Below are 57372 nucleotides of genomic sequence, written 5' to 3'. Positions count from 1 at the left end.
GGTAGAGCCTGATGTGGTGGTGTGGGCAGTAATGAGCGGAGAAAGTGAAACGTCTCTGATCCACAAGGGACTGCCCGGGCTGCTCTCCAGCATTGTTCCGGAGACAAGGCTGCTGTTTTTGTCGACGGATGGCGTTTTTGCAGGGGACAAAGGGCCGTATCAGGAACAGGACGCGCCCTCCTTATGGCACAGTGAAAGCAGACTGGCGGCTTATTGCAATGCCAAGCTCGCCGGAGAAGAGATGGTGAGAGGCAGGCATGCCAATCATGCGATCATCAGATCGGGCCCGATTTACGGCCAGGGAGCGGAAGGGCGGTGGGACCATTGATGCAGGTTCCGTTGACACCCAGAATGCTTGCCAAAGGACAGCCGCACATTTTGCCGGAAAATCCACGTTTGCTTTGGTTGATTGGCTTTGCATGGACATAGGATGCAGGTAAAGGAGGGATTAACCATGGCATTTCGCGATCAGGCAAAAAAGCTGGAAGGGGAAAATGTGAAGGTAGATACAAGAAATGGCACCTTTTACGGCAAGCTGGTCGATGTGAAAAACTCCACTTTGATTCTGCGGGGCTATGAAGGCCAGCGAATGGTGATCCGCGACTCGGAAATCGTGGCGCTGATCGAGGTGAAGGAAGATTATCACCACAAATAAACAGGTCTGCCAAAGGCAAGCCTGACGGCAAACGAACGGGCTGCCCGCTTGCGGCAGCCTTTTTACAGTAATTGCCGACTGAAAGCCCACGGTTTTCATCGTGGGATGAAAGACGGCTTTGCCCGAACATCCCTTCATGGGATGGGCAGGGCAAACCTGACTTGGTATAATCAGGATATGCTCTTTGAGCCGTCAAGCAAAAGACGTTAAAACAATCATCGCTCTTTTGAAAACAGCATACATCTGGGGTTGCTCAAGCGAATCTTCTTGAGCGTAAAATGTATGAAGTCGTCAAGAACAAGACGCTAAAACATTTGTAAGAGCAAACCTGTGGCAGATGGTAACAGTCTGCCAGCCTACGGAGCTATATGCTCTGCCGTGGGACGGGCTGATGAGACAGCCCTGAACTTGGGGGAACTACGGATAGCAGAAATGCACTTCCGACTACCACCCAAGAATCCCACTGATACCGAAGGTGTCAGCTTGCGGCTTTAGCCGTGGGAGTCTCAAATAGCGTTCGTTGGTGTAAGCAAAAGGCACCGAAAATCTGGAAAAAATACTTGCGATAGAGCCAGAGGGATTGGATAATTGTAGCAAAACAAATACTATTCCGATTTGTAAGATCGGAAAAGGAGGGCCACATGCGTATTATCGATCTATCGCAAGTGTTCGAGGCAGGAATGCCCCAGTACCCAGGCCAGCCGGTGGCGGAATTCAAGCAGGTAGCCCATGTGGAGTCGGACGGGTTTCAGGTGACCGACTTTCACTCTGTCGTTCACGCCGGCACTCACTGCGATGCGCCAGCCCATTTTATTCCAAATGGAGAGACCATCGAGGCGATACCGCTGGAGCGCTTTGTCGGCGAAGCGGTTATCGTGGATGTCAGCCTGAACGGACAGCGGGAAATGAGTCCGGCTGTACTGGAAGGAGCGGATATCCGCTCAGGGGATATCGTCCTGTTCCGAACGGGTCTCAGCAAGCAGTGGGGGACGGATGCATACGAGACCGACTTTCCCTACTTCGGCGAAGAACTGGCAAAGGAGCTGGTGGACCGTGGAGTGCGGGCGGTTGGACTCGACTTCATCTCTCCCGATCCGATCGAGACCGAAACATTCCCGGCTCACCACATTTTTCTCGGCAACAAGCTGGGCATCGTAGAGAATTTGAAAAATCTGCAGCAAATTGACCGCAAGCGCTTCTTCTTTGCCGCCGCGCCGCTCAATATAAAGGGGAGCGACGGGGCTTTCACGCGCGCTTTTGCCGTTATATTTGACTGACTATTCGAACGTTTGGAACATCAAACAATTTGACATGGTTGACATTCCCACCTATCATCAGGAATGAACAAGTTTGTGAAGAAAGAAGGGAATGCACATGTTGGAAATCCAGTATCACGGTCACTCTTGTATCCAACTGACCAGCGAAGGACATTCAATCATCATCGACCCGTTCATTACCGGAAACCCGCTTGCCGCAACGAAGCTGTCCGATATTCGGGTCCAGTACATTCTCTTGACGCACGGACATCAGGATCACATCTTGGACGCCGTAGAATTGGCGAAACAAAACGATGCAACGATCATCGCCACGTTTGAACTGGCAAACTATCTCGGCTGGCAGGGTGCCAAGACGATGGCGCTGAACCTCGGGGGCTCTGCATCCTTTCCTTTTGGAACCGTAAAAATGACACAGGCCTTCCACAGCTCGGGCATGGTTTTTGAAGAAGACAAGCGTATCGTTTACTTGGGCATGCCGGGCGGCTTTCTCGTCACGATGGGCGGAAAAACCGTCTACCATGCCGGCGATACCGGACTTTTTGGAGATATGAAGCTGCTGGGCGAGCGCCACAGCATCGACGCGGCATTCCTTCCGATCGGGGATGTGTTCACGATGGGACCGGATGATGCCAGGACGGCTGCGGAGTGGGTCGGCGCCAAGCTTGTCGTGCCGATCCACTACAATACATTCCCGCCCATTCAGCAGGACGGCGCCGGATTTGTCGCCAGCCTGAAGGAAAAAGGGATCGACGGGATCGCGCTAACGCCGGGCGAATCGACGCGCTTGTAAGCTATTCGCGCCTCAACAGCTCAAGGAAGTTCTGCGCCGTCTTTGACAGGTAGTAATCGTTCAGCCAAATGACGCCGGATGAAGCGGCGAGCGACGCATCGGCAATCTCGAATACTTGCAACTCGTGTCCGGGATGCATCCGGAGGACAACCTCCGGGACGACCGTCGCGCCAAAGCCGGAAGAGACCAATTGCAAGAGGACCGCGATATCCGAGCATTCGCCCAGGATGGCCGGCTCCAGTCGGCGGCGTGAAAATTCCTCCAGGATCAAGTGGTACACCCCGAGACCTTCGGTACTGGGCAACAGCAGCGGATAATGGCTAATCTGCTCGTAAGTGATCCGGCCGGACGAGTGAGGGAAGCGGGCGGAACAGACGAAGCGCAGCGGCTCTGTTTGCAGGTGCAGAATGGAAAAGTCATTGAGTTCAAGCGGCAGTCTGACGATCGCGAGCTCGATGGCTTTTTCTTTTACCATTTTGAGAAGCTGATCGGATTCATTCTGCTGGATTTTGTATGACACATGGGGATAGCGTTGCTGAAATTGCTTCAACAGCCTGGGCAAGAGCTCCGAAGAGAGCGTGTTGACGCCTATGCTGAGGGTCCCCTTCGTTCCCTCGCCCACTTCTTTTACCTCATTTTCCGAATCTTCCACCAGGCTGGCAATTTTCACGGCATGCTTGTACAAGAGGCGTCCGGCCTCTGTCAGCTCCAGCCCTCTCGCGTGTCTGATCACCAGGGTGACGCCCAGTTCCCGCTCCAAATTGATCAGCTGCTGGCTAAGCGGCGGCTGCGCGAGATGGAGGCGTTTGGCGGCAGCCGATATTTGTTTCTCCTCTGCAATGGCGATAAAGTAGCGCAGCTGTTTGATATCCACCGGGACAATCCCTCCCTTGGTATATGGAAAAAGTAATTATTTATAATGAAAGTGATATTTTTTGTATAGGTATTGTCATGATAGCATGAAGAAAGAGAAGGGGGAAAGGAGGGAGGATGGTGATTCGGTTAGCGGTTGCCTTCTTTTCGTCATTTTTGATGTTGGCAGGCTGCGAGGAGCCTGTCAGCACAGGGGAAGTCGCGCAGGATGCACAAAATATCGCGAAGGAGAGTGAGCAAAAAGTGGCGCAAGGAAATGCGGGACGGCTGCTGATCGCGGCTGCGGAAAAAGGGGAAACGGCCACAGTATTGGAACTGCTCAAAAAAGGGGCGGATATCAACGCTGCAGATGAAAAAGGACGGACGGCAGTGCTGGCCGCCACCCATGGCAATCACGCAGAAACGGTCAAAGCGCTGATCGAGGCAGGAGCCGATATCAATATCCGTGACAACCGTTCGGATAACGTGTTTTTGTACGCGGGTGCCGAGGGACTCCTCGATATCGTCAAGCTGGCCATCGAAGCCGGTGCCGATCCCAAGCTGACGAACCGATACGGCGGGACGGCCCTGATTCCGGCGGCGGAAAGAGGGCATGTGGAGGTAGTAGAGGAGCTGCTCGCCCACTCGGGGGTCGATGTCAATCACGTGAACAACCTGGGGTGGACGGCGCTGATGGAGGCGATCGTTCTCAGCGACGGGGGAGAGGCCCATCAAAAGATCGTTCAGCTGCTGATCAATCACGGGGCTGACGTGACGATCCCGGACAAGGACGGGGTGACGCCGCTGGCCCATGCGAAAAAGCGGGGATACCGCGAAATCGAGGAGCTGCTGATCAAAGCCGGAGCCCGCTGAAATCCTGTTGGACAAATCGTGATGAAACGAGGGCACGTCTCATAAACTATGGCAAGAAGATCAGATGTCAAAGGATGGGATGTGCGGTGAAAATCGGTACCTCCGCGCTGTTGTTCTTCGCTGTCTTTGGGATTTACTCATGGGCAGGCTTTCTTTATCCGGAGGGGGGAGAATGGCTTGAGGCGCTCGCCAAACCGCCAGGCACTCTCCCTGCTGGTGTCTTCTCCGCAGTGTGGGGAATACTGTACGCACTTGTCTCCTTATCGATTGTCCAATTGGCCCGAAGCAGGCAAATGTACGGGGAAACGTTTCTGATGTTTTTTATAAACTGGGCAGTCAACCAGGTGCATACATGGCTTTTCATTGAAAAGCATTTGCTTCTGCCTGCCGCGATCGACACCATACCTGTCGCTTATTCCACCTGGCTGTTGATCAGGCTGATCCATCCCCGGCACCGGGTGGCGGCTTATCTGCTTGTTCCGTATTTGGTCTGGAGTTTGTATGCGGCGTATTTGGCCTGGGGAATCTATCTGCTGAATCGGTAGGGAAACGGGTGCTGACCATCCAGCGCGTTTCGATCAAACGATAAAGCGAAACCCGCCGCGGCTTTTAGAAGCTGCAGCGGGTTTTTCCGTGTCAGCGTTTACTGGCTTCGCCTGCTGCGTATGCTTCCGCCGCTGTGTAAAGATAATAGGCCAGCCCTATCTGCTGGTTCTCCAACAGGCTGCGGTGAAAGTCATCTTCGAGGAAAAAGCGGGCTTGGGCGGCAAAATCGGCTGGGCTTGCGGCATGCCCTTTCTGATTCAAAAAATGGATGTGCCCGCGAATAAGCCTGTAAACGCTCACGTCATCGAATTTTACTCCCGCCGCCAGCGAATGTGCCAGTTCATCCGTAAAACGCTTTGCTTCCACAGCCATCTCATTCAGTTCCTCGATCTGGGCGGCTTCGACAGCAGGCAAGGAGTAATTGTAAGTTTCCTCCAGGTACTGCTTTTGTTCGGCAAGCGCCTCCATCCATTCTTCCTCATCGCGAAAGCCCTTGAACATCTCTGTCTGTTTCATTTGTTCGCCTTTCTCGGCATGTGCAATCGATTCGTCGAGTGTTCGAATGATTCCCTCCAGCCTATGCTTGCGGGCCAGCAGCAGTTCTTTCTGGCTGGCCAGGATCGAAAGCCGCCCCGGTTCTCCGTCAAGCAGCTGCTTGATCGTGTCCAGGGGAAAATCGAGCTCCTTGTAAAACAAAATGTGCTGAAGACGCTCCAGCTCTTTTGTTCCGTACAGGCGGTACCCCGCTTCGCTTACCTCGCATGGCAGCAGCAGCCTGATTGCGTGGTAGTGATGCAAGGTCTTTATCGTTACGTTTGACAGCGCGGCTACCTCTTTTACCGTGTAGAGCATTGCAAGTCACTCCTTCTTGTTCAATGGCAATAGCGTAAAGGCTCCCCCTAGGTCAGAGTCAAGACGTTGGGAAAGACGAAAAATCGATTTGACCCTCCTCTTGCAGGAGGCTGTAGAGTGAACGTGAAATTCACCTGCATGCAAAGGGAGGGAGCAGCAATATGCCGTCTTCGGGGATGTTGCAGCGCAATCGGTTTGTTCGGATGGTCCTGATCTCGAACGTGTTTTCCCAGTTAGGAATCTGGGTGCGAAATCTGGCCATTCTGTTCTATGTGATGGAGAAAACGGACGGAGACGCTTTGGCAGTGGCCTTGATCTCCGTGGCTGAATACGCGCCGATTTTTATTTTTTCGTTGATCGGCGGGGTGCTCGCGGATCGGTGGCGCCCCAAAAAGACGATTGTCTGGTGCGAGCTGGCAAGCGCACTATCGGTAGGCATCGTGCTGCTTGTGCTGGACATGGGAATGTGGGAAGCCGTATTTTTGGCGACATTTTGTTCCGCTGTATTATCGCAAATCACGCAGCCTTCCGGGATGAAGCTGTTCAAGCTGCACGTGCCGGACGAACAGGCTCAGGCAGGGATGTCCCTTCTGCAAACATTATTCTCCATTTTTATGATTCTCGGGCCAATTCTCGGAACCTTTGCCTATCAAACGCTTGGAATCCGCCTTTCCATCCTGCTGACGGGCATCGCCTTTCTTCTCTCTGCGAGCGCAATGGTTTTTATCCCGCCGGACAATACGACGGTTGTTGGCGAGAGGGTCATGCAGACATCGGTGATGCGTGACATGGTAGATGGAATCCGTTACGTGGCAGCGAAAAAGGTCCTTGTCTACCTGAACTTGTGCTTTTTGGCGGTGGGGCTTGGCGTTGGGCTGATTTCCCCGCTTGGAATCTTTCTCATCACGGAAAGACTGGGCTTGCCCGCACAGGATTTGCAATGGATGACAATCCCATACGGCCTCGGTGAAATCATCGGAGGGATCGTGACGTTTCGCTTGGCCGCCAAGATTGCGCCTCAGTGGTTTCTCATGCTTGGCCTGGTTGTCAATGCGGCTGGTATCATCCTGTCAGGCTTGTCTACTGTATTATGGCTGACAATGACGGCCCAGTTTTTGATCGCGCTTCTGCAGCCGGCGATTTTCATCGGGAATAATGCGCTCGTCATGCTGCATACGGATCAAGCCTACATCGGCCGGGTTGCCGGCATTCGCACTCCGCTGATGACCGGTTCGATGGTAGTGATGATGAGCGTGTCCGGTATCGCAGCGAAGACGCTCCCGCTGGAAATCATCTACGGCGCCGCAGGGATATGCTTTCTGTTGGGGGCTCTGATCGTTTTGCCGCTTTGCGAAGAGAGGCTTGCAGCTGCAAGCCGCTAGAACCGTTTACCGAAGGTGCCCCGAGGATGATTACTCCGTTTTTTCTATTCGGTGCTGCTCGGCGGCCATCCGCTTTTCCGCTCGCAAAAAGGGAAGATGGACGAGCAGCTTCAGCACCATGCCGATCCCGAGAATAACGATCGGAATAAGGAGATCGTCGGAGTCAAACAATCGTCCGTACAAGTAAAGCGACAGTCGGGTTTCGCCTGTTGGCGGAGAAAGCGGTCATGCAGACGCTGAAAGCGCTTGCTTGAGCGGCAGGAGCTGGGTGAGAATTGGCCAGTCTGTTATTGTCACTGCAGGAAGGAACCCACGCCATTCGCGCCGGAAATGAGCTTCCGCCTGTCGATCACCCTGCGATTCGCCGAGCCATGGAGTTGATCCATGACGAATCATCTGCCGATCTTACTCTCGACCGACTGGTGGAGATGTCGGGGATCAGCAAGTACCACCTGATTCGCCTGTTTCGAGAACAGACGGGGCAAACGCCTGGACGTTTTCTGACGGAATAACGGATAAAAAAAGCGCGAACCCTGCTGGAAGCGACCAGTCTGGACATAACCTATATCGCGTATGAGAGCGGCTTTGGCAGCTTGCGAACCTTTGAACGAGTATTTAAAAATGCGTTCGGGGCAAGCCCGAGCGAAAACCGTAGACAGAGGGGCAGAGGGTGATGTCTGTCCGGTTTCTTTGTTCCGGTATTGCGCACCTTGGACGGGAAGCTGCGTGACGTATCGGAGGCGGAGCAAGCAGCCGAAGTAGAGGGTGCTGTCCGTTGAAACGGCCGCTGCGCAATGGGAAAATGCCGCCCCGCAACAGGACGGCATTGTTTTGTTCTCCCTTACAAACCTTCCACCAACCGGGCAGCTCGAACAGCAGCCTCCCGCTTGACCTCTTCCCAGGAGAGAGTCGTCAGCTGGCGCTCCCGCATCAATATTTGTCCGTTTACGATCACGGTGTCCACGTCTGTGCCATTGACGCTGTAAGCGATCAGGGAGGCAGGATTATGCACGGGCTGCAAGTGGGGCTGATTGAGGTCGATCAGGATGATGTCCGCTTTTTTGCCTGCCTCCAGCGTCCCGACCTCATGATCGATGCCGAGCAGCTTGGCGCTCTCGATGGTGGCCATCCGCAGCGCTTCCTCTGCCGGCAGCTGCGTCGGATCGCCGTAGTCCAGCTTTTGCATCCAGGTGGCTGCCTTGATCTCGGCAAACATGTCGAGGGTCGTGGCGCTGCCCGCCCCGTCTGTGCCCATTCCGACCGTGATGCCATGCCGCTTGAACTCCATGACCGGCGCGATGCCGCAGCCCAGCTTCAGATTGCTCACCGGGTTGTGGGCGACGCCGCCGCGCATGCCGCGCAAATACCCGATATCCTTGCGGGTTAGATGAACAGCGTGGGCCAGGAGGACGTGCGTATGCTCGAACATGCCGAGCTGGTACAGGTATTCCGTAGGCGTTTCTCCATATTTTTCCCGGATCTTCACGCTCTCCTCCTTGGTTTCCGCAAGATGGATGTGGAGCGGAATGCCTCGCTGGCGGGCGAGGGCGATGACCTCACAGAGCGGCTCGGGCGGGCAGGTGTAGGGCGCATGCGGACCGAACATGGTCGTGATCCGGCCTTCTCCGGCACCGGACCATTTTTCCACCAGATCGATTCCTTCCTGCATGCGCCTGCCGCCGTCATTCTGCAGGAACACCAGCCCGCGGGTCAGCGAGGCCCGTATGCCGCTCTCCACGACCGCATTCGCGACTGCGTCCATGCAGACGTACATGTCGGCAAACGAAGTAGTTCCGGAGCGGATCATTTCCACGATGGCCAGCTTCGTCCCCCAATAGACATCCTCCTCCGTCATCCTCGCCTCGGCCGGGAGCATTTTTTTGTCCAGCCAATCCATCAGCTTCAGATCGTCGGAAAAGCCGCGCAGAAGCGACATCGCTCCGTGATTGTGGGCGTTGATCAGCCCGGGCATGACGGCCATGCCTTTGGCGTTGATCACGTGGTCAGCGGGTTGATCGATCACTGGGCCGATCATGGCGATTTTATCCCCTTCGACAAACAGATCGCCTGTAAAGGCCTGCTCGCCTTCGCGCATGCTCAAAATCGTGCCTTCTTTAATCAGGATGCGTTTCATCGTTTTTTTCCTCCTTCGTCATCACTGCGAGCTCTAGTGTAAGGGTTGACGCAGCGGAAAGGTCAAGGGGCGAAGAAAAGAAGGGAAGGCTTCCCAGGCTCTGAACACATCAGCCGCCGGAAGCAGGAATAAATCCAAACGCGAGGAAAGTAAGATGGGAGAGGTACCGAATATTTCTAATTGGGGGCTTCCGCGATGAAAACAAAAGCAAAGGCAATGCTGCTCGCGTTCGCACTTGCGCTGGTTATGCCGACGGCTGCACACGGGCAGATTCAAAAACAAGCCAGGACAGGGCCGCTTGTTGCGGCGGAAACGGCGGAAACGGCCTCTTTACCCGATGTAAAAACATCCATAACGGTGGTTTCTTGGGTGGGAGAGAGTCAGCCGCTAATCCTCAGGGGAGGAGACAAGTACGATATAAAGTGGCAAAACAAGCTGGAAAACGAGTACCTCTCCAATGTGATTACCGATGAACAAGGGATCATGCATGCAGCCGGGGGAGACGGTTTTCTGTACCGTCTCGATCAGGAAGGAAAAGTGCTGGGCAAAACCGATCTGGGTATGTACTGGGCTCCTTATCTGGAAATGGGGCGCGACGGCCTGCTGTACGTCCTGTGGGACAACACGTTGGAGCACAAATGGGGGGAACCCGGCTACGTAATTGCCGTGGATAAAAGCGGCAAAGTGCTCAAGGAGATCGAGCTGCCATACATGCTCAGCCGCAGTTACTGGGACTTCGATGCAGCCAGTGACGGTTCGCTTTTTCTGCTGACAGAAAAAGGCGTCACGGCTATGGACAAAGAAGGAAACATACGCTGGAGCAATAAAGAAATTCTGAGTTCGTCACAAGCTTTGGAAGGAGAACTGTTCTCAAACGTCTACGGCATTGACTGGGTGGAGTCCAAGCAGACACTGGTCGTCGGGGTGGATGGAAAAACGTTTATCGGGTTGGACAGCTCGGGCAAGTTCAAGTGGAAAAGGGAGGAGTCTGACTGGGGAGAACCATACTTTTCTCCGGATGGAATCGTTTACCTACTCGGAGATAAAGGACTTCACTTTTTCAATGCCGCCGATGGCAAGGATATCTCAGAAGCACCCGTGGACAAGGAAAGTCTGTCGAAGCTGGGCATCCCAAGCGATGGAGCGGGTGGGTACTACCTGCCGCTTGGCGAAAACACAATGGGAAAAATAGACCGGACGGGAAAAGTGCTGTGGAGCTACGACAGGCCCGATGGACAGACCGGGATCATCAGCTGGGAGAGATTTTCGGATGCAGAGGGAAACCTCTACTTTACCGATAACGGCGGAAATTTGTACGCGCTCGACAAGAACGGCAAGGAGCGGTTTATTCTGATGCGCAACGATCCGGAGCTTGTTTTCACCAGAGTCTGGCCGGGCAAAAACGGAACGATTCACATGACAGCAGATGGCATGGGCATCATCTCGATCCGGCAAAAAGGAAACTAGATTCGCAAAAATGTCTCTCTTCCTTTGATAAAGAGGGACATTTTTTATGCGATGTTGTAATATTATTTATTATCGGCTAATTGACGATGGAAATAAAATTTCATACAATGTAGGTAAGATTTGGTAAAAGGTCGGTGTGAGCATGTTACACGGAGGTCTTGTCAGTTTGCAGGCCATTTTGGAGGATTTGAAGCCATCCGAACGGAAAGTCGCTGACTTTATTCTGGCTCACCCGGAAGAAGTGGTCAAGCTTTCGGTACAAAAGCTGGCAGAGCTGAGCGGAGTTTCGGAAGCGACGATTATCCGGCTGGCTCGCTCACTCAATATGAAGGGCTATCAGGAGCTGAAACTTCGCATCGCCGGCGATCTGAACAAACAGACGGCGACGGGCAGCTATCAGGAAATCATGATGGAAGGCACTGTGGATTCGATCATGCAGGCGGTCAGCTGGAACAATATCCAGTCGATCCAGGATACGCTGTCCGTGCTGTCGGGAGAAGAGGTTGCCAGAGCCGCCGAAGCGCTGGCCAAAGCCCGCAAGATCGACGTGTACGGAGTAGGGGCGTCTGCGGTCATTGCCGCCGATATTCGGCAAAAGTTTTCTCGTATCAACCTGTGGTGTGAGGCGTACTCCGATTTTCACGCGCAGCTGACATCGGCTGTCACGCTGTCGGAGAAGGACGTGGCCTTCGGGATTTCCTATTCGGGTCAGACGGAAGACATCATCCAATCGCTCACGGAGGCCAAGCAGCAGGGAGCGACGATCATTACGCTGACGAAATTCGGTCCCTCGCCCGTCGCGGAGCTGGCCGACATCCGGCTGTTCACCAGCTCGGTGGAAAAAAGCATCCGCAGCGGCGCCATGGCGTCACGCATCGCTCAGTTGAATGTGATTGATATTCTGTTTATTACGCTGGTCAGCAGACAGCAGGAAGAAGTCATTCCATTACTGGAAAAGACACGGCTGGCTGTCAGCCGGACCAAGCGGTCGTGAGAGGGGGGCGAAGGATGGAAGCTGTAAAACAAATGCTGCAGACGTGGGTACAGGAAGGACTCTTGCCGGGCGCTTCATTGCGCGTCGTGCAAAAGGGACGAGTGATTCTCGCCGCGGATGTCGGCAAGACCAGCTGTACGGCGGAAGGACATCCCGTTTCGCCGGATACGCTGTTCGACCTGGCGTCTCTCACCAAGGTGACCGCCACGCTGCCTGCCGTCCTGCTGTTGCTGCAGGAAGGCCTGCTTCGCGAAAACGACCCGCTTTCCCGCTTCTTCCCGGATTGCCCGGAAGAGAAGAGGGGGATTACGATCGCCCAGCTCTTGACGCATACTTCGGGATTACCCGCAGACCTTGCGGAGCGAAGCCGGGACGGTTCCATCGCATTGCCTGGCCAGCTGTACAAGATTCCCTTGGCAAACGCTCCGGGAGAGCGGGTCGTGTACAGCGACATCGGCATGATCTGGCTCGGACTGTTGATCGAAAAAGTCACCCATGAGTCTTTTGACCAGTTTCTGGAGAGAAGGCTGTGGACGCCTCTCGAGATGAAACAGACTTGTTTCCGTCCTTATGGCGATTTTTTTCCGAATATTGCGTCTACGGAGTATTGCCATCTTGCAAATCGTTACATCACAGGTGAGGTTCATGACGAGAAAGCGTTTGTCATGGGCGGAGTAGCAGGCCACGCCGGTCTGTTCTCGACAGCGGATGACCTCTGCCGGTACGCACAGATGTGGATGACCGGAACACCCCCGCTCCTCTCCGAGGAAACCAGAAAACAAGCAATCCGTTGCCATACGCAAGGCAAGGGAGGCAGCAGAGGTTTCGGCTGGGAGATAAACGGTCATGAGGGCAATAACAGCTGCGGCTCCGGCTTTTCTCGCTCTAGCTTCGGGCACACGGGATTTACCGGAACGAGTCTCTGGATCGATCCGGAGCAGGAGCTGGCTGTCATCTTTTTGACCAATGCCGTTCATTTGGGACGGGACCACAGCTTGCGCAGGCTTCGGCCGATCTTACATGACGCAGTCACGGCTCAACTCAAAAAGAGCCTGGCCTGATCATGCAAAAAGCCAAAAGGGAAAAAGGGGGATGAGACAGGATGAGAAGGTCTGGATCGCACGTATTTGTTTCTGCAATGCTGACTGTGCTGCTTGTGCTTGCCGGTTGCAGCGGCGGGACGAATCCCGCATCGCCGGGAGACGGGCAGAACGGAGGACAGACTGGCAGTCCGGGTGGGAGCGCTGGCGGCGGCAGTTCCGGCGGCGGGGCGGAGCAAGTGACGCTGTCGATGCACAGCTGGCGTGTGGAGGACGCCGAGGGCTACAAAAAAATCATTCAAGCCTTCGAAGCGGAGAACCCAGGCATCAAGATCGACTTCAAGCCGTTCAAGGCAACGGAGTACAACACCATTCTCAACACCGCGCTGCAAAGCGACAGCGGACCTGATGTTTTGCAGCTTCGCCCGTACGCTCCCGGAATTTCGCTCGCCGAAGCAGGCCATCTGGAGCCGCTGGATCAATTGCCGGGCATCCAGAACTTTTCCAAGGACGTTCTTGCGGCAGCCACCGGAAAAGACGGAAAAGTGTACGGCGTCCCCCTCTCTCTCAATTCAACGCAAATTTATTACAACAAGAGGCTGTTTGAACAGAACGGCTTGAAAGAACCGAAGTCCTGGGATGAACTGATCGCAGTGGCCAAGACGTTGAAAGACAAAGGCATAGTGCCGTTTGCCTTTGGAGCCAAAGAGGGCTGGCTGCTCTCGCTCAGCCATGGCGTCATCGCTCCCGGTGCGTACAATGGCAATGCTTTCGTCAGTAAAATCCTGAATGGGGAAGCTGATTTTACAAGTCCCGAGTTCGTAAAATCCATCCAGCGGGCGCAGGAGCTGATCCCTTATTTCCCGGAAAATTTTGTTGGACTTGATTTGAATGACACGCGGACGATGTTTTTCACCGAGAAAGCGGCTATGTTCATCAACGGCAGCTTTGAGCTGGAGGGCTTGCAAAAAATGAATCCCGATCTGCCGCTTGACTTCTTCCCGATGCCGACGGATGACGGAAAAGCCGTGTTGACTACGTGGGTAGACGGTTCCTACGCGGTCAATGCAAAGTCCAAGCATAAACAGGAAGCGCTCAAGTTTCTCGAGTTTATGGCCAGCAAAAAGTTTGGCGAGCTGTTCGCCAATCAGTTTAAACGCATCAGTGCCATTCCCGGGGTCGTGACAAGCGATCCGCTCGTCAACAAAATGGCGGAGCTGTCAGCGAGCAGCTCGACGCCATACCTGATGGTCGTCCACTTTGCGGAAGGAAATCCGACGACCAAGCAAACGCTTGAAAACTCGCTGCAGGGCATGTATTTGAACAAGCTGACGCCGGAGCAGGTGAGCCAGGAGGTCCAGAAATCGGCAGCGATCTGGTTCCCCCGATTCAAGAAGTAGCAAGCAGAATTGATCCAGGCGGAAGAGGGGCAGAGCTCTCGCCCTTTTGCCGCCGCGATACAGGGGGGGTGGTTGTCATGGGCGTACCCGAGCGGCAACAGATACAGCCAAAAAGGAAAGCAAAGCCTCGCTGGCTTCTGCACCTGTTCCCCCTCCCCGCTCTCATACTGTATACGCTGTTTGTCATCTATCCGATCCTTTCGGCCTTTACATACAGCATGTACGAGTGGAAAGGGATAGCCCGGGGAGCGTTTGTCGGCCTGCAAAATTTCCTGACGCTGTTTCAGGTGGAGCCGTTCAATAAGCTGTTTTGGAATGCCTTCGGACATAACGTCATCTATTTTCTCGTCGAAATGGTGGTGCAGAATGGAATCGCTTTTGTCCTCGCCTTTTTGATTTACCGAAAAATACGCGGAGCAGGCTTCCTCAAGGCAGCGTACTTCATGCCGCGGCTGCTTTCGGTTATCGTGGTTGGGTTTTTGTGGAAATTGATTTTAAACCCCAACTATGGTGCGCTCAATACGCTGCTCGGAAAGCTGGGCCTAGAGGAGTGGGCCAAACCGTGGCTGGGTGACCCCGACACGGCGCTGCTGGCGATTATTTTGGTCAATTGCTGGTTTGGGATCGGTTTCGCTGTCCTGATTTTCCTCGCGGGCCTGCAATCCATTCCGGAGGAGTTGATAGAGGCGGCAAGGCTGGACGGGGCCAAGGGGCTCACCATGCTTTCTCGCATCATTTTGCCGCTGGTCATGCCGTCGCTCACGATCATGACGATATTTACGTTTATCCAGGCGTTCGAGGCGTTCGAGCTTGTTTACGCGATGCAGGGCTCGATGGGGGAGCCGTTCCACTCCACCGATACGCTCGCGGTGTACTTCTACCGGCTCGCCTTCAGCGGTTCGGGGGGAGCGGGGGATGTATCCATCGGACTTGGCTCCGCATTGGCCGTTGTGCTGTTCTTCATCGTCGCTTCCGTATCGGCGCTCTCGCTCAAAGCGATGCGGAAACGGGAAGTCCAGCACTGACCCAAGGCAATGCGGACGACAGCTTGTATCGATCTGAAAAGGCATGACCCTGGTAGGCTATCCAAAAGGAGGAGAGCGGGATGAAAGCTGGCATCGGCAGACGCTCCCTGCAGTATCTTTTCGCTTATGTTTTCGTGCTTGTCGCCCTCTACCCCATCGTGCTCATGGTCAGTTCATCATTGAAATCAAACGCGGAGATTTTCACAAGCCCGCTGGCGCTGCCAAAGACGTTTGGCCTGGACACGTACAGGAAGCTGTGGGAGGTAGTCCCCTTCGCTGATTTTCTCTTGAACAGCATAATGGTCAGCGTCACGTCAGTGCTCCTGATCACAGTCACTTCTTCGATGGCCGCTTTTTATCTGGCTCGCTTTTCGCATAAGTGGACGGGTCTGCTCTACTTCTACTTTTTGATTGGGCTGATGGTCCCGGTCAAGCTGGGAATCGTCCCGCTCTTTTTGCTGATGAAAAAGCTCGGCCTGCTCAACTCGCTCTGGTCGCTGATTTTAATCTATACGGCCAGCGGCATCCCGATCTCCGTGTTTATTCTGACGGGTTTTTTTCGGACGCTGCCGGTGGAGCTGGAGGAGGCGGCAAGGATCGACGGCTGCAGCCACTTTCAGGTGTTTTGGCGAGTCCTGCTGCCGCTGATCCGTCCCGCTTTGGGAACTGTTGTAATCATTACCTTTATTCAGGCCTGGAATGACTTCTTTTTTCCGCTGATCTTTATTCAGGATGAAGCGCTGAAAACGATTCCCGTGGGGATGATGGTGCTCTTCGGCGAGTACGAGACGGACTGGAGTCTGTTGTTCGCCGGGTTGACGCTTTCTGCCTTGCCGATGATCGCGGTATTTCTGTTGGCGTCCAGGCAATTTATGGAAGGGTTGACGGCTGGTGCAGGTAAATAAAACGCGACGTTTGTTTATTGGAATCGATGGAGGCGGCAGTAAAACCAATGCCGCGATCTGCGATGAAACGGGAGAGATTGTCGGCCGAGCCGTCGGAGAGGGGACCAATCCGCTTTCCAGACCCTGGCCACAGGTCGAGGACACGATACGCAGGCTCGTGGACGAGCTGATCGTACAGGCAGGCGGCTGGGCAGATGATGTGGAGGCAATTTTTCTCGGATTAGCAGGTGCGGACAGACCAGAGGTGAAGGGCCGGATCGAGGATGCATTCGGGCCGGCGTGGGGAGGGCGGCTTCAGATCGACAATGACGCTGCGGGCGCCCTTTATTCCGGAACGTGGGGGGAGCCCGGCATCGTGTTGATCGCCGGAACCGGTTCGATCGCCTACGCGCTGACGGATACGGGAGCGCGTCATCGGGTAGGCGGCTGGGGATACCTGTTGGGCGACGAAGGCAGCGGCTACGATCTGGGCAGGCAGGCGGTCATCGCGGTATTGCGGGCATTTGACGGCCGCGGGGCACCGACGCTTTTGAGCGAGCTGGTGATCCGTCACTTTGAAGTCGACCGGCCGGACCAATTGATCGCCCGCTTGTACAGCTCGCCCAATCCCCGCAAGGATCTGGCAGAAGTAAGCGTCCTCGCTGAGAGGGCGGCAGAAGCCGGCGATGAAGCAGCGGCCCGCTGCGTCAATCAGGCTGCCCGGTCACTGCTGGAGCTGGCGGAAGCGTGCCGCAGCCAAACATCCGACAGCATGCCTGTCGTTCTGGCAGGCGGATTGCTGGCGGCAGATACGATGCTGAGAAGACAGCTTCTGGAGCTGGCCCGCTTTGATGTGATCATTCCGCGGGCCGCACCCGTATCGGGATGCTTGGCTGCAGCCTTGCTGCGGGCCGGACTGAAAATGGACGAGAAGATGAAAACGAGACTTGCAGGGAAACAAACAAACGGAGCAGAGGAGGACGCCCATGGGTGAAAACTTGCGCGAATTGACTACGGAAATGCGAAATCTGGCAAGTGAAGCGTTGGACCAGATGACCAGTCTGGAGATTGTGGCACTGATGAATGAAGAGGACAAGAAGGTAGCGCATGCCGTCGAGCAGGTTTTGCCGCAGGTAGCACAGGCTGTCGATTTGATTTCGCGAGCGATGGAGGGCGGTGGACGGCTCTTCTATTTCGGCGCCGGTACGAGCGGGCGGTTGGGTGTGCTGGATGCTTCCGAATGCCCGCCGACGTTCGGCACCGATCCGCAGCTGGTCCGCGGGGTGATCGCCGGAGGGCCAAATGCGCTGGTGGAGGCGATCGAGGGAGCGGAGGATTCGACTGAACTGGGAAAAGAGGACGTGATGAGAAGCGGTGTCCGTCCGGGCGATGTAGTGGTGGGCATAGCCGCCAGCGGCAGGACTCCTTATGTCATCGGGGCGCTGGAGGAAGCAAAAGCGAGACAGGCTGTGACGATCTCCCTGTCCTGCAATCCTACTCCCGGCATCAGCCAGGGGGTAGACGTCTCGATCAACATCGTGGTCGGACCGGAGGTGGTGACCGGCTCTACTCGTTTGAAGGCGGGAACGGCAACGAAAATGGTGCTGAATATGCTGACCACGGCCAGCATGGTTCACCTCGGCAAGGTTTACGGCAATCTGATGGTCAATGTCCAGGCGACCAACCAGAAGCTAAAGGAGCGGGCCAAGCACATCGTCATGGAGGTGACCGGGGCCAGCTACGCGGAGGCGGAGCGTCTGATCACGCTCGCGGGTGGAGACGCCCGGGTAGCGATCGTGATGAAGCAAACGGGACTATTGGCAGAAGAGGCCCGGGAACGATTGAAGCTTGTCGGCGGAAAGCTTCGGCTGGCGATGGAAAACAGGTAGCAAAAAGGCTTGCATGCCTAAAGTAAAGAAGTTTTTAGTTTCGGGGCATCGATGGATGCCTCTTTTTTGTTCTCAGGAAAGCGGAGGTTTACGGAAAGCTTGACGGGCAAAGCTGCCCCCCGCAGAAGATTTCGCTTCAGAAACAGCTTTAGGGATGGCAAGAACAGAGGGAATAGGGTAATATTGGTTGTACTTAGTAGAAGAAAAAGCTGCAGGCTATTTCCAGTTTCCGGAGTAGCCGTTTTCTCGTCTCCCGGATGCGGGAACACGATTAGCAGAAGCCATCTGGCAGGCGGGAACACTCCCGGATACGGCGGTTTAAAGGGAGGAACAGGCAAATGACTGACTGGTCTCAAGCAAAAACCGTACTTACGGCAGGGTTCGCGCAAATTCCAAAAGGAACCACTTTGTACGAAGTATCCTCGGTGATCGGCTGCGTACTCATCATAGATATCGAGAAGGAAGTAATCTGTGACGCCAGCTTTACCTTTGTTATGGATAAGACCAGCGATTTTTTGGCCGGCTTGCTGCGCGGCAGGTCGGTTGCGGGCGGGATGACGGAGATTGCCCAAGTGGTTCAAGAACGTTTTCTGGGGCCGGGACAAGGTGCCGTATTGCAGGCGATAAGGGCTGCGGTCGAACGCTTTCAGGAGAGCAAAAAGCAGTCCTGATTCCGGATTCCAAAGCTGTCATTGAAAATGGATTGCCCGAGTGTACGAGGGGGTAGTGCATGGTAGAGAATGCGTGGTCAAGAGAAGAGTCCGTGAAGCGGTTGCTCGAGCGGTACAATCATTGGCTAAACCATATCGAGTCTGTCGACCGGGAGGAAGTATTCGCGATCTCGCGGGAGCTGGGCGGGATACTGGGTGTTTCGGAAGTGGAGCAGCACGAACAAATTCTGGAGAAAATTGTCAAACTAAATGAAAAAGTGGCACATTTGTCATGGCTATCCGAGCATTTAAAAATTTTGCATGACCTCAGCCATACCTTCTCCAGAAACTATGACGAGGAAGAGATAATCTGGAAGGCCTTTGAGTTGGTTTCGCGAGTGATGAGGACAGACGCTTTTTTGATCGCTCTCTATGAAGAAGGCGAAAGCGAGATCCAGATCCCGATCAGCATCGACTCCGGGGTCAATTACGGTCCGCTCACGCTGCCATACGGGGAAGGCATCATTTCCAAGGTGATCGCCACCCGGGAAACGGTTCATCTGCGAACGTCCCGGGACGAGACCGTAGGCGCCTCCGCTGTCCGCTGGGGCAATCCTGACAGCGACACAAACACGTGCATCTTTGTCCCTTTGATGCTGGGCAACCAGATGAAGGGGGTCATTTCCGCACAATCGTATCGGGCGTTTGCCTACAAGAAAGAGCATGAAGAATTGCTGAAAATCATCGGTTCTCAAGTAGCCAGCGCAGTGGAAACAGCCCGTCTGTACGACCGGATGTACCAGATGTCCTTCCGGGATGAATTGACGGGAATCCTGAATTACCGGGCTTTTCACCGCGATTTGGAGAAGCTTCTGGAAGAGAGGCGGTCAACTGTGACTCTGATCATGCTGGATTCGGATCATTTGAAAAAGGTGAACGACCAGTACGGCCATCACGTCGGTGACGAGTTGATCCGCCGCATCGCCGAGGCGCTGATGGTGAACGCGGGAGCCGGAGAGAGCGTCTACCGATATGCCGGAGACGAATTCATGCTGCTGGCTCCCGACGCTACCCTGCGCGATGCGGTGGACAAGGTGCTGGCAATCCGCGAGTATCTGGGCAAACACCCTCTGGTGTATCAAGGTCGGCCCATCCCGGCTACGGTCAGCGCGGGAATCGCGCTCTACCCCGATCATGCAGGCAGCGCCGACGGATTGAAACGGGCCGCAGACGAGGCGCTGTACCGTTCCAAAAAAAGGGGCAAAAACTGTGCGACAGTGTACGGAGCGGATGACTACCTCCTGATCCAGGCAAACAAAAACGTAAAGACCGGCGACAGCCAGAGGAACAGGGCGTACGGCAGATAATCCAGCGTGGCCACATGCAGGGTGGACGTGAAAAAGGCACCGCTTACGCCCCAGGGAATCAAGGGATTGATCAGCGTTCCGCAATCCTCCAGAGTACGGGAGAGCCTTGCACGAGAAATGCCCCTCGACTCAAAAGACTCCCGAAACATTTGTCCCGGCAGCAGGATGGAGAGGTATTGCTCGCCAGTCAAGCCATTCACAAGTAGCGAGGACGAGCCTGCCAAGGTAATGAGTCCGCCCGCATGCTTGAGCCGTTTGAGCAAACCGTCAAAGAGGGCATGAAAGACTCCGCTTCGCTGCAGGAGTCCGCCCAGCGAGAGGGCGATCAGGATCAGCGACAGCGACCACGTCATCGACATCAGGCCGCCGCGGTTCACGATCGAGCCGACGATCTCGTTGGAGAATTCGCGGTGAAATCCGTTTTGCATGACGGCAAGCCACGACAGCGGCGAGCGTTCTCCCTGAACAATGGCGGCTGTTGCGATCCCGCTGGCAATCCCGGCGACGAGCGTCGGCAGGATCGGTTTGCGCATGAGCGAGCAGCCGATCACGACCAAGGCGGGCAGCAGCGTAAAGACCGACAGCGTGAAGTGCTTCTCCAGCTCCGTTTGAATGAGCGAGATATTGGACAGATTCACAGCGTCCGGCTGGCCCTGAAAGGCAAAAAACAGAGCCGTCAGGGCGATGGCAGGCACGGTCGTTCTGGTCATGAAGCGGACATGCTCCATCAAAGGGACACCTGCCACAGCCGCAGAAAAATTCGTTGTGTCAGACAGCGGCGACATTTTGTCCCCAAAGCAGGCTCCCGAAATGACGGCACCAGCCGTAACAAGCGGGTCCATCCCCAGTGCAGTGGCTACCCCCATCAACGCTACGCCGACAGTGCTGACAGTCGTAAAGGAGCTCCCCGTGGCTGTCGAGACGAGAATCGTCAAAAACAGGGCGCTGACGGTAAAATACTCCGGCGAAATCAATGAAATCCCGTAATACAGAATGGTTGGCACCGTGCCGCTCATCATCCATACACCGATCAAAATGCCGATAAGCGACAGGATGAGCAGGGGAGCAACGGCCGATTGAACGCCTTTGATAATGCCCTCCTCCATCGCTTCCCAAGGTACTCCGAACAGGCGAATAAGGACCGCAGATACGATGAGAGCTGTCAGCAACGGCATATGAGGCTCTGCTTTTCCGAAGAAGAGCGCAGGAAACAACACGGCAAAGACGGCAAGCAAAACAATGAGACTCTGCCCGAAACGGATCGATTTGTTCATAGCGATAACAACTCCTACTTGTTCGCACAGTAGCTTTTTCGCGGCTATGCTTTTATGCTTTTTCGCTTTTTTGCGTTCAAGTGATAGAGGTACTTTAGCTTGAATCGTTTGATTCGTCAATGTTTTAGCCAGTATTCGAAATCGCAAAATTATTATGCAAACAAGCGGCGCTTTGTCAGCGGACGGACGAGCTTGGAGAAAAGCGCGCTTGTTTGCATGCGGCTTACAAACATAGCAATCGGTAAGAAATCAACCCAAGTGGCCCATGCTAGAATAAGACTATCTTATTCACGATGGGGCAGAAATAGTCAACCGACAGGCATATTTGCTTGATCAATGGAAGTATGGCCGCTGTCCGGCAATTGACTGTAGTGCGTCGGCTCCGAAAATTACAAAGAGGTGATCGATGATGGGACTTCAAGCAGAGAAAACATTTGTGAATTTACCGGTAAAGGATCTGAACAAATCCATCGACTTTTTTTCCAAAATCGGATTTGAGTTCAACCCCCAATTTACCGACGAGAAAGCAACCTGCATGATTATCAATGACAGCACTTTTGTCATGCTCCTGGTCGAGAGTTTTTTCCAGACGTTTACGAAAAAAGAGCTGGCCGACGCGACAAAAACGACAGAAGTCATCATGGCGTTGTCCGCTCAAAGCAGGGAACAGGTCGATGAGATCGTAAACAAAGCGCTTGAGGCCGGAGGGAAAGCTGCAAATGACCGGTTTGACCACGGCTTTATGTACGGCTGGAGCTTTCAGGATCTCGACGGCCATCTGTGGGAGGTCATGTACATGGAACAAGGCGGCGAAGCGGTTTAGACAGCAGCAGAAGAAAAGACGCAAGCGCTGGATGATCAAAAGCTATCGAAAAGATATGCAGTAGAATACAAGCAGGTACTGGCGCCAAACGGCACAAAAATACCGCCTTCCCCGGGAGAGGCGGTATTTTTCTTTCGCTTTTTTTTGCAAACAAGCTTGCTTTTGGCGTACATGCATGGATCAGGAAGAAAGCTGGCCCTCCCGCTGCTGCAGGAACATCTTGCCGTACTCGCCGTGGTCGTGGAACTGGGCGTGCTCTACCTGGATCGTGGAGTGATTGATGCCGTATTTGTTCTTCAGCGTCTCATTCACTGCCAAAATCACACAGAAGGGCTGAATGTCTTCGCGGACAAACACGTGGGCAGTGATCGAGTAATGATCGGTTGAAATCGCCCAAAGATGCATTTCGTGCACATCCTCGACACCTTCCACTTGAGCGATGTCTTGGCGGATTTCCTCGAGGTCAAACTTTTCCGGGACAGATTCCATAATGATCAGATACGACGCGCGGATAATCTTGGCTCCGCCGGTAAAGATGATGGCGCCGATCACCATGCTGATCAAAGGGTCAAACAAAGTGAAGCCGGTAAAGTAAATGATGATTGCGGACAGGATGACGCCGACAGAACTGAGCAAGTCCCCGATAAAATGCCACAGAGCGCTTTGGATGTTGAGATTTTCCTCTTCTTTTGAACTGCGGCTCAAAACGACGGTCAGAATGATATTGACGAGCAGGCCGATGGAAGCGATCGTCAGCATCAGCTTGAGGTCGACCTCCTGCGGTGAAATCATCCGCTTGATCCCCTCGATGAAGATTCCCACCGCGATGACGGCGAGTGCGGCCCCGTTGAGAAAGGAGGCGACGATTTCAAAACGGAGGTATCCAAAGGTGTAGCGGCTGTTCGGCTTCCGCGAAGCCATGTAGATGGCGGTCATGCTCAGTGCGAGCGCCAGGACGTCGGAGATCATATGAGCGGAGTCCGACAGGAGAGCCAGCGAGTTGGAAAGCAGTCCGCCAATGATCTCTACGATGGTAAAGAACAGGGTAATAAACAGCGTGATCCAGAGCGTTTTCTTGGACGTCTGCTGGTCCTTGACGTGATCGAGGTGATGATAATCCATGTGTTTCATCGTCATTTCTTCCTCTCTTTTGTGAAATGAGAAACAGTTTCATCCTCTCTAAAGCGCGAAAGCTGCCATCTAGTGGCAGCGTTCGTTACCTGGATATATGTTTTGAGTGATTCAGAACAGTTTCCTACTTTCAAAAGTAATGCATCTTTTGCAAAGAAGCAAGAGCCATTTGCCCTTTGTTTAAAATTATTATAAAAAGATATTGACTTTTATCTTGTATCAAGTAAAATGATAACTGTTACTAGTTGATAATTATTATAAAATATCGAATCGTGAGGTGAATGCGTGCATGTACGATGTGATCATCATCGGCGGCGGACCGGCCGGAGCATCTGCAGCGATTTATACAGCGCGCGGCAACTTAAAGACACTGGTGATCGACAAAGCGCCCAATACGGGAGCCTTGGCGCTGACGCATAAAATCGCCAATTATCCGGGCGCGGAAGGCGAGATGACAGGAAAGCAGCTGCTCGATATCATGCGCAGGCAGGCGGAGAGCTTCGGTGCGACATTCCTGCAAACGACCATTACGGCTGTGGATGTGGAGGATGAAGTCAAAAGCATCTTCACCGCAGACGGTACATTTGAGGCGAAGGCAGTCATTGTGGCAACCGGGTCGAAGGGACGCAACCGCATGCTTCCCGGAGAAGAGCGGCTGCTCGGCAGGGGCATCAGCACGTGCGCTACGTGCGACGGCGCTTTTTACCAGGGAAAAACGGTCGCAGTGATCGGAGATTCCGAGGAAGCGCTGGAGGAAGCGCACGCACTGACCAAGTTTGCCGACAAGATTGTCTTCCTCGTGCCCCGATCGGAGCTTCAAGGGGTGGACGAAGTACCCGAACTCCCCAATACGGAATTTTTGTTTCGCACCCGCCCTGTTGAAATCGTCGGAGAACAGTCCGTCGAAGGCGTCCAGATCCGCCACGCGGACGGCAGGGAAGAGCTCGTCACTGTGGACGGAGTGTTTATTTTCCTCTCGGGAAGCAAGCCGGGAACGGATTTTCTCGAAGACCAGGTCCCGCTTGATAACGAAGGCTTTATGATTTTGGATGAATGTATGCAATCCGCCGTGCCGGGAGTTTTCGGCGCGGGAGAAGTTCGCAAGACGCCTGTCAAGCAAGCGGTGGTAGCCGCTGCCGACGGCGCAATCGCGGCTATGGCTGCAGACAGGTACATCAACAAACGCAGCAAGATCGTTCCCCAGTACAAATAAACGCGGCAAGGAGAGAATGAACATGGCGCAAGCAATCGTATATTCCAGCACAAACTGCGGTTTTTGCAAGCAACTGAAAACATATCTGGAAGAACAGAACATTTCCTACGATGAACGAAACATTGACGAGAATGAAACATACCGCGAGGAGCTCGCGCGTCTCGGGATGATGTCGGTTCCGTTGACGCTGATCGGCGACAAGCAGATCCTCGGATTCAATCCGAACCGGATCAAGAAAGCTTTGGCTGCGCTTGAAGCTGCCGAATAATCAGGAAAAGGCATCTAAAAAAGGAGGAGCGAAACATCATGAGCGATCACGTACAACTGCAAGTAGGAAAACCAGCGCCTGATTTTGATATGGCAACCACAAAAAATCTGGAGACGCTGGAAGAGCGCGCGACTTTGGCAGACTACAAAGGAAAGTGGCTGATCCTGTTCTTCTGGCCGTTTGACTTTACCTTTGTCTGCCCGACAGAAGTAACGTCGTTTAGCGACAATATCGCGGAGTTTGAGGAGCTGGATTGCGAAGTATTGGGCGTGTCCGTAGACAGTGTGCACACGCACCGCGCATGGATTCGCACCCCTCGCGACCAGCAAGGCATTGGAGAAGTAAACTTCCCGCTTGCCAGCGACATCACCAAAAAGACGGCGAAAGCTTACGGCGTTCTGGATGAAGAGACAGGCGCCGCACACCGTGGACTGTTTATCATCGATCCGGAAGGCATTCTCCGCTACCAGGTGGTTACCGACATGAACGTCGGCCGCAGCGTCGACGAAACGCTCCGCATCCTGCAAGCTTTGCAGGCAGGCGGCCTTTGCCCGGCAAACTGGAAGCCTGGCATGAAAACATTGTAAGCAGCACCCGCTTGCAGAAAAGAAACTGCCCGCTGACCGCCATCAGCGGGCTTTTTCTCTTTTCGCCGGCTGAGGTAGAATGGGAAGAGAAAGCACTCAGCGAGTAAAGGAAGAGAAGAGGCGAGCTGTTTATGCGGGATGTAAAAAACCGGTACGGGGGGTTGCCGCCGCGTACACCGGAGATGCTCTACAACATTGTGCGCAAGTTTTACCGGGGAGCGGTTAATCACTACGAGCTGATTCAGGAGAAGAAAGCGGACGTGAAGCGGGCGCTTGCTGAATGGACAGGCGCGCGGGAAGACGAGTGGCAAGAGCGGCAGCAGGAGGTCAACAAGGCGTTGACAACACTTTTTTTGGAGTTTCACTTTTATGTGACGTGCTGGCTGCAAATCGAGATGGCGCTGTACCGTCTGGCCCGAAGCGATGAAAGACACGCGCGGATCATGGAACGCTTTCGCGATGTGCTGGGGACGCATGTGAACGTCCGCCATCACCTCGATCAAACGGAGCAATGCGTGGAGGCTCAATGGGAAGGCGATTCAAATAAGCAGAGACTGCCAGGGGCCGAGCGGGATTTGTACCGGTTTGGCGAGACGCTTTTTACAGTGGACCAGCAAAGCTTGGATAGCTTGCACGGCCTGTACGACGCTATCATGGCAGTCCGCAATGAGGGGGTGCCAGATCAGCGTCATCCGTAAAAAACAAGACCGTCGGATTTCAGAATCCTGACGGTCTTGTTCGCTATGCGCCTTCCTTTAGAAGCCGCTGTAGATGGAGCCGACAAAGGGAGCTTGCTGGCCGGCGTTGAGTGCGCGTACTTCCTGCACGTTTGTGCCTGCAAAGCCAGGCTGGAACACGGCTTGCGCACTGCCGCCAAATGGAGCGCCGTAGGATTGCTGCGGTTGCGCCTGCATGCCGAAGCCACCGATCGAGGAGTAGCCTGGTTGATTCAACTGGCGTACTTCCTGCGGGTTTGTTCCGGCGAAGCCGGGAGAGAAGATGCTGCCGACGCTGCCCGCGACGGGAGCGGCAAACCCTGTGTAAGCATTGGTGAAGCCTCCGCTGTAAGCGGTGTTATTGCGGGCTTGTACTTCTTGTACATTGGTCCCTGCGAAGCCGGGAGAGAAGACTGCCTGTGCAGATCCGGCGAATGGCTGGTATCCTGCTTGGGCTTGAGGATAGCCAAATGAAGCTTGCTGAAAACCGGCACCGGGCGCAAAGGATGCATAACCGGGTTGGTTTTGTTGACGTACTTCTTGTGGATTGGTGCCGGCAAATCCAGGCTGGAACACCGCTTGTGCTCCGCCAAAACCGCTTGCTCCGTATGTAGATACCGCCGGTGCGTGCCCGCCTTGATTCCAGTAGCGGACCTCTTGAACATTCGTTCCGGCAAATCCAGGGTGGAACACGGCGTTGACAGAGCTGGAAAGAGGAATTTGATTTGTTGGAAAGTAATTTTGATAGGTCATTTTGACCACCTCCATTATCTATATTTTCCAAGGTTTAGAAGCTGATTCATCAAACCTCGTTAAAAGAGAATTCACACTAGTACCGTTTGTGGAAAAACAGTGCGGGAATTTGCCGCTAAACGAAAAAAAGCCCGCCCAAGCGTACCGGTCAAAGGAAGCGGCAAACTTGGGAGAGCGCGGGAGAAAAGGGGGATTAGCCCGCAGACACCTGCAAATCATCGGGAGTCCATTGACCGTAAGCGAGCCAGAGAGTCGGCTTGCCTGTAGTGCTGATGCTTGCTTTGACGGGTTCAAATCCGAGACTTTTAAACAAAGCAAGACTCGATACGTTGTCGATAGCAATCCTGACGTACAGTTTGGGCAGCAGACCGCACATTCGGGCTGCCATGGCTTTGCCGATACCTTGCCCGCGCCTCCGCCTGTCGACGACGAGGCAAGAGTGAGCCAGACCACACTCAGAGATCGCGAACAAACCGACCAGACGCCTTCCTTCGACCGCTGCAAGCAGGATGGCTTCCTGGTTTTTCATCTCTTCCGGAGATAATTCCGCCAGCCAGTCTCGCGATTCTTTCGTAATCCGGCGGTCTCCCTCCAACCTTACAAAGCGAAGCAAGGTGGATTTGATCGATGGCAAGGTTATGGGAGACACTTTGATCACTTTCATCCCAAGCTACCCGAAGCAAGCTCCCGATCGCTTTGGAGCCGGGAGACGTATTGCGAGTAGTGGATGAGATTGGAGAGGGAGGTCCGGCGAATCGTCGGTTCGTCGAATTTTTCCGGCTTGGCATTGGCTTCAAACAACCAGAGCCGTCCTTCCCTCGTCAACCCCATATCCATCGACATTTCGGCAAGCCCTTCTATCGCATCGTTCAAAGCGGAGGCAACCGTCAAGGCAGTCTCTTTAATTCTGCTTTCGATCTTCGCGGCATCATCCTTGAAGATTGCCCGCAGGACGGTTCCCACAGAGTGGATCGAACCGCCGCGCGGGACGTGGGTCGTAATGCTCTGAATACCGGCACGGCGAATGCCAATGCCAGTCACTCCCCACTCCCCTTTTCCGTTTTTCTGGACCAAAATACGAACGTCAAATGGCTTTTTCATGTACAGTGCCCGCTGGATTCCCTGCTGCATGATGTAGCGCTTGCCTTTCGTGTGTCCTTTTACGTATCGCCAAACGCCGTCGAGGGTGGAAAATTGGCGCGTGACCGCTTTTTGCTCCTTGAGCCGCTGCACGAGCCAGTAGTCTTTTTTGTGTTCCACCCGCATGATTCCCTCTCCCGCTTTGCCCAGCACCGGCTTCAGATACACAAAGTGATGCTGGTTGCAAAACAGACGAAAGCGTTGGAGCGAATCCAGTTTCTTTGTCTCCGGCAGAAACGGCGTTACCTCCGTGTAGTCGCTCAATGTTTGAAACAGCTTTTGCTTATCGAAAAAGCAGCGATTGAACAACGTCACATTTTGCAGACTATCGATTTGGTTCAATGTTTCCTGCACATCCGGGCGTTTTTCCGCTTTGCGTGAAGGGATGCGGTTGTACACGACATGGGGAAAGGGAAGAACGGCCTCGAGCCATTGATCTTGCTGTTCATCGTAGAGGAAGCCGCGGATGCTTTTTTTGTCCCAATTGATGCTTTGCGGCGTGAAAACGTAGACGAGTGCCCCAAGCTTTTGGCCAGCGAGAGCAATGTCCTTGAAATTTTCTCGATTGCCCAAAAAGTGTTGACCGTTTCCCACAGTCAATATCCCGATCAACGGGCCCAGCTTCAGGTTGTCATTTACTGTTTTCCAGTTGATCCGGGTGCGAACGCGGCCAGGTTGTCGTTTGGGGAGGCCAATGTACACCCGTTTGGGAGTATCAAAAGGTCCCAGAATGGAATACAGCTTTTTTTGTCCACGCAGGGTGTGTTGATTTCGACGCGGTATTTGCAAAAACCAACGGCCGCCGGGGAAGATGGTCAACCACCCGGAGCGCAGTTGAGGCATGGGTGTTCCTCCTTCCTGTACGGTGGTTCGGTCGTCTGTTAAAAGTTGGCAAGATAGCAGCTGTAGTCGACAAGCAAGCTCCGCGATTCGATATCTGCTTGTTTGAGACGGGCATGCTTAAAGATCGAGCGTCCGGGCTTCGAGTTGGCTTCGAACATCCAAACATGTCCGTGAGTGTCGATTCCCATATCGAGACCCAGCTCGCCGAGATCCATTCCTTTTGCCTGCTCGATGGCGGTGGCCAGGCGAATCGCCGCCTGAGAGATGCGGTCTGTCATCAGGGCTTTCTGCTTGCCGAATAAATAGCTTAGCAATTCGTCACCGGGAATTACGGTTCCACCCGTACGGACGTGAGTAGTGACGCTGCCTGATCCGGCTACTTTTGCAGCCATGCAGGAGACGACCCATTCGTTTTGCAGATTTTTATGCAGATGGACCCGGAAATCGAAGGGACGGCCGTGGTACGTCAGCAGCGATATTCCCTGCTGGGCCAGATACGCGTTAACCCGGCGGGTCCGAAAGACGTGCTGGTACAGAGCAGGCAGCTTGGAAAAGCGGCGTTTCACATTGCCGCTCCCGTTGTGGTAGGACACTTCATAGCCATTCCCGGAGTGGACAATTTTGACGATGCCGTAGCCCAGACTGCCGTTTATCGGTTTGAGATAGACGGTCGGATACTTTCGCAGCAGCGAGCGGACGGTGAGCAAAGAAGGGGACGAATACGTCTCAGGGATGAATTCGTTTACCTCCGGGTTGGGATAGAGGAGCTGATGGACGCCCCATTTGTTGAAAAATCCCTGGTTGAACATCGGCGTTGAATAATTGGCCAATTTCAACTTGAATTCCTGGACGGCCGCATGGCGCTCGGCTGTTCGCGAAGGTATGCGGTCGTAGACGACATCGGGCAGAGCGGTATTCATCTTTTTCCAGACGTACCCGCCTTGCTTGCTCGGTTGCAGGAACCAGGCATTTACGCGATTGCTCTCCCAATCGACGTCATTCGGAGCGAAAATGAAGTAGAAGACGCCTTTTCCTTCCTGGGCCTGGAGCAGTTTCTCAAAAAATGACGTGCGCTGGCCGATCGGCTGGCGAGCGTTCTGTTTGAGACCTGTAGTGACGATACCGATTGCGGGACCAATCCGCAGGGTTTCTCCTTCCTTTTTCAACTGAATCAGACCACCGTGCGGAATGCCCAAATTCGTTTTCAGCATGCTGGTTACTTTGACAACATTGCCTTCTTGATTACGACGGTCTTGATAAATGGTAGCCACCACTTCCCGTTTCCCCAGAGAAATCTTGACTTTTTGCCGTGGCCGAAGCTGCAATTTCGAAACAAGCACAGATGGCAGGATAATGCCGGATACATGGGGATAGGACAGGAAGCGGAGCCGCACTCTGATCGATTCCATGCTTATGTTTACCTCCTACGCATGTTTCATAAGATAACGGGCGTAGCGGACCGGCTGAGTGATGGAATGAAGCCTGGCCTTGGGATCATCAATCATTCGGAAAACCGTACGCCCCGGCCTGCTGTTTACTTCGATGATCCAGATATTTCCAGATGTATCGATGCCGACGTCGATCCCAAGCTCGACCAGCCGGCCGTGTTCAAGCTCCAAAAAGGGAGGCAGTTCCGCTACCAGCTGGTCGAGCTGCGTTTGAATCTTGCTTCTGGTCTTTTCGGAAAAATGTTTGGCGAGAAAGACCGACAGCGAGGCTGCCTTCCCTCCTCCGTGCAAATTGGACGTAATGCTTTTCTTGTTTCCCAGGCGGACAGCTTTTCCCGTCGTTTCCCATTCACCCCTTCCGTTTTTTTGAACCAGCACGCGAACATCAAACGGCGTGCCGTCCGGTGTATGCAGGGAGAGATAAGGCTGGACGAGAAAGGTACGTCCGCCGATAAAACCAGTCAAATACGTGTTTAGTGCATTTGGGGTGCGGATGGTTCTGGAAAATGGCTCATTTTCTCGATTACGGCCCGTGAGGTGGTAACCGTCTGCCGTCCGGTCGATCCGCACGACGCCGATTCCATGCGTGCCGGCGATTGGCTTGATGATGGCCGAGCCGTGACGCTGAAGTGTCTGCTGAAGCTTGGGAAAGGAAAAGATGCTCGTCGGCGGAAGCCATTTTGCAAGCAGAGGGGATTTGACCAGCATCTGATGCACTTGCCATTTTCCTGACAGCCCATGCCCCAAAAACGTGATGGACGGATCGTTTTGCAACTTCTCTACGAATGGTTTATAGTGGCGGTAGGCAGGACAGACAAAGCAGCGGTCATAGATATAGCCGGGCAGCGGAAACGTTCCGCTTTGCCAGCTGCCGCCGCGGTATTCAAATCCAGACACCGTGCGGGTGGAAAAATCCACCTCGCGCGGAGAGAAGACGATTACCTGGATACCGGCTTTTCGGCCGGTCAACGTTAATTTTTTGTAATATCCTTTTTCAAGAAAGGAAGAGCCGCGGCAAATCGTGATGATGCCCAGGCTTTTTTGGTTTGCCAACATAAGGTCACCCTCGTCTTGATTTCTTGCTTGCTTCTGATTTGCGTTTACCTGATCGCGGAAAGCCGCTCAGGAAGGCAGAGTAGTCGAGCATCCGCAGAGCGGAAGGCCGCACGCGTCTGGGCGAGTTTTCGTCTCCGCCTCGCATCGGAAGGGAGTTGGTCGTCTTGGAAGGTTTACTGTTTACTTCGAGGAGCCAAACATGTCCGCGTACATCTACACCCAGATCGATGCCAAACTCGGCGTAATGCCCGCTGAGCGATTGCTCCAAAAGCTGGGACAGCTTCAGTGCGACGCTTCGCAGAGTCTGGACGGTCGGACGTGCTCCCGTCATCCATGGGCCGCATATCCGCAGGGCAGTAGCGGGGTTGGTCATGGAGCCGCCGCGGGAGACATTTGATACGACCTGGTTTTGCCCCAGCCTGGCGACCATTGAGGTGACGGCCCAGGCACCTTGGCGATCTTTTTGCACGAGCACCCGAAAATCGGTTGGACGCTGATGAAGACCGATCAGCGACAGCCCTTGCTGAAGCAGATATTTCTTGCCTTTGGTCTTCTGGTACAGATGACGGTGCAGTTCACTGATGCTGCCGAATTGTCTGAGGCCGCCGCCAGCCCGGCTCAGCTGATATCCGCCGCCGGTACGGCGTATGCGTGCGATTCCCCGACCCATGCTCCCGTTTACCGGTTTGGCATATACCGTCTTGTAAGACTTCAGCATCGCCTCCAGGTCTTGCTTGCTTTGATAGAGGACGGTGCGGGGCAGATGCTCGGAAGTACCCGGCTCGTTTTCCAGAGCTGTATGCACGTGCCACTTATTCAGAAAGTGTTCATTAAAAAGCGGGATATTTGCTTCCTTGCACCGCTGCATCCAGTCGCTCGTCGCTTCGCTGCGCTCTCGCCGGCGAGATACCAAGCGGTTGTAGATGCACTGCGGAAGCGGCAGAACGGCTTGCTTCCAGTGCCCGTTTTGACGTACCATTCCCCTTACGATCCCCGCGTTCCAATTGACGTCTTGCATGCGGAGAATACAGACGATTCCCCCGCGTTTGCGGCAGCTGTCGGCCACCTCGTTGAAGAACGAGGTGAATCCGCCAAATGGGGACAAAGAGTACTGGGCATTGTACGTGGAAACGAGTATGCCCAGATAGGGTCCAAAAACAAGACGCTGCTGGCTCGCTTGATAACGTACCAGCAGAGGGACTCCCTTGGGCAGGTGAAGCATCCTGGCAAGAGACGGACGGATCAGGGTATTTCCGGTTTGTTGCAGGCCGCTCACTTTGGCTTGGGCAGTTTTGCTGCCAAACTGAACGGTGACCGAAGACGGTGTGAGATTCCATTTGCGCATGTGCACCTGGGGCAGGTACAGGTCGATGTCTGTTTTGGGTTCGAACGATTGCAAAATGACTGGAACATACGACATGGCAATCCCCTTCCCATCAGGCATGAAGTTGGTCTATTTTATGAGCAGGCATATACTTTGGTTCCATGTGGAAAAGAGAGGTTGTTAATGTAGATGAACGTTTGGATGCTGGCAATAAACGTAATCGTGGGCTCTGCCATCGGCGGAATTACCAATGAACTGGCTATTCGGATGCTGTTTCGACCCCATCGCCCATGGCGAATCGGCAGGTGGCAAGTGCCTTTTACCCCTGGGCTAATCCCGCGCAGACGGGATGAGATCGCTGTTCAGATGGGGCGGTTGGTCGAAGAGCATCTGTTGACCAAGGAGGGTGTGAAAAAGGCTCTCGCCCAAGGAAAAATGGAGCAAAATCTCGCCGGGTGGCTGACGAAAGCCGCCCGGGGCTGGATGGAGGACAGCCGTTCGCTGCGCGAATGGACGTTGATTTTGTACCCTGGAGCAATCGATGAAGATGGGCGTATCGGTGAACATATCCGCACGCCGATACGGCAAGCCTGGGAGAGGTGGCTCCAAGCCCAGCTTGCCGAGCATCGGGAAAAACCGCTGCGCGAGCTGATTCCCGAGACAGGGCTGGCAAGGCTTGAGACGGCTTTGGAGGAGGTAAGCCGCCTCTTTCTGGAAAAATGCCGCGCCTATCTCCATTCCCAGGAAGGCACGCAGACACTTCAGCAGATGGTACGCGGGCTCGTCGGAGGCGGGGGAGGAATGTTTGGCGGTCTGGTCAATATGTTCCTGGGAGATGAAAAGATAATCGGGAAGCTTCTGCCCTCGCTAGACGAGCTGTTGACCAATCCGGCCTTGGCCCGGAAAATCCATGAGCTGCTGCGAGTGGAGGCTGACAAGCTGCTGGACAAGACGGTCGGAGATGTAGCCGACTGGGTAGGGAGCGAGCAAATCCAGTCCTGGTCGGATGCCGTTTTCAACAAAATGGAGGAGCAAGCGCTGCGGTGGGCGGACAAGCCCTTGTCCGAGCTGTTGGCCCCGCTTCGTGACACGATCACTTCCGTCCTGATCCCGAAAGTATCCGGCTGGCTTGTAGAAACGCTGGAGAAGAACGTGGAAAAGCTGTTTGACAAGCTGCCAATAAGTGAAATCGTAACACGGCAGGTGGAAGGCTTTCCGATCGAACGGATCGAGGAAATGGTCGTGGGGATTTCGGGTCGGGAATTTCGCATGATTACGGTGCTCGGATTTATCCTGGGGGGCATCATCGGGCTTGTACAGGGACTGTTATCCCTTCTGTTTAGCTAGATTTATCGTATTGAAACGAAACTGTAAACCGCTTGTAATGATTATGTAATATTCCAGGGGTAAGATAAAGACACGATGAAAACCCCCTTAATGATATACTTTCTGCCGGAGTAGCCGAAAAGCTACCCTTTTTTTTTGCCCGCTCATCGGGTATATTGTTCCAAGGAGATTGCGTTCATAGAGAAAGGGGAGGGGGGCACGAGACGCATGGCAACCAAACACGAACAAATTCTTCAATATATAGACAAACTGCCGATCGGGTCAAAAATCTCGGTGCGTCAAATCGCCAAAGACCTGGACGTCAGCGAAGGGACGGCTTACCGTGCGATCAAGGAAGCGGAGACGCAAGGGTACGTCAGCACGATTGAGCGCGTCGGAACGGTGCGGATCGAGAAAAAGCAGAAGGAAAACATCGAGCGGCTGACGTTTGCCGAAGTCGTCAATATTGTCGATGGACACGTACTTGGCGGCCGCGAGGGGCTGCACAAGACGTTGAACAAATTCGTCATCGGCGCCATGCAGCTGGAAGCGATGATGCGCTATATCGATGCGGGCAGCCTGCTGCTCGTCGGGAATCGCTATCAGGCACATAAAATCGCGCTGCAGCAAGGGGCAGCCGTTTTGATTACCGGCGGCTTCGACACAAGCGAAGAGGTAAAGCAGCTGGCGGACCGCCTGGCTTTGCCGATCATCTCGTCGAGTTACGACACGTTTACGGTAGCCGCCATGATTAACCGGGCCATTTACGACAGGTTGATCAAAAAAGAGATTGTCATGGTCGAGGATATTTTGAAGCCGTTGGCGGAGACGCCCGTTTTGCTGCCAACCGATCCGGTAGCCAAGTGGCATCAGTATACCGAGCTGTACCACGACACGCGTTTTCCGGTCGTCGATGAACAGATGCGCTTGATCGGAATCGTGACATCCAAGGACATCATCGGTCACGACCAGACGGCGCCGATCGAAAAGGTAATGACAAAAAACCCGATTACGACCTCGCCGCGCGTTTCCGTTGCGTCTTCGGCCCATACGATGGTGTGGGAAGGAATCGAGCTGTTGCCGGTAGTGGACAACTACCGCAAGCTCGTCGGGGTGCTGAGCCGAAACGACGTTTTGAAGGCGCTCCAGTATACGGCCAAGCAGCCGCAGATGAGCGAGACTTTTCCCAATCTGATCATGTCTCATTTTCGCGAAGAACGGCAGGGTGAGGACATTGTCTACACGGGAGAGGTTACGCCTCAAATGACGAACCATCTGGGTACCATTGCCAGCGGCATCATGACGACAGTGATCGCCGAGGTCGGCTGCAATCTGCTCCGAAACCACCGAAAAGGGGACATGGTGCCGGAAAACATCACCGTCTACTTTTTGAAACCGGTCCAGATGGAGAGCAAAATCCACGTTCGTCCGCGTCTGCTCGACATCAGCCGGCGCTTCGGGAAAGTCGAAGTGTCGGTGTACCAGGGAGACCAAATGGTAGGACAGGCGATGGTGACCGCACAAATTATCGACCGTTAACATCGAATCGAATAGATGGCACACAAAAAGGAAGGGAGCTTGCTCGCCTTCCTTTTTTGCGTATATTACCCGGAACCGCTGATCAGGAAGTTAATGATGCCGACGAGGAACAAGAAGCAGAGGAATCCGATCAGACAGTATCCCAAGAAGAGAATCAGATTGTTTGGAGATGGCCCCCGCATATAGTGATTTCCCCCTCTGAAACATCTTTATATGTAAATACGGTGCGGCGAGGAGTTGGTTTCCCATTTTACCAAGGTAGTAAAAAGGTGTGGAAGCATTTTCCGTAAAAATAAAAAGGACAACCGTCGGCACAGCGCTCCGGTTGTCTGAAGCATAGAATGTCACACACGCCCATTATAGCGTAAGAAAAAAACGTTTAGCCAGAAAAAACAGATGGGAATGAAGGAAAAGCTTCCCGGTTCAACGGAAAGTCGCAAGAAAATCGCATGGGGCGGAGCTCAAAACCGGCAGCGGTCACGAGTTTTTATTCACTTCTGCCTGCCAGGCGGCACGGTATCGGAGAAAATTGCGTGTGCCAAGAGTCAGGTTCACGACTCCCACGAACAGAAGCAGCAGACCAACGACGATGCGAATCTTGTCCAGCTCCGCAAAAGAAAATTGGTTCAATCCAAACAAGCTGACCAATATTCCGAGCGATATATTCATCTTTCCGAGCGTCATTCGTGAGACGAGCGGGTGAATGCCTCGCTGACGGGCTGTCACGCTGTAATAGACGCTGGCGACCAACGATGCGATCACACCCGTCATATAGGTAGCAAACCACATAAATGGATTCATCCTCTCCTGCAATCTAGGATAATCCTACTAAAGTTTGCAAATCAGGTCAAATTGTGCATGGGAATGTTTGTTCTGGTTATACTTTGTGGTATAATTTTCTTGTACAATCCGGACAGCTCACCAGGGGCAGCGAGCTCATCCCCACTCTGAAGGGAAGGGGGTGATGCCATGACTGTATTCGAAGCCATCAGTCTCATGCTGTCTTTCGGTTCCCTGGTCGTTCTTCTTGTCACCCATGATCTGAGCAACAAAAAGAAGTAGCTCGCCCCAATCGGATCAATCAGGCGAGCTGCTTCTTCCGGCGGGCCGCTCCTCTGCGGGCACCGATTGTACGTGGGCCGGAGCGCGGCAACGCTTCGGTCCTTTTCTTTCACTATACCTCCCGCACGCTTGATTGTAAAGGCGGGTGGCGCGGATGCGGGCGAGGCGGTTTCTGTTCGAAAGCCACTTCGTTATAATAAAGAGAGAAAGCAATAAAATGACGTGAAAGCAAGAGAGGGAGAAGCGAAATGACCCCCTTTGTGCATTTGCATGTGCATACGGAATACAGCCTGCTCGACGGGGCGGCGCGAGTGGAGAAGCTGGTGCAGCGGGCCGCGGAGCTGGGGATGAAAGCGCTGGCTGTGACGGACCATGCCAATCTGTACGCGGCCGTCCCCTTTTACAAGGCGTGTAAAGAGGCAGGGATCAAGCCCATCATCGGGATGGAAGCCTGTGTAATAGAAGGGAACCTTCAGGATCGGGTGCGCAGTGCGCCCCCTCCCAGCCATCTGGTTTTGCTGGCGGAAAATCGGGAAGGTTACGAAAATCTTTTGAAACTGGCTACGATTGCGAATACGGACGGCCATTTTATTTTGCCCCGTCTGAATAAAGCGGCGCTGGCCAAGCACAGCAAAGGATTGATCGCTCTTAGCGGCTGCCGGGAAGGAGAGGTGGCCCGCGCCCTGCTGTCCGGCGATGTGGAGGAGGCCAGGCGGGCGGCCTTGTGGTATCGGGATATATACGGTCCGCAGCATTTTTATCTGGAACTGCAGGATCACGGTCTGGAGACCGAACGCCGCCTCAATCAGCGCTTGCTCAGACTCGGTCATGAGACGGGTCTGCCGCTGGTGGTGACAAACAATGTCCATTACATCCTCTGCGAGGATCACCGCGAGCATGACATCTTGCTTGCGATCGGACAAGGGAAAACGGTTGATGAGGAGAACCGCTTTCGCTATGAGACAGACCAGTACTATCTGAAGAGCGGCGATGAAATGGCCCAGCTCTTCGCCCACGTGCCGGGGGCGCTCGCCAGCACGGTAGAGATTGCCGAGCGCTGCCAGTGGGAACTGTCGTTTGGACAGCATATTTTGCCGAAATATCCGCTTCCGGACGGACAAGATCCGACGGTTTACTTGCGCGAACTGTGCGAGCAAGGCTGTATAGAGCGGTACGGCGCGATCACTCCAGAGGTGCGCGAGCGGATGGAGCACGAGCTGTCCATCATTACCCGCACCGGCTTTACGCACTACTTTTTGATCGTCTGGGATTTCATGCGCTTTGCGCACGAGGCGGGGATTCCGACAGGGCCGGGGCGAGGCTCGGCAGCAGGCAGCCTGGTCGCTTACGCGCTCAAGATCACCAAAGTAGACCCGCTCAAATTCAGCCTGCTGTTTGAACGGTTTCTGAACCCCGAACGCATCACAATGCCCGACATCGACATCGATTTTTCCGTGGAGCGCAGAGACGAGGTCATCCGCTATGTGGCGGACAAATACGGGCGCGACCGCGTTGCCCAGATTATCACCTTTGGAACGATGGCGGCGAGGGCGGCGGTTCGGGACACCGGCAGGGCGCTGGGAATGTCGCTGGCGCTGGTTGACCGGGTGGCGAAAATGATTCCCCAATCGCCGGGCATGACCATCGAGCGGGCATTTCAGCTCAATCCCGATTTAGACAAGCTGTGTTCGGAAAACGCCCAGGCCCGGCAGCTGATCGAAACGGCCAGAGGCGTGGAGGGACTGCCTCGCCACGCGTCCACGCACGCCGCGGGCGTGGTGATCGCCCCCGAACCGTTGACGTCGTATGTCCCGCTGCAGGAAGGCAGCGAGGGATTGGCCCTGACCCAGTTTCCGATGGAGGATCTGGAGCAGATCGGGCTGCTGAAGATGGATTTTCTCGGCCTGCGGAACCTGACGATCATTCAGGAAACGCTTCGCCATTTGAAACAGGCCGGCGTAGAGATCGATTTGGAAACCATTCCGCCGGACGATCCGAAGACGTTCCAGATGCTCGGGCGCGGTGAGACAACCGGAGTCTTTCAGCTGGAATCTGCCGGTTTTCGACACGTTTTGCGGGACCTGAAACCGACCGGCCTCGATGACATCATCGCGGTGCTCGCGCTGTACCGTCCGGGCCCGATGGAGATCATCCCGCAATACATCCGGGCCAAGCACGGAGAAAGCAAGGTGGAGTACGCTCATCCCGATCTGGAGCCGATCCTGAGGGAAACACACGGATTCATGATCTACCAGGAGCAGATTATGCAGATATCGTCCAAGCTGGCCGGCTTCAGTCTGGGAGAAGCGGACATTTTGCGGCGGGCCGTGGGCAAGAAAAAGCGGGAGCTTCTAAACGAGCAGCGGGAGAAGTTCGTCGCCGGCTGCATTCGCCAAGGCTACGGGGAGAAGCTCGGACACGAGATTTACGATCTGATCGTTCGCTTTGCCGATTACGGATTCAACAAGGCCCATTCCGTCGCGTATGCGATGATTTCCTATCACATGGCCTACCTCAAGGCCAACTATCCGCTCGCGTTCATGGCCGCGCTTCTCTCGCTGTCGATCGGCAGCCAGACGAGAATCGCGGAGTACACGGAGGAGGCCCGCCGCCTGCATCTGCAAGTACTCCCGCCTGATGTGAACGAGAGCGAGGCCGTCTTTACGGTCAGCCGGGATGCGATTCGCTTTGGCCTTGCAGCCGTCAAGAACGTGGGCTACGGAGCGATCGATTCGATCATGCGGGAGCGGGCAAAACGGCCGTACCGCGACCTGTTTGACTTTTGCGCCCGGGTGGATGGCCGCCTTGTCAACAGGAGAGTCGTCGAATCGTTGATCCTTTGCGGAGCGCTGGACTCGCTGCCGGGACACCGGAGCCAGCTGATGGTGCTCCTGGACGAGGCGATGGGCAAGGCGACCAGCAAGAGGAGCGAGCGTGACGCGGACCAGCTCAACTTGTTTGCTGGAGACAGCGAAGCGGATGCCGTCCGTCAGCCGTCGGAATATCCGGAGGTGCCGCCGTTTTCCCGAAGCCAGCAGCTGAAGGAAGAACGCGACCTGCTCGGCGTTTACTTGTCCGGGCATCCGCTGGATCAGTATTCGCACCTTTTCAATCGGCCGCAGGTGCACGCCGTATCGGCTCTGTCCGAGTGCGCCCGGGAGCAGACCGTCAAGATCGTGGGCATGATTGCGGAAGAAAAACGGATCCAGACGAAAAAAGGAGAACCGATGGCGTTTCTCATGCTGGAAGACAAGACGGCCCAGGTAGAAACAGTCGTCTTTCCAAAGGTGTACGCCAAATACGGAGAGCTGTTGAAAAAAGAGCGGGTCGTCGTAGCAGAGGCGCGAATCGATCATCAGGACGACTCCGTCAAGCTGATTGCCAACCGCTTTTGGGATGCTGCTTCTCTGCCGAGGCCGACGCTTGAGCCCGTGCTGTTTGTCAAAATATCGGCCGAACAGGAGCACGATTCGACGCTTCACAGCTTGCAGCGGCTTTTTGTCGAAAAAAGAGGTACGATTCCCGTTGTCTTGTACTACGAGGGAAAAAGACAGACAATTCGCCTTCCGGACGCGATTCGGGTAGAGGTGGACGAGTCATTTTTGGAGCAAGCGCGAGAAATTGTGGGACGTGACAGCGTAATTCAAAAAGAATTGCCCATAAACGGGGGAGGATGAGCATAGTCCTCTCTTTTTTGGCGATTTCGAGAGGTTTACAGGAGAAACGGTTTTGCTATAATGAGAACATAATTTAAAAAAGTGGTCTGACCACTAAGCGCAGGTTCAGTATAGATAATCCGGAAACATACATACAAAGATGAATGGAGTGGTAATTGTGTCCAAATTACGAGAGGAAGCACTGGAACTTCACAGAAAGCATCAAGGGAAACTGGAAGCGGTAACCAAGGTGCCTGTACGCAATGCGCGCGACTTGAGTCTCGCTTATTCGCCTGGTGTGGCAGAGCCTTGCAAGGAGATTTTTGACGATCCGGCGAAAGTATACGAGTACACCATGAAGGGAAATCTCGTTGCCGTTGTCAGCGACGGTACAGCTGTTCTCGGACTGGGCAATATCGGACCGGAAGCCGCTATGCCGGTAATGGAGGGCAAGGCTGTCCTGTTCAAGTCGTTTGCAGGGGTAGACGCGTTCCCGATTTGCCTGAATACGACCGACGTGGACAAAATCGTCGAAACTGTAAAAATGCTGGAGCCGACTTTTGGCGGGGTAAATTTGGAGGACATCGCTGCGCCTGCCTGCTTCGAGGTAGAAGAGCGCCTGAAGCGCGAAACGAATATCCCGGTCTTCCACGATGACCAGCACGGTACGGCGATTGTCACCGCTGCCGGACTGATCAACGCTCTGCGCGTCGTTAACAAAAAGCTGGAGGATATCCGCGTCGTAGCCAATGGCGCGGGGGCAGCGGGGATCGCCATCATCAAGCTGCTGTTGTCCATGGGCGTAAAGGAAGTCATTATGTGCGACACCAAAGGAATCGTATACGAAGGCCGTACGTTCGGAATGAACCCGATCAAGGAAGAAATGGCGAAGATCACCAACCGTCAAAAGCTGGAAGGCGGTCTGGTCGAAGCGATGAAGGGCGCAGACGTATTTATCGGCGTTTCCGTAGCCGGTGCCGTCACGCCTGAAATGGTGAAATCGATGAACCGCGACGCGATTATTTTCGCAATGGCCAACCCGACTCCCGAGATCATGCCGGAAGAGGCGAAAGCGGCTGGTGCGGCTGTCGTCGGTACAGGCCGTTCCGACTTCCCGAACCAGGTAAACAACGTCCTTGCTTTCCCGGGCATTTTCCGCGGAGCGCTCGACACCCGCGCAACCGCCATCAACGAAGAGATGAAGCTTGCAGCCGTGTACGCCATCGCCGACCTGATCTCGGCGGAAGAACTGTCTGCGGACAGGGTGATTCCGGCTCCGTTTGATCCGCGCGTGGCTCCGCAAGTAGCCGCGGCCGTAGCGAAAGCAGCGATGGAGACAGGCGTGGCTCGCCTTTCCGTCGATCCGGAAGCGATCCGCGAAAAAACGGCGGCGCTGACAGCCATTTCTTATCAAAAAGCGTAATTTCGGACGTCATGTGACTAACACCCTCCAGGACAACAGTGCTCCTTGGAGGGTGCTTCACCGAAGGCCAATCGGGGAGGAGGAGTGAAAGGATGCTTGATTCGTTACAGGAGAGAAAGGTATACGAAGGAATTCTCCTGCAAATCCATCAGATCGTTCAGGAAAAAAACCTGCGTCCTGGTGACAAGCTGCCCTCTGAGCGGGAGTTGTCCGAGCAGCTGGGTGCCGGCCGCTCGTCTGTGCGAGAAGCGCTGCGGGCATTGGAGCTGCTTGGCCTGATCGAGACCCGCAGGGGGGAAGGCACCTTTTTAAAACATTACCGTCACAACCGCCTGATTGATATTCTCGGTTTTTTCATCCTTAGGGATTACAAAACAAAAAAAGATTTGATCGAAATGCGCCGGATTCTGGAGCTGGATGCGGTTCGGATGGCTTGCCGCCGGGCTGCCGCCAAGCACTTTGAAGAAATGGAGCGGATTTTGGCTGCGGCGGAGGAGCGGATCGGGCAGGGAGAAATTCCGACCGAGGAGGATTACCAGTTCCATCGCGTAATCTGTCGCTCCAGCCGCAATTCCATCCTTCACCGGATATGGGCGCCGCTCGTGGAATACAGCGATTCCGTCCGCAGCGAATCGCTTTCCCGCGAAGGACGGGCCAGATCGGCTGTAAACGAGCATCGTCAGATCATGGAAGCGATACGCGCAGGAGACGAGGAGAAGGCTGTCGAGCGGATGAAAAAGCATCTGGAAAACTCCAAGCTCTGACTTCTCCCGGCCAGATTTGCGACGGTAGCTGGGGCTGTGATATGATGATGCAGACCTGTATTGGACGATCAAGGAGGAAGCCACCATGTGGACGGTCATCTATATCGCTCCCAGTGAAAAAATCGCGGAACGGATACAGCAACGATTGACAGATGAAGGATTCCTGGTAAAGGTTCGCGAGGCGAAGGTCTCCAAACAGTACGAGATTCTCGTCCCCGAGAGCGAGGTACACGAAGTCCAGGAAGTACTCGGCACGATCCTTCACTGAAGAGAAAGGTGAGGTGTAACTGTGCTTAAGGATCTCTTTGGAAAAAAGCGCAAATTTGCTACAGTCCCCTCGGAAACGATATCGCGAGGAACCCCTCGGCTTGACGGCGCTGGCGAAGCCGCCGCAAAAGGCAAGGAAGTGCCCGAGGGGCTGATGAATAAGTGTCCACACTGCGGAACGATTCACTACTCCAAGGACCTGGAGAAGAATCTCCGCGTTTGCAAGGGATGCCAGTTTCATTTTTCGATGTCGGCACCGGAGCGCATTGCGTCATTGCTTGACGATGGCGTTCTGACTGAAGAATTCGACACCGACATGGCGACGGCCAATCCGTTAGGCTTTCCGGGTTACCTGGAAAAAGTGGAAGCGGATATGGAAGCGACCAATCTCAGAGAGGCAATCGTCACAGGCGAAGGGCTTCTGGATGGACAGCGCATCGTCATCGGCGTGATGGATTCGCGCTTTCGCATGGCCAGCATGGGTTCGGTCGTCGGTGAAAAAATTACCCGTTCGATCGAACGGGCGGCGGAACGCAAGCTTCCCTTTATTCTTTTTTCTGCCTCGGGCGGAGCGCGGATGCAGGAAGGCGTGCTGAGCCTGATGCAGATGGCGAAAACAAGCGCGGCATTGGCAAAGCTGGACCGGGAACGCCAGCTGTTCGTGTCAGTCCTGACCAACCCTACTTACGGGGGGGTGTCTGCCAGCTTTGCTTCTCTTGGCGATTACAATATCGCCGAGCCCGGAGCGATGATCGGCTTTGCCGGCAGACGCGTAATTGAGCAGACAATCCGCCAGGAGCTGCCGAAAGATTTTCAAACAGCCGAGTTCTTGCTGAATCACGGGCAGCTCGATATGGTTGTGCATCGCAAGGACATGCGCTCGACGCTTTCCAAGCTGGTTGAGATGCACACGATTCGGGAGGGAGTATAAAGATGGCAAACGAACTTCCCTTTGAGAAACCATTGGTGGAGTTGCAGGATAAAATCAAGGAATTGCGCAGGTTCACCGAAGAAAAAGGGATTGATTTTTCCGAAGAAGTAGCGCGCCTGGAGCAAAAAGCCAAGGATTTGGCCGAGCAAATATACGGAAGCCTGACGCCGTGGCAGCGTGTGCAGCTCGCCCGTCACCCGGAGAGACCCACCACATTGGACTATATCGATCATATTTTTACCGATTTTCTGGAAGTGCACGGTGATCGTTTATTCGGAGACGACCTCGCCATTGTCGGGGGCATAGCCAAGCTGGACGGCCGCCCGGTTACCATTGTCGGGCACCAAAAAGGCAAAGATACGAAAGACAACATCAAACGCAATTTCGGCATGGCCCATCCCGAAGGCTACCGCAAGGCGCTGCGCATCATGCAGCAGGCCGATAAATTTGGCCGCCCGATCATCTGCTTCATCAACACCTCGGGTGCGTATCCGGGGAAAGCGGCGGAGGAGCGGGGGCAAAGCGAAGCGATTGCCCGCAATCTGCTGGAGATGGCGAGATTCCGCGTGCCGATCCTTTGCGTCGTCATCGGCGAGGGCGGCAGCGGCGGAGCGCTGGCGATCGGCGTGGGGAACCGCGTCTATATGCTGGAGAATTCCTATTACTCCGTGATCGCGCCGGAAAGCGCGGCGGCTATTTTGTGGAGAGACTCCAGCTTGGCGATGCGCGCGGCGGAATCGATGAAGATCACGGCTCCCGATCTGAAGGAGCTGGGAGTCATCGAGGACATTATCGAGGAGCCGTTTGGCGGCGCTCACCGCGATGTGGCGCTTCAGGCTAAGCTTGTAAAGGCCAAGCTGCTCGAAGGACTGCAACAGTTGGAACAGTTGGGGCCAGATGAATTGATACAGGATCGTTACGAAAAGTTTAAACAGATCGGTTCTTACGTCTCCCTGTAACTTGGGGGGCGTTTTTTGCTTTTTTCCGTCGATAAAATCTGATACAATCGTATTCGTAACCGGGACTTGTCAGATCTTTCTAAAAGTATGGCACATTGCTCCTGTTAGTATAACAGATATGTTCTTGTGACTGATACAGCGTGTGGCAAACGGTTTATCGTACATACTGTTTTGGTTTCAAGGCATCCTAATGACGGAAGAATGGATGAGGTGGTTTCCATGCAGAAAATTGCAGTCTTAACCAGCGGCGGGGATGCACCCGGCATGAATGCAGCCGTGCGAGCAGCCGTTAGGCGTGCCGCGTACCACGGGATTCAGATGTATGGCGTTTATCACGGCTACGAGGGTTTGATGTACGGCGATATACAGGAAATGACGCTGGGCTCGGTCGGCGATATCATCCACCGTGGCGGAACCATCCTCTATTCAGCGCGAAGTGAGGAATTCAAGACCGAGGCCGGACAGCAAAAAGCGATTGATCAGCTCAATAGACGCGGAATCGAAGGATTGATCGTGATTGGCGGTGACGGGTCCTTCCGGGGCGCCCAAAAAATTTCGGAAAAGGGTATCCGGACAATCGGAGTACCCGGGACAATCGACAACGATATCCCCTGCACGGACTTCACGATCGGTTTTGACACCGCACTGAATACGGTTGTCGACGCCATCGACAAGATCAGGGACACAGCCACATCCCATGAGCGCACCTATATTATCGAAGTCATGGGCAGGGATGCCGGGGACATTGCCTTGTGGGCTGGACTTGCTGCGGGTGCCGAGTCTATTTTGATCCCGGAGGCGGAGAATGATATCGAGGATATCGTGGAGCGGCTCGAATCGGGACACCGCCGCGGGAAAAAACATACGATCATTATCGTCGCGGAAGGGGTCGGCAGTGCCGGATATTACGCCGACGAAATCAAAAGGCTGACCGGACTGGAAACGCGCGTGACGGTGCTTGGGCATATCCAGCGGGGAGGCTCTCCCACTGCGTTTGACCGGATGCTGGCCAGCCGGATGGGGGCTGCGGCAGTCGATTTGCTGATCGAATGCAAACGAGACCGCATGGTAGGCATCCGCAACAACGTGATCGTTGACGTTGATTTCCAGGAAGCACTTTCACAAAAACATCATCTTGACTTATCCATCTATCAATTGGCGCGTACGCTCTCGATCTGATCGGGAGCAAATAGCTTAGGAGGGACTTCTTGTGTTGCGCAAAGCAAAAATCGTTTGTACGATCGGACCTGCCAGCGAATCGGTGGAGACTCTGAAAAAACTGATTCACGCGGGCATGAATGTGGCTCGGCTGAATTTTTCGCACGGCTCTCATCAGGAGCATGCCGCGCGCATTGCAAGCATTCGCCAGGCCTGCGAAGAGACAGGAAAACAGGTAGCGATCCTGCTGGATACCAAAGGACCGGAGATTCGGACAGGCTCGCTCGGCGTTGACTCGGTTGAACTGGTTGAAGGCAGCCGCATTATCCTGACCACGAAGGAAGTGGCGGGGACAGAGAAGCGCGTCTCCATTACATATGGAGATCTTCCCGGCGATGTAAAAGCCGGAGACACCATCCTGATCGACGACGGTTTGATCGGCCTGACAGTGGAAAAAGTCGAAGGCAATGAGATTGTGTGCGAGATCAAAAACGGCGGTACGCTGAAAAGCAAGAAGGGTGTCAATGTGCCGGGCGTCAAAATCAATTTGCCGGGCATCACGGAGAAGGACGCTCAGGATATCGTGTTTGGCATCGAGCAGGGCGTGGATTTCATCGCGGCTTCGTTCGTCCGCAAGGCATCCGACATTTTGGAAATCCGGGAGATTTTGGAGCGTCATCACGCCAAAATCGACATCATCGCCAAGATCGAAAACCAGGAAGGCGTAGACAATGTGGACGAGATTCTCGCCGTTGCCGACGGTTTGATGGTGGCGCGCGGCGACCTCGGCGTCGAGATTCCGGCGGAAGAAGTGCCGCTCGTCCAGAAACAGCTGATCAGAAAATGCAACGATCTGGGCAAACCGGTCATTACCGCTACCCAAATGCTCGATTCCATGCAGAGAAATCCCCGACCGACCCGCGCCGAAGCAAGCGACGTCGCGAACGCCATCTTTGACGGCACCGATGCGATCATGCTTTCCGGTGAAACGGCAGCAGGCAAGTATCCGGTAGAGTCGGTTGAGACGATGAATCGGATCGCGGTCAGAGCGGAACAAGAGCTGAACTATCGGGAAATCCTGTTTGCCCATGCGGTGAAAAAGCAGGTGACGATCACGGACGCGATCAGTCAGGCAGTGGCAAATGCGGCGCTGGATCTGGACGCGACAGCGGTGATTACGGCAACCGAAAGCGGACACACAGCCCGAATGGTGTCCAAATATCGTCCAAAGGCTCCGATCGTGGCGGTCACCCCGCACGAGAGCGTCATGCGTCGACTGGCACTGGTCAACGGCGTGTATCCGGTGCTTGGGACCGTAGCCAACACGACGGATGAGATGCTGGAGCTCTCCGTTCAGAAGTCGCTGGAGGCAGGCTTCGTTCGCCATGGCGATCTGGTTGTGATTACGGCGGGCGTTCCGGTACAGGAGGTCGGTACCACCAACCTGATGAAAATCCATGTGATTGGCGACATTGTGGCAAAAGGGCAGGGGATTGGCCGCAAAATCGTGACAGGCAAGGTCGTGGTAGCTCGTTCGGCTGCGGAAGCAATCGAAAAGACCGAAGAGGGGAACGTTCTTGTCATGATCGGTACAGACTCGGAAATGGTGCCGGCATTTGAAAAAGCAGGCGCAGTCATAACCGAGGAGGGAGGCCTAACGTCCCATGCGGCCATCGTTGGGTTGAACCTCAATGTTCCAGTCATCGTAGGCGTCAAAAAAGTGACCGAGCTGCTCAAAGACGGTCAAACCGTGACAGTCGATGCCGAGCGGGGGCACATTTACACCGGACATGCCCGCGTACTGTAGGAGCTAGCTGAATAACGCTTTCCATAAAATGGAGAGGGGGTGCGAGGCCGTCCCCTCTCTTTGTCGCGTCTGTCGTCTATAGGAAAAAAGTCCGTTTTTGCAGAAAGCGGCGAGTGAGCATTCTGTGTCAAACGATTGCTTAATCGCGAGAATTTCCCTACCCGACGAAGGGTGCCAATCGGGAGTTAATTTGGTAAAATTGGATTTTCGCCTGCTCTCAAACTCCTGGGGAGCAAAAGCTTGTCAAGTCCTGTTTTTTATAAAAAACACAATATATTGTGTTGTCGAAAAATCTTCTGCACAATATATAGAAAAAATCTATTGTGTTTTTGGGGGAAACATAGTTAACTAGAAAGAGAGATTTGCGACATGAAATAGGAACAGGCGCGCAGCTACGGACAGGTACATTCGACGTAGTTTTGCTATTTAGAAGGAGGAACCGACATGCTGGCAACAGAAACGAGAACCCGTTTTCTCCGGGATGAATTCCTGGATCAATATCCAGACTTCCCGTTACATATGAACCCACTGGGGCAATTTGTTTACTACCGCACCTACTCCCGTTTTATCCCTGAGCTGGGCAGACGCGAGACGTGGAAAGAAACCTGCCGCCGTTCGGTGGATTACAATGTAAAGCTTGCTTACCAACATATGCGGAAAATCGGGCTCACCCCTGATCTGCGTGAACTGGAGGCAGAGGCAGAGGGTCTGTTTGACAATATGTTCAACCTGAAGCAATTCCTGTCCGGACGGACTCTATGGGTTGGAGGCGCGGACAACGGGGTAGCCGATCTGTATCCGCTGGCCAACTTTAACTGCTCTTTCCTGAACATCAAGTCGTGGGAAGACCTGTGCGATCTTTTCTACCTGCTGCTGGTGGGAACAGGAGTGGGCTTCAAGTGTACAAAGCAAATGGCTGAAGGCTTGGCTCCGATCCGGACCAATGTTACCCTGCTCTCTTCCGAGTACAAGCCGCTGCCGATGCACCAGCGTCTGGAGCGCTCGGAGCTGAAGGTGCTGGAGAACGGCTATGCCAAAATTTACGTCGGCGACAGCAAGGAAGGCTGGGTCGAATCGCTCCGTCACTACCTGCATATTTTGACCGACCCTGCCTACGAGCAAATCCATACCGTCAAAATTTCCTACAACAGCGTACGGCCAAAAGGCGAGCGCCTGAAGCGTTTTGGCGGAACCGCCAGCGGTCACGAGCCGCTTCGCGAAATGTTCGAAGGAATCGACAAGGTATTGAAAAACCAGATTGACGCTTCGCTGGATCCAATCGCGGTCGATGAAAAGGGCTACGGCAAGATTCGTCCGATCCATGTCCTCGATATCGGCAATCTGATTGGCGCAAACGTCGTCGTTGGCGGCGTTCGGCGGACGGCGGAAATCTTCCTGTTCGACCACGATGACTTCGAGTGTCTGTTTGCCAAATACGGCATCAACGGCTTTTGGACGGAGCAGCAAATCGCGCATCATAAAAAAGTCGGGGAGCTGCTCGGCGACAAGAAGCCTTCCTGGTTTGACCATATTCAAAAGGTGGGCGACGGCCGCTTCGGTCTGGACCATCGCCGCATGTCCAACAACTCGATCGCGTTCAACCAGATGCCGACCCGCGAATTCCTGCATCTCGTATTCACGATGATGCAGCTGGAGGGCGAACCGGGCTTCGTCAATCTGGAGGAGGCCAACCGCCGCCGTCCGAATGCCGAGGGGTTGAACCCTTGCGCGGAAATCCTGCTGGACTCCTATGGCGTGTGCAACCTGACGACTGTCAACCTCGTCCAATTCGTAAAAGAGAGCCCGGACGGCTCCAATTACCTCGATCTGGACGGACTGCTCGACGCGCAGCGCAAATCGGCGCGGGCTGGATTGCGCATGACCTTGGTGACGCTCGAACTGCCTCACTGGGATGTGGTTCAGCAGCGCGACAGACTGCTGGGAACCTCTTTGACGGGCGTCAAGGATGCGATCGCCTCGCTGGGCTACACAGAAGAACAGGAAGTCGAGCTGCTTCGCCTGCTCGGCAATGCGGCCCGCGACGAAGCCGACCGCTATGCCTATGAGCTGCGAGTCAACTCGCCGCTGCTGGTGACAACGGTAAAACCGGAAGGCACGCTCTCTCAGGTAGCTGGCGGCGTATCCAGCGGCCTGCACTGGTCTCATTCTCCGTACTACATTCGCCGGATTCGGATCAATGCGGAGGATCCGTTGGCGAAAGCCGTTCAGACTTTGGGCTGGACCGTTCATCCCGAAGTGGGCACACCCGGGGAAACGCACGAGGAGCGCATGGCTAATGCCCGCACGCTGGTCATTGACTTCCCGGTTGCTTCCGGCGCGCGCGAGACAAAAAATGAAGTAAACGCCAAACGCCAGTTTGATACCTACTTCCGTTTCCAAAAAGAGTACACGGAGCACAACTCGTCCAACACCATTACTGTCCGCCCAAAGGAGTGGGACGAGGTGGAAGAGATCGTCTACAGCAATTGGGATAACTTCGTCGGGGTATCGTTCCTGCAGATGGACGGAGGCACCTATCAGCTGGCGCCTTACGAAGCCTGCACGAAAGATCAATACGAGGAGCTCAAAGCGAGCATGAAGCCGTTTGATCCGGCGATTCTGCAAATGTTCGAAAGAGGGGGAGACTCCGATCTTTCGACGGCCGATTCATGCGAGACAGGGGCCTGCCCGATTCGATAATCGTATGCTTGGACAAAAAGAAACCGGAGCCAGAACGGATCAATCGTTCTGCTCCGGTTTTTTGCTATCGCGGTTCGGCAGTTGTTTCTTTCATCCGGTAGATCAGCTCATACGGGGACAGACGGAACATCTCCAGGCAAATAGATCCGTTCTTCAGAGCGTCAAGCGTGCGGCTGGCCAGCTGGGGACGGGTGATGTATTCATGCAGGTTTTCCTCCGTCAGCTTGACAAAGCGGACATCCGTGGTCTCCTCCGAGGTCTGCAGGCTCCCCCCGACGGCGACTCCGCGAAAGCCGACAGCGACGATAGCGCTGGTTACATTGTGATAGACTCCGGTGATCCCGGTCAGCCGAGCTTCGATACCGGATTCCTCCCTGATTTCCCTGATGACGGCATCCAGCAAACTCTCCCCGGTCTCTACCTGTCCGCCAGGGAGCTCCCACGTATCCTGGCGATTTCGTGCTTTCACCAGGAGAACTTCACCGGCGTCGTTCGCGATATAGCCGAAAGCCGCTACGATGTGCGTGGGTGGGACGTAAGTGGTTGCAGGATGCAGAAACTCCTGTTTGCATGACAGGTACAACGGTTCCAGGCTCTTGCGCTTTTCCTGAGCCAGACGATGCAGCTCGTCAGATTTGACAGCCCTCTCGATCCGTTCATAAGCTTCCATGCTGTCGTACTCCCAGATGGCGGTCACTTCGTCGCCCCGCTCTGTTGACCAGCGGCCGACGAGCCGGGCACCGTGCTTGAGCTGGGCAGGCAGCAAGTATTCATGGAAAAAAGCCTGGAATGCGGCTTGTTTGGCTGGATCAATTTGATAGGTCCGACGGCGGTACAGCATCTGATCCCTACTCCCTTTTACGATTATTCTTATTGTAAGGCAGACGTATGAGTGCATTTCTTCGTTTCCCTGTTCATGCGCCTGTGTAAGGCAAATCGGGATATGCGGATGAGGCAGGCTGATCGCAGGTCGGCGAAACAAGGAGAATTTCGGTTGTCTGTGGTACAATAGGGAAAGAAAGGGGCGATTCCGTTGAACTCGACTGTTTATACGCATCGGATACGCGTACGGTACAGCGAGACAGACCAGATGGGGGTCGTTTACCATGCGAACTACCTGAATTGGTTTGAAGTAGGCCGGACTGAATTTATTCGTGAAACAGGAGTGACATATCGCAGTCTGGAGGAAAAGGGAATCCTTTTGCCTGTCACGGATGTCTCTCTGTCCTATAAACAGCCGGCACGCTACGATGACTGGGTGGAAATCCGGACAGATCTGGAGGAGCTGTCCATGGTCCGGCTGACATTCAGTTATGAAATATACCGGGTGGCAGACGAGCAGCTGCTCGTCACGGGCAAGACCAAGCATGCGTTTACGACGATGGAGATGAAACCGATCCGGCTGGCTCGTGTCGAGCCGGAGGTATACGCGCTGCTGGAAGAGCGGTGTGCAGGGGGGAAATAACCGTGCTTTTTCGCATATTGGTCGTTCTGTTTATCGTCGTTCCTGCGATCGAGCTGTGGGGACTGATCGCGGTGGGAAAGATGATCGGTCCGTGGTATACCGTCGCGTTGGTGATTTTGACCGGCTTTGTCGGAGCGTGGCTGGCCAAGCAGCAAGGGCTGCAGGTCATGCGGATGCTCCAGCTGCAGCTCTCCCGAGGTCAGATGCCTACAGAGACATTGATTGACGGAGCGCTGGTGCTCTCAGGCGGGCTTATGCTCCTGATGCCGGGCTTCTTCTCCGATGTTGTCGGCGTCATCTTCCTGCTTCCCTATACGCGGATGATTATCCGCCATTTCATCAAGAGATGGCTGTGGGCTCTGATCTCTTCCGGAAGGGTGCATCTTTTCTTCCGTCGCTAACTTCGTGAAAAAGCGGCTAGGTTCTGCATTTTGCGGTTCAGCCTGAGTCTATATCCGTTTTGTCGTACAAAAAAAGGAGGCCGTCGCCTCCTTTTCTAATTTTCGCTGCCTTTTATGTACTTCCAAATATCCGTAAACACATTTGCCTTTACGAGCGCATTGATCAGCACCAAGGAAACGGGTCCGATGATCAGGCCGAGAAAGCCGAATATCTGCAAGCCGACAAACAGCGCGACCAACGTGAGCAGCGGGTCCAAACCGACGTTTTCGGCGACGACCTTTGGTTCGATAATTTGCCGGAAGATCAGCACGACTCCGTACAGGATCGACAAGCCGATGACCAGACTGTAATTCCCTTTGAAGAACAGGTAAATGATCCACGGGATAAATACGGTACCTGTGCCAAGGTACGGCAGCAGATCGACGAGACCCGTGATCAGACCGATCGTAACCGCGTATTCGACCCGCAGGATCAAAAGGCCGATGATGACAATGGCGGCGGTCAGCGAAATTAGGGTGAGCTGGGCTTTGACGAAGCCGAACAAAGCGGCTTTCAAATCTTTGAAAATCTCGTCAAGCCGATTGTTGACGCCGTTTGGAAGCAGCTTTCGGAATCGGTCCTCCCAGAGAAAGAAGTCCTTGGCGATGAAAAATGCGCCGAGCAAGGAAATCACGAATACCGTAGCCAGATTCGGCAGCGACACGAGGAAGTTTTTCAGGCTGTCGAGAAATTGCACAATGAGCTGTTGGCCGGTGTGTGTAATGGAACTGAGTCCCTGTCTGATGGTGTTGTCCAATTTATCTTTGTAGGCAAGATCGAGATGCGAGTAGAACCACTGAATCTGGTCATAAAGGCCGGTCAGAAAATCCTGGGAGATCGTCCGCTGCAGGTACTGGGAAAGTTCATTGGAGAATACGGGAATCCTTTTCGCCAATTCTCCAATCTCCACGACAGTCTCGGTAATGATGATCGTAACGACGCCGCCGGAAATCGCAATTAGAAGAAGGAGGGCGATCGTTACGGACAGCCACCGGGGGAACCTGGCCTTCTTCGTCAAATACGTCACAGGCCGGTGAATGATCAGCGCAATGACTAAGGAGATTAGAAATGGGTACAGTAATGGTGAAGCGAAAACAATGAACTTGAAGCCCAAGTAAACGACCAGACAGACCCATAAAAACCGAATAATTTGAAAGAGCCGTTCAACCCAGTTATGCCGGTTCAATAGAACTCTCCTTTCTATCCTCGGAGGTGTAGAGAGATGGATTTGTTGTTTTCATAAATGTTTCCAAGCAGCTGTCCCTCCGATGAGCGTAAAAAACCGTCGTGACCGCTTTGTAACTATTATGCAGTATGCTGGTAGGTGCAAGCAAGCTTTGCCATACAGACCGGCTTTTTGGCATCTTGTACATTTATCATTCACAAAATCGCAATAATCTTTTATAATTGTGTCGAATTATGGTTGGATTCTTTTTATAACCATGCAGCAGCAGGACCCGTGGGTCTCTCCTCCCTGATATACGCGTTTTCTATAAAAGCGAATGATTATGTAAGCCGGTTTCTCAATCATTCATGTGCGGAGGGTGGTCGTAAAAGGAACCACCAGGACAATTTCATATAGCTTAGAGTGGAAAAGGAGAGAGTTACATGACAGCTACTCGCGGACTTGAAGGCGTGGTCGCCGCTCAATCTTCGATCTGTTCGATTGTCGATGGGGTACTTTGCTATGGAGGTATCAACATCGACGAGCTCGCTGAAAACGCTACCTTTGAAGAGGTTGTGTACCTGCTCTGGCATGGAGCCCTACCGAAGCGCGATCAGCTGGATGCTTTGAAAAAGCAACTGGGCGAAAATGCTGCGGTACCGAAAGAGGTCATCGACAGCATTCGCACCTATCCGAAAGGCGTACACCCGATGGCGGCGTTGCGCACAGCTGTCTCTTCGCTAGCGCTCTACGACGCAGAAGCGCAGGACATGTCCCCGGAGGCTAACTACCGGAAGTCGATTCGCCTGATGGCGCAAACTCCCACCCTGATCGCTGCGTATGCCCGCATGCGCAAGGGTCAGGAGCCGGTTGCTCCCAATCCGTCTTACGGCCTTGCGAAAAACTTCCTGTACATGCTGACTGGCGCCGAGCCTACGGAAACCGCTGTAAAAGCATTTGACGTAGCATTGATTCTGCATGCGGATCACGAGTTCAACGCTTCTACGTTCGCAGCACGTGTGACTGTGGCGACCTTGACTGATATCTACTCCGGTATCGTTTCGGCGATCGGCACATTGAAGGGGCCTCTGCACGGCGGCGCCAACGAGGCTGTAGCAGCGACGCTGGCGGAGATCGGTTCCATGGACAAAGTGGAATCCTACATTCGCCACAAGCTGGACAACAAGGAAAAAATCATGGGCTTCGGACACCGCGTGTACAAAGACGGAGACCCGCGGGCGAAATGGCTGAAGCAAATGTCCAAAGCGCTCACCGCTCAAGTCGGACGTCCGGAGCTGTATGAAATGTCCGTGAAGGTGGAAGAAATGGTGACTGGCGAAAAAGGCCTCAAGCCTAACGTCGATTTCTATTCCGCTTCCGTTTACACCGCTCTCGGACTGGAAAGCGATCTGTTCACGCCGATTTTTGCGATTAGCCGAATGTCCGGCTGGACGGCGCATATCATGGAGCAGTACGAAAACAATCGCCTGATCCGCCCGCGCGCCGATTACACAGGACCGGTCAACCAGCACTACGTGCCGATCGACCGCCGCTAAGACTACTGCTTTTCCGATCGTGGAGGAGAAAGCCCTCTATGAGCGCACTCCTAAGCACTTGCTTGAGAACTACCACCCGAGTGTGGTAGTTCTCCTACGTCTGGAAATATTTTTGTACCATTATTTTCCATTCACTGGAGGGATTTCTTGTGTTTAAAAACCTGTCGCAGCCGACTGCCGGTCAAAAGATCACGGTAGACAACGGTAAAATGGTTGTACCGAACAACCCGATCATCCCGTTTATCGAAGGGGACGGTACGGGTCCTGATATCTGGAATGCATCTGTTCGCGTGCTGGACGCAGCCGTGGAAAAAGCCTACAAAGGCGAAAAGAAAATCGCTTGGTTCGAAGTGTTCGCGGGCGAAAAATCGTTCAACAAATACGGCGAGTGGCTGCCTGAGGATACCCTTACTGCCGTTCGCGAGTACCTGATCGCGATCAAAGGTCCTCTGACCACGCCGGTCGGCGGCGGCATCCGCTCCATCAACGTAGCGCTGCGTCAAGAGCTCGATCTGTACGCGTGCGTGCGTCCTGTTCAATACTTCGACGGCGTGCCTTCTCCGGTCAAACATCCTGAATTGACAGATATGGTGATCTTCCGCGAAAACACCGAGGACATCTACGCAGGCGTGGAATGGGCCGAAGGTACGCCGGAAGTGAAAAAAGTGATCGATTTCCTGCAAAACGAAATGGGCGTAAAGAAAATCCGCTTCCCGGAAACATCCGGTATCGGAATCAAGCCGGTTTCCAAAGAGGGTACCGAGCGTCTGGTTCGCGCAGCGATCAACTACGCGATCGACAACAAGCGCAAGTCCGTAACTCTCGTACACAAAGGCAACATCATGAAGTTTACGGAAGGCGCGTTCAAAAGCTGGGGCTACGCAGTGGCTGAAGCCGAATTTGGCGACAAAGTATTCACATGGGCTCAGTACGACCGCATCAAAGCCGAGGGCGGCGACGCGGACAAAGCGCAAAAAGAAGCGGAAGCAGCGGGCAAAATCATCGTAAAAGACGTGATTGCAGACGCGTTCCTGCAGCAAATCCTGACTCGTCCGGCCGAGTACGACGTAGTAGCTACGCTGAACCTGAACGGCGACTACATCTCCGACGCGCTGGCTGCACAAGTAGGCGGCATCGGCATCGCGCCAGGGGCAAACATCAACTACCTGACTGGCCACGCAATCTTCGAAGCAACCCACGGTACAGCTCCGAAGTATGCTGGTCTGGATAAAGTAAACCCGTCCTCCGTCATCCTTTCCGGCGAAATGATGCTCCGTCACCTGGGCTGGAACGAAGCGGCAGATCTGATCATCAACTCCATGGAAAAAACGATTTCCGCGAAAACCGTAACGTACGATTTCGCACGTCTGATGGAAGGCGCAACCGAGCTGAAATGCTCCGAGTTCGCTGATGCCCTGATTAAAAACATGTAAGAGAAGTACCGAGCAGACAGACTTCTGAGGCAAAACCAAACCTATTAAAGCTATTGGAGGCGACCTTAAATGGCATTCCAACGCAAAAAAATCGCGGTTATCGGCAGCGGCTTCACTGGTGCGACGACGGCATTCATTCTGGCTCAAAAAGAACTGGGAGATGTCGTGCTGGTAGACATTCCGCAACTGGAAAACCCGACAAAAGGGAAAGCGCTTGACATGATGGAATCTTCGCCGGTTCTCGGTTTTGACTCCAGCATTACAGGTACTGCCGACTATGCGGAAATCAAAGATGCGGACCTCGTCATCATCACGGCGGGGATTGCCCGCAAGCCAGGCATGTCCCGCGACGATCTGGTGAACACCAACGCGGGAATCATGCGCTCCGTTGCCGAGCAAGTGAAAACACACGCCCCGAACTCCATTGTGTTGGTTCTGTCTAACCCGGTAGATGCGATGACGTACACATTCTTCAAAACGTCCGGTTTCCCGAAAGAGCGCGTAATCGGCCAATCCGGCGTGCTGGATACAGCCCGTTTCCGCACCTTCGTGGCAGCGGAACTGAACGTGTCTGTCGAAGACGTAACCGGCTTTGTATTGGGCGGCCATGGCGATGACATGGTGCCGTTGGTGCGTTACTCCTATGCTGGCGGAATTCCGCTGGAAACGCTGATTCCAAAAGATCGTCTGGACGCGATAGTAGAGCGTACCCGCAAAGGCGGCGGAGAGATCGTCAACCTGCTGGGCAACGGCTCTGCATACTACGCTCCGGCTGCTTCTCTGGTACAAATGGCAGAAGCCATCCTGAAGGACAAAAAACGCATCCTGCCTTCCATTGCCTATCTGCAAGGAGAGTACGGCTACAATGACCTCTACCTCGGCGTGCCAACCATCCTCGGCGGAAAAGGCATCGAGAAAATCATCGAGCTGGAACTGACCGCGGAAGAAAAAGCGGCACTCGACAAATCCGCCGACTCCGTGCGCAATGTCATGAAGGTTTTGCAATAACAAGTTCTGCACTGGCATATATGGCAAATAACCAACAAAAGACGCCTCAAAGGGGCGTC

56 protein-coding genes and 1 pseudogene (1 of these 57 only partly in view) are annotated in these 57372 nt (G+C 54.1%); 41 read left to right on the top strand and 16 right to left on the bottom strand.

Features of this window, described 5'->3' with window-relative positions; genetic code table 11:
- The 4 genes from Q3F21_RS17290 to Q3F21_RS17275 all read left to right on the top strand — a co-directional run.
- Positions 1–328: the 3' portion of a sugar nucleotide-binding protein gene (locus Q3F21_RS17290; protein WP_340255621.1), read on the top strand. 170 nt of this gene lie to the left of the window's left edge; only the last 328 of its 498 coding nucleotides appear in the window; its start codon lies beyond the left edge, outside the window; the stop codon is at positions 326–328.
- A gap of 126 nt (positions 329–454) precedes the next feature.
- Complete coding sequence (locus tag Q3F21_RS17285; RefSeq protein ID WP_340255618.1) at positions 455–655, top strand: hypothetical protein; 201 nt, start codon at positions 455–457, stop codon at positions 653–655.
- 641 nt (positions 656–1296) lie between these two features.
- On the top strand, positions 1297–1932 hold the full coding sequence (locus Q3F21_RS17280) for a cyclase family protein (protein ID WP_340255615.1): 636 nt from the start codon (positions 1297–1299) through the stop codon (positions 1930–1932).
- Between the two features lie 97 nt (positions 1933–2029).
- A complete protein-coding gene (locus Q3F21_RS17275) occupies positions 2030–2722 on the top strand; it encodes a metal-dependent hydrolase (protein WP_340255612.1) in 693 nt (230 codons plus the stop codon).
- 1 nt (position 2723) lies between these two features.
- Here Q3F21_RS17275 and Q3F21_RS17270 read toward each other — a convergent pair whose 3' ends face one another.
- Positions 2724–3596 (bottom strand): LysR family transcriptional regulator, encoded by an 873-nt coding sequence (locus Q3F21_RS17270; protein ID WP_340255609.1) that lies wholly within the window; start codon positions 3594–3596, stop codon positions 2724–2726.
- 158 nt (positions 3597–3754) lie between these two features.
- Here Q3F21_RS17270 and Q3F21_RS17265 point away from each other — a divergent pair, with 158 nt between their 5' ends.
- Positions 3755–4447, top strand: a complete 693-nt coding sequence (locus tag Q3F21_RS17265; protein WP_425341272.1) for an ankyrin repeat domain-containing protein — start codon at positions 3755–3757, stop codon at positions 4445–4447.
- 86 nt (positions 4448–4533) lie between these two features.
- Positions 4534–4992, top strand: coding sequence for a TspO/MBR family protein (locus tag Q3F21_RS17260; RefSeq protein ID WP_340255603.1), 459 nt, complete (start codon positions 4534–4536; stop codon positions 4990–4992).
- Between the two features lie 91 nt (positions 4993–5083).
- Here the strand turns inward: Q3F21_RS17260 and Q3F21_RS17255 are convergent, their stop codons facing one another.
- Positions 5084–5845, bottom strand: a complete 762-nt coding sequence (locus tag Q3F21_RS17255) for a MerR family transcriptional regulator (protein ID WP_340255600.1) — start codon at positions 5843–5845, stop codon at positions 5084–5086.
- A 161-nt stretch (positions 5846–6006) separates the two neighbouring features.
- On the opposite strand from Q3F21_RS17255, the gene Q3F21_RS17250 reads away from it, so the two are divergent.
- On the top strand, positions 6007–7227 hold the full coding sequence (locus Q3F21_RS17250; RefSeq protein ID WP_340255597.1) for an MFS transporter: 1221 nt from the start codon (positions 6007–6009) through the stop codon (positions 7225–7227).
- A 30-nt stretch (positions 7228–7257) separates the two neighbouring features.
- On the opposite strand, the gene Q3F21_RS17245 is transcribed toward Q3F21_RS17250, so the two are convergent.
- Positions 7258–7410, bottom strand: a complete 153-nt coding sequence (locus Q3F21_RS17245; RefSeq protein WP_340255594.1) for a hypothetical protein — start codon at positions 7408–7410, stop codon at positions 7258–7260.
- A gap of 92 nt (positions 7411–7502) precedes the next feature.
- Here Q3F21_RS17245 and Q3F21_RS17240 point away from each other — a divergent pair, with 92 nt between their 5' ends.
- Positions 7503–7739, top strand: a complete 237-nt coding sequence (locus Q3F21_RS17240; RefSeq protein WP_340255591.1) for an AraC family transcriptional regulator — start codon at positions 7503–7505, stop codon at positions 7737–7739.
- Positions 7740–7742: 3 nt separating this feature from the next.
- The gene (locus Q3F21_RS27460) at positions 7743–7901 is read left to right on the top strand and encodes a helix-turn-helix domain-containing protein (RefSeq protein WP_425341271.1); all 159 of its coding nucleotides are present in this window, start codon (positions 7743–7745) and stop codon (positions 7899–7901) included.
- A gap of 167 nt (positions 7902–8068) precedes the next feature.
- On the opposite strand, the gene Q3F21_RS17235 is transcribed toward Q3F21_RS27460, so the two are convergent.
- Positions 8069–9361, bottom strand: a complete 1293-nt coding sequence (locus Q3F21_RS17235) for an amidohydrolase (protein WP_340255588.1) — start codon at positions 9359–9361, stop codon at positions 8069–8071.
- A 195-nt stretch (positions 9362–9556) separates the two neighbouring features.
- Between Q3F21_RS17235 and Q3F21_RS17230 the strand changes: the two genes are divergently transcribed.
- The 10 genes from Q3F21_RS17230 to Q3F21_RS17185 all read left to right on the top strand — a co-directional run bounded on the left by Q3F21_RS17230 (position 9557) and on the right by Q3F21_RS17185 (position 20077).
- On the top strand, positions 9557–10828 hold the full coding sequence (locus tag Q3F21_RS17230; protein WP_340255585.1) for a PQQ-binding-like beta-propeller repeat protein: 1272 nt from the start codon (positions 9557–9559) through the stop codon (positions 10826–10828).
- A 142-nt stretch (positions 10829–10970) separates the two neighbouring features.
- Positions 10971–11822 carry a MurR/RpiR family transcriptional regulator gene (locus Q3F21_RS17225; RefSeq protein WP_340255582.1) on the top strand — a complete coding sequence of 284 codons (852 nt, stop codon included), beginning with the start codon at positions 10971–10973 and terminating at the stop codon, positions 11820–11822.
- A 14-nt stretch (positions 11823–11836) separates the two neighbouring features.
- A complete protein-coding gene (locus Q3F21_RS17220; protein ID WP_340255579.1) occupies positions 11837–12883 on the top strand; it encodes a serine hydrolase domain-containing protein in 1047 nt (348 codons plus the stop codon).
- A gap of 41 nt (positions 12884–12924) precedes the next feature.
- Positions 12925–14262 (top strand): ABC transporter substrate-binding protein, encoded by a 1338-nt coding sequence (locus Q3F21_RS17215; RefSeq protein ID WP_340255576.1) that lies wholly within the window; start codon positions 12925–12927, stop codon positions 14260–14262.
- Between the two features lie 77 nt (positions 14263–14339).
- A complete protein-coding gene (locus tag Q3F21_RS17210; protein ID WP_340255573.1) occupies positions 14340–15287 on the top strand; it encodes a carbohydrate ABC transporter permease in 948 nt (315 codons plus the stop codon).
- A gap of 80 nt (positions 15288–15367) precedes the next feature.
- Entirely contained in the window at positions 15368–16192 is an 825-nt protein-coding gene (locus Q3F21_RS17205; RefSeq protein ID WP_340255570.1) for a carbohydrate ABC transporter permease, read from the top strand.
- Positions 16179–17165, top strand: coding sequence for an N-acetylglucosamine kinase (locus Q3F21_RS17200; protein WP_340255567.1), 987 nt, complete (start codon positions 16179–16181; stop codon positions 17163–17165). The genes Q3F21_RS17205 and Q3F21_RS17200 overlap by 14 nt, the downstream gene beginning before the upstream one ends.
- On the top strand, positions 17158–18060 hold the full coding sequence (gene murQ, locus Q3F21_RS17195) for an N-acetylmuramic acid 6-phosphate etherase (RefSeq protein WP_340255564.1): 903 nt from the start codon (positions 17158–17160) through the stop codon (positions 18058–18060). Before Q3F21_RS17200 ends, murQ begins: the two co-directional genes overlap by 8 nt.
- A 338-nt stretch (positions 18061–18398) precedes the next feature.
- Positions 18399–18731 carry a DUF3870 domain-containing protein gene (locus tag Q3F21_RS17190; RefSeq protein ID WP_340255560.1) on the top strand — a complete coding sequence of 111 codons (333 nt, stop codon included), beginning with the start codon at positions 18399–18401 and terminating at the stop codon, positions 18729–18731.
- Positions 18732–18790: 59 nt separating this feature from the next.
- A complete protein-coding gene (locus Q3F21_RS17185; RefSeq protein WP_340255557.1) occupies positions 18791–20077 on the top strand; it encodes a diguanylate cyclase in 1287 nt (428 codons plus the stop codon).
- Here the strand turns inward: Q3F21_RS17185 and nhaC are convergent.
- A complete protein-coding gene (gene nhaC / locus Q3F21_RS17180) occupies positions 20005–21351 on the bottom strand; it encodes a Na+/H+ antiporter NhaC (protein ID WP_340255554.1) in 1347 nt (448 codons plus the stop codon). The two genes, Q3F21_RS17185 and nhaC, sit on opposite strands and share 73 nt — an antisense overlap.
- 409 nt (positions 21352–21760) lie before the next feature.
- On the opposite strand from nhaC, the gene Q3F21_RS17175 reads away from it, so the two are divergent.
- The gene (locus Q3F21_RS17175) at positions 21761–22174 is read left to right on the top strand and encodes a VOC family protein (RefSeq protein ID WP_340255681.1); all 414 of its coding nucleotides are present in this window, start codon (positions 21761–21763) and stop codon (positions 22172–22174) included.
- A 180-nt stretch (positions 22175–22354) separates the two neighbouring features.
- Here the strand turns inward: Q3F21_RS17175 and Q3F21_RS17170 are convergent, their stop codons facing one another.
- Positions 22355–23305, bottom strand: coding sequence for a cation diffusion facilitator family transporter (locus Q3F21_RS17170; protein WP_340255551.1), 951 nt, complete (start codon positions 23303–23305; stop codon positions 22355–22357).
- Between the two features lie 289 nt (positions 23306–23594).
- Between Q3F21_RS17170 and Q3F21_RS17165 the strand changes: the two genes are divergently transcribed.
- The 4 genes from Q3F21_RS17165 to Q3F21_RS17150 all read left to right on the top strand — a co-directional run bounded on the left by Q3F21_RS17165 (position 23595) and on the right by Q3F21_RS17150 (position 26071).
- On the top strand, positions 23595–24518 hold the full coding sequence (locus tag Q3F21_RS17165) for an NAD(P)/FAD-dependent oxidoreductase (RefSeq protein ID WP_340255548.1): 924 nt from the start codon (positions 23595–23597) through the stop codon (positions 24516–24518).
- A 22-nt stretch (positions 24519–24540) separates the two neighbouring features.
- A complete protein-coding gene (locus Q3F21_RS17160) occupies positions 24541–24786 on the top strand; it encodes a glutaredoxin family protein (protein WP_340255545.1) in 246 nt (81 codons plus the stop codon).
- Between the two features lie 38 nt (positions 24787–24824).
- Entirely contained in the window at positions 24825–25373 is a 549-nt protein-coding gene (locus tag Q3F21_RS17155) for a peroxiredoxin (protein ID WP_340255542.1), read from the top strand.
- 131 nt (positions 25374–25504) lie between these two features.
- Entirely contained in the window at positions 25505–26071 is a 567-nt protein-coding gene (locus tag Q3F21_RS17150; RefSeq protein ID WP_340255539.1) for a hypothetical protein, read from the top strand.
- A gap of 57 nt (positions 26072–26128) precedes the next feature.
- On the opposite strand, the gene Q3F21_RS17145 is transcribed toward Q3F21_RS17150, so the two are convergent.
- From Q3F21_RS17145 to Q3F21_RS17120, 6 genes are all read right to left on the bottom strand, one after another.
- Entirely contained in the window at positions 26129–26842 is a 714-nt protein-coding gene (locus Q3F21_RS17145) for a hypothetical protein (protein ID WP_340255536.1), read from the bottom strand.
- A gap of 193 nt (positions 26843–27035) precedes the next feature.
- Complete coding sequence (locus Q3F21_RS17140) at positions 27036–27506, bottom strand: GNAT family N-acetyltransferase (protein ID WP_340255533.1); 471 nt, start codon at positions 27504–27506, stop codon at positions 27036–27038.
- The gene (locus tag Q3F21_RS17135) at positions 27503–28825 is read right to left on the bottom strand and encodes a YheC/YheD family protein (protein ID WP_340255530.1); all 1323 of its coding nucleotides are present in this window, start codon (positions 28823–28825) and stop codon (positions 27503–27505) included. Before Q3F21_RS17135 ends, Q3F21_RS17140 begins: the two co-directional genes overlap by 4 nt.
- A 38-nt stretch (positions 28826–28863) precedes the next feature.
- The gene (locus Q3F21_RS17130; protein WP_340255528.1) at positions 28864–30234 is read right to left on the bottom strand and encodes a YheC/YheD family protein; all 1371 of its coding nucleotides are present in this window, start codon (positions 30232–30234) and stop codon (positions 28864–28866) included.
- 15 nt (positions 30235–30249) lie between these two features.
- Positions 30250–31329 carry a YheC/YheD family protein gene (locus Q3F21_RS17125; protein ID WP_340255525.1) on the bottom strand — a complete coding sequence of 360 codons (1080 nt, stop codon included), beginning with the start codon at positions 31327–31329 and terminating at the stop codon, positions 30250–30252.
- A 4-nt stretch (positions 31330–31333) separates the two neighbouring features.
- Positions 31334–32749, bottom strand: a complete 1416-nt coding sequence (locus Q3F21_RS17120) for a YheC/YheD family protein (protein ID WP_340255522.1) — start codon at positions 32747–32749, stop codon at positions 31334–31336.
- A 93-nt stretch (positions 32750–32842) separates the two neighbouring features.
- Here Q3F21_RS17120 and Q3F21_RS17115 point away from each other — a divergent pair, with 93 nt between their 5' ends.
- Positions 32843–34000 carry a DUF445 domain-containing protein gene (locus Q3F21_RS17115; protein WP_340255519.1) on the top strand — a complete coding sequence of 386 codons (1158 nt, stop codon included), beginning with the start codon at positions 32843–32845 and terminating at the stop codon, positions 33998–34000.
- Between the two features lie 207 nt (positions 34001–34207).
- Positions 34208–35518: a DRTGG domain-containing protein gene (locus Q3F21_RS17110; RefSeq protein WP_340255516.1), complete on the top strand. Its 1311-nt coding sequence runs from the start codon at positions 34208–34210 to the stop codon at positions 35516–35518.
- 477 nt (positions 35519–35995) lie between these two features.
- Here Q3F21_RS17110 and Q3F21_RS17105 read toward each other — a convergent pair whose 3' ends face one another.
- Positions 35996–36307 (bottom strand): YtpI family protein, encoded by a 312-nt coding sequence (locus Q3F21_RS17105; protein ID WP_340255678.1) that lies wholly within the window; start codon positions 36305–36307, stop codon positions 35996–35998.
- 180 nt (positions 36308–36487) lie between these two features.
- On the opposite strand from Q3F21_RS17105, the gene Q3F21_RS17100 reads away from it, so the two are divergent.
- The 10 genes from Q3F21_RS17100 to nrdJ all read left to right on the top strand — a co-directional run bounded on the left by Q3F21_RS17100 (position 36488) and on the right by nrdJ (position 50245).
- Positions 36488–36580, top strand: coding sequence for a putative holin-like toxin (locus Q3F21_RS17100; protein WP_221175480.1), 93 nt, complete (start codon positions 36488–36490; stop codon positions 36578–36580).
- Between the two features lie 248 nt (positions 36581–36828).
- Positions 36829–40257 carry a DNA polymerase III subunit alpha gene (locus Q3F21_RS17095; RefSeq protein ID WP_340255512.1) on the top strand — a complete coding sequence of 1143 codons (3429 nt, stop codon included), beginning with the start codon at positions 36829–36831 and terminating at the stop codon, positions 40255–40257.
- Positions 40258–40414: 157 nt separating this feature from the next.
- A complete protein-coding gene (locus Q3F21_RS17090; RefSeq protein WP_340255509.1) occupies positions 40415–41659 on the top strand; it encodes an NAD(P)-dependent malic enzyme in 1245 nt (414 codons plus the stop codon).
- A 92-nt stretch (positions 41660–41751) separates the two neighbouring features.
- Positions 41752–42423: a FadR/GntR family transcriptional regulator gene (locus tag Q3F21_RS17085; protein ID WP_340255506.1), complete on the top strand. Its 672-nt coding sequence runs from the start codon at positions 41752–41754 to the stop codon at positions 42421–42423.
- An 85-nt stretch (positions 42424–42508) separates the two neighbouring features.
- Positions 42509–42691, top strand: a complete 183-nt coding sequence (locus Q3F21_RS17080) for a hypothetical protein (RefSeq protein ID WP_003388005.1) — start codon at positions 42509–42511, stop codon at positions 42689–42691.
- Positions 42692–42712: 21 nt separating this feature from the next.
- Entirely contained in the window at positions 42713–43621 is a 909-nt protein-coding gene (accD, locus tag Q3F21_RS17075; RefSeq protein WP_340255503.1) for an acetyl-CoA carboxylase, carboxyltransferase subunit beta, read from the top strand.
- A 2-nt stretch (positions 43622–43623) separates the two neighbouring features.
- Positions 43624–44580: an acetyl-CoA carboxylase carboxyl transferase subunit alpha gene (gene accA, locus Q3F21_RS17070; RefSeq protein ID WP_340255500.1), complete on the top strand. Its 957-nt coding sequence runs from the start codon at positions 43624–43626 to the stop codon at positions 44578–44580.
- Between the two features lie 219 nt (positions 44581–44799).
- Complete coding sequence (gene pfkA, locus Q3F21_RS17065; RefSeq protein WP_340255497.1) at positions 44800–45759, top strand: 6-phosphofructokinase; 960 nt, start codon at positions 44800–44802, stop codon at positions 45757–45759.
- Between the two features lie 31 nt (positions 45760–45790).
- A complete protein-coding gene (pyk, locus tag Q3F21_RS17060; RefSeq protein ID WP_340255494.1) occupies positions 45791–47545 on the top strand; it encodes a pyruvate kinase in 1755 nt (584 codons plus the stop codon).
- Positions 47546–47989: 444 nt separating this feature from the next.
- On the top strand, positions 47990–50245 hold the full coding sequence (gene nrdJ / locus Q3F21_RS17055) for a ribonucleoside-triphosphate reductase, adenosylcobalamin-dependent (protein WP_340255491.1): 2256 nt from the start codon (positions 47990–47992) through the stop codon (positions 50243–50245).
- A 64-nt stretch (positions 50246–50309) separates the two neighbouring features.
- Here nrdJ and Q3F21_RS17050 read toward each other — a convergent pair whose 3' ends face one another.
- Together Q3F21_RS17050 and Q3F21_RS17045 are read right to left on the bottom strand one after the other, a co-directional pair.
- Positions 50310–50801, bottom strand: coding sequence for an NUDIX hydrolase (locus Q3F21_RS17050; protein WP_340255675.1), 492 nt, complete (start codon positions 50799–50801; stop codon positions 50310–50312).
- Between the two features lie 69 nt (positions 50802–50870).
- Positions 50871–51086, bottom strand: a pseudogene (locus tag Q3F21_RS17045) (NIPSNAP family protein); the annotation flags it as partial.
- A 192-nt stretch (positions 51087–51278) separates the two neighbouring features.
- Here Q3F21_RS17045 and Q3F21_RS17040 point away from each other — a divergent pair.
- Positions 51279–51710 carry a YbgC/FadM family acyl-CoA thioesterase gene (locus tag Q3F21_RS17040; RefSeq protein ID WP_340255488.1) on the top strand — a complete coding sequence of 144 codons (432 nt, stop codon included), beginning with the start codon at positions 51279–51281 and terminating at the stop codon, positions 51708–51710.
- A 2-nt stretch (positions 51711–51712) separates the two neighbouring features.
- Positions 51713–52111 (top strand): FxsA family protein, encoded by a 399-nt coding sequence (locus Q3F21_RS17035; RefSeq protein ID WP_340255485.1) that lies wholly within the window; start codon positions 51713–51715, stop codon positions 52109–52111.
- A 95-nt stretch (positions 52112–52206) separates the two neighbouring features.
- Here Q3F21_RS17035 and ytvI read toward each other — a convergent pair whose 3' ends face one another.
- A complete protein-coding gene (ytvI, locus tag Q3F21_RS17030) occupies positions 52207–53337 on the bottom strand; it encodes a sporulation integral membrane protein YtvI (protein ID WP_340255482.1) in 1131 nt (376 codons plus the stop codon).
- A 422-nt stretch (positions 53338–53759) separates the two neighbouring features.
- Between ytvI and citZ the strand changes: the two genes are divergently transcribed.
- The 3 genes from citZ to mdh all read left to right on the top strand — a co-directional run bounded on the left by citZ (position 53760) and on the right by mdh (position 57313).
- The gene (gene citZ / locus Q3F21_RS17025) at positions 53760–54872 is read left to right on the top strand and encodes a citrate synthase (protein ID WP_340255479.1); all 1113 of its coding nucleotides are present in this window, start codon (positions 53760–53762) and stop codon (positions 54870–54872) included.
- Between the two features lie 149 nt (positions 54873–55021).
- Positions 55022–56305: an NADP-dependent isocitrate dehydrogenase gene (icd, locus tag Q3F21_RS17020; protein WP_340255476.1), complete on the top strand. Its 1284-nt coding sequence runs from the start codon at positions 55022–55024 to the stop codon at positions 56303–56305.
- Between the two features lie 69 nt (positions 56306–56374).
- The gene (gene mdh, locus Q3F21_RS17015; protein WP_340255473.1) at positions 56375–57313 is read left to right on the top strand and encodes a malate dehydrogenase; all 939 of its coding nucleotides are present in this window, start codon (positions 56375–56377) and stop codon (positions 57311–57313) included.
- Positions 57314–57372 lie beyond the last annotated feature (59 nt).

The sequence above is a fragment of the Brevibacillus borstelensis genome (assembly GCF_037834415.1).
Lineage (GTDB): Bacteria > Bacillota > Bacilli > Brevibacillales > Brevibacillaceae > Brevibacillus > Brevibacillus borstelensis_A.
This window is presented reverse-complemented; position numbering and strand designations above follow the sequence as displayed.

Bases quoted from the DNA above. Each gene is read 5' to 3' on its own strand.
- Q3F21_RS17285 (WP_340255618.1), top strand. From the start codon at position 455: ATGGCATTTCGCGATCAGGCAAAAAAGCTGGAAGGGGAAAATGTGAAG.
- Q3F21_RS17280 (WP_340255615.1), top strand. From the start codon at position 1,297: ATGCGTATTATCGATCTATCGCAAGTGTTCGAGGCAGGAATGCCCCAG.
- Q3F21_RS17275 (WP_340255612.1), top strand. From the start codon at position 2,030: ATGTTGGAAATCCAGTATCACGGTCACTCTTGTATCCAACTGACCAGC.
- Q3F21_RS17265 (WP_425341272.1), top strand. From the start codon at position 3,755: ATGTTGGCAGGCTGCGAGGAGCCTGTCAGCACAGGGGAAGTCGCGCAG.
- Q3F21_RS17255 (WP_340255600.1), bottom strand. From the start codon at position 5,845: ATGCTCTACACGGTAAAAGAGGTAGCCGCGCTGTCAAACGTAACGATA.
- Q3F21_RS17250 (WP_340255597.1), top strand. From the start codon at position 6,007: ATGCCGTCTTCGGGGATGTTGCAGCGCAATCGGTTTGTTCGGATGGTC.
- Q3F21_RS17235 (WP_340255588.1), bottom strand. From the start codon at position 9,361: ATGAAACGCATCCTGATTAAAGAAGGCACGATTTTGAGCATGCGCGAA.
- Q3F21_RS17230 (WP_340255585.1), top strand. From the start codon at position 9,557: ATGAAAACAAAAGCAAAGGCAATGCTGCTCGCGTTCGCACTTGCGCTG.
- Q3F21_RS17225 (WP_340255582.1), top strand. From the start codon at position 10,971: ATGTTACACGGAGGTCTTGTCAGTTTGCAGGCCATTTTGGAGGATTTG.
- Q3F21_RS17220 (WP_340255579.1), top strand. From the start codon at position 11,837: ATGGAAGCTGTAAAACAAATGCTGCAGACGTGGGTACAGGAAGGACTC.
- Q3F21_RS17215 (WP_340255576.1), top strand. From the start codon at position 12,925: ATGAGAAGGTCTGGATCGCACGTATTTGTTTCTGCAATGCTGACTGTG.
- Q3F21_RS17210 (WP_340255573.1), top strand. From the start codon at position 14,340: ATGGGCGTACCCGAGCGGCAACAGATACAGCCAAAAAGGAAAGCAAAG.
- Q3F21_RS17205 (WP_340255570.1), top strand. From the start codon at position 15,368: ATGAAAGCTGGCATCGGCAGACGCTCCCTGCAGTATCTTTTCGCTTAT.
- murQ (WP_340255564.1), top strand. From the start codon at position 17,158: ATGGGTGAAAACTTGCGCGAATTGACTACGGAAATGCGAAATCTGGCA.
- Q3F21_RS17190 (WP_340255560.1), top strand. From the start codon at position 18,399: ATGACTGACTGGTCTCAAGCAAAAACCGTACTTACGGCAGGGTTCGCG.
- Q3F21_RS17185 (WP_340255557.1), top strand. From the start codon at position 18,791: ATGGTAGAGAATGCGTGGTCAAGAGAAGAGTCCGTGAAGCGGTTGCTC.
- nhaC (WP_340255554.1), bottom strand. From the start codon at position 21,351: ATGAACAAATCGATCCGTTTCGGGCAGAGTCTCATTGTTTTGCTTGCC.
- Q3F21_RS17175 (WP_340255681.1), top strand. From the start codon at position 21,761: ATGGGACTTCAAGCAGAGAAAACATTTGTGAATTTACCGGTAAAGGAT.
- Q3F21_RS17170 (WP_340255551.1), bottom strand. From the start codon at position 23,305: ATGAAACACATGGATTATCATCACCTCGATCACGTCAAGGACCAGCAG.
- Q3F21_RS17165 (WP_340255548.1), top strand. From the start codon at position 23,595: ATGTACGATGTGATCATCATCGGCGGCGGACCGGCCGGAGCATCTGCA.
- Q3F21_RS17160 (WP_340255545.1), top strand. From the start codon at position 24,541: ATGGCGCAAGCAATCGTATATTCCAGCACAAACTGCGGTTTTTGCAAG.
- Q3F21_RS17155 (WP_340255542.1), top strand. From the start codon at position 24,825: ATGAGCGATCACGTACAACTGCAAGTAGGAAAACCAGCGCCTGATTTT.
- Q3F21_RS17150 (WP_340255539.1), top strand. From the start codon at position 25,505: ATGCGGGATGTAAAAAACCGGTACGGGGGGTTGCCGCCGCGTACACCG.
- Q3F21_RS17145 (WP_340255536.1), bottom strand. From the start codon at position 26,842: ATGACCTATCAAAATTACTTTCCAACAAATCAAATTCCTCTTTCCAGC.
- Q3F21_RS17140 (WP_340255533.1), bottom strand. From the start codon at position 27,506: ATGAAAGTGATCAAAGTGTCTCCCATAACCTTGCCATCGATCAAATCC.
- Q3F21_RS17135 (WP_340255530.1), bottom strand. From the start codon at position 28,825: ATGCCTCAACTGCGCTCCGGGTGGTTGACCATCTTCCCCGGCGGCCGT.
- Q3F21_RS17130 (WP_340255528.1), bottom strand. From the start codon at position 30,234: ATGGAATCGATCAGAGTGCGGCTCCGCTTCCTGTCCTATCCCCATGTA.
- Q3F21_RS17125 (WP_340255525.1), bottom strand. From the start codon at position 31,329: ATGTTGGCAAACCAAAAAAGCCTGGGCATCATCACGATTTGCCGCGGC.
- Q3F21_RS17120 (WP_340255522.1), bottom strand. From the start codon at position 32,749: ATGTCGTATGTTCCAGTCATTTTGCAATCGTTCGAACCCAAAACAGAC.
- Q3F21_RS17115 (WP_340255519.1), top strand. From the start codon at position 32,843: ATGAACGTTTGGATGCTGGCAATAAACGTAATCGTGGGCTCTGCCATC.
- Q3F21_RS17110 (WP_340255516.1), top strand. From the start codon at position 34,208: ATGGCAACCAAACACGAACAAATTCTTCAATATATAGACAAACTGCCG.
- Q3F21_RS17105 (WP_340255678.1), bottom strand. From the start codon at position 36,307: ATGTGGTTTGCTACCTATATGACGGGTGTGATCGCATCGTTGGTCGCC.
- Q3F21_RS17100 (WP_221175480.1), top strand. From the start codon at position 36,488: ATGACTGTATTCGAAGCCATCAGTCTCATGCTGTCTTTCGGTTCCCTG.
- Q3F21_RS17095 (WP_340255512.1), top strand. From the start codon at position 36,829: ATGACCCCCTTTGTGCATTTGCATGTGCATACGGAATACAGCCTGCTC.
- Q3F21_RS17085 (WP_340255506.1), top strand. From the start codon at position 41,752: ATGCTTGATTCGTTACAGGAGAGAAAGGTATACGAAGGAATTCTCCTG.
- Q3F21_RS17080 (WP_003388005.1), top strand. From the start codon at position 42,509: ATGTGGACGGTCATCTATATCGCTCCCAGTGAAAAAATCGCGGAACGG.
- accA (WP_340255500.1), top strand. From the start codon at position 43,624: ATGGCAAACGAACTTCCCTTTGAGAAACCATTGGTGGAGTTGCAGGAT.
- pfkA (WP_340255497.1), top strand. From the start codon at position 44,800: ATGCAGAAAATTGCAGTCTTAACCAGCGGCGGGGATGCACCCGGCATG.
- nrdJ (WP_340255491.1), top strand. From the start codon at position 47,990: ATGCTGGCAACAGAAACGAGAACCCGTTTTCTCCGGGATGAATTCCTG.
- citZ (WP_340255479.1), top strand. From the start codon at position 53,760: ATGACAGCTACTCGCGGACTTGAAGGCGTGGTCGCCGCTCAATCTTCG.
- mdh (WP_340255473.1), top strand. From the start codon at position 56,375: ATGGCATTCCAACGCAAAAAAATCGCGGTTATCGGCAGCGGCTTCACT.